Consider the following 57671-nt stretch of genomic DNA (forward strand, 5'->3'; position numbering starts at 1 on the left):
CGTCCAGGTGACAGGGTCCGGACTGAACTTCCGGATCGCGCCGCTGTTCTACGTGGTCAACCCGTCGCGCTACTACGACCCGAGCAAGCCGAACAACAACGGCCGGATAGTGGACCTGTGCTACACGGACCTCAGGGGTGGTAGCTACTGCGACCAGGTCAAGCAGATCACCCAGCAGACCGGGCAGCAGGTCGCCTGGGACGACCCGCGCTCGCCGTTCAAGGGCACGCTGCGAGAGTTCCGGCCGGGCACCTTCTCGGTGCAGAACAGCGGCCCGACCACGGTCTACACCGACGTGTACGGCCGCAACGCCTCCAGCACGCCGTTCGCCGGCTCGATCCGGCAGTACTTCTCCGGCAACAACAGCACCGCACTGTACGTCCGCGGCTCCACCAAGGACTACGGCAGCAACTCGGCGGACGCGATCCACGCACCAAACTGATCAACTGAAGAGCATGGGGTCCGCGGCGGTTGACCTGCCGCGGGCCCCCGTCAGCTGAACCAACGCATGCAGGCCAAAGAGCTGGGCCGCCCATCGGTTGTCGATTGTTGTCACTGGATTCGCGTGTACAGCTGGCTGGCCGAGCCTTGCGAGTTGAGCAGCGCCGTTGGACGCCCCCTTCGGCCGCGACCGAGCTGCTCACCATCGAGGCCGGCCTGGTGTCGTGGCCGGCGTCCGTACCTGGCGAGGACATCGCCACCCACCCCGGCACACAGATGATCCTTCGTGCCTGCCGAGGCAACGAGGTGTACCGAACGGCGCCGAGACTCGGGGCGGCCTCTCGTCCGCTCAGCCACTTCCGTCCCCAGTACGTCATGGATCGCGTCTGTCACCGCCCCTCTAGTCAATACCTGAGCGCGCCGCCGATGAGAGCCTGGAGCTGGACGGCGATGCGGTCCAAGGGCTCGGTGCTGCGCTTGGCCCGGCACATGGCCACGGTGCCCTCCACCGCCGCGACGATGAGCGTCGCGATCTGCGCGGCCTGCTCGGGGTCCGCGCCGTGCTCGCGCAGAGATGCGGCCAGCAGGTCCTCCCAGGCGTCGAAGACCTCGGCGGCGGCGGCCAGGGCGGGGGGAATCTCGCCGGGCGGGGGCTCCTCGATGGCGACGGCGAGGACGGGGCAGCCGGCCTGGAAGTCGGTGTCGACAACAATCTTGCGCCACAGGGCGAGGAAGGCGCGTAGTCCGGCCGCGGGTCCTGCTCGCAGCTCCTTGCGCAGGCTCCGCGCGACCAGGTCGCCGGTGTAGCGGACGGCTTCGGTGGCCAGCTGCTGCTTGCCGTCAGGAAAGTAGTGATAGGTGGAGCCCAGCGGGGCCCGGGCGTGCTTGGCCATCTCGCGGATGCTCGTGGCGCTCAGGCCGCGGCGGCTGATCATGTCGGCTGCACCGGCGACGATCCGGTCGCGCGCTTGCGGGCTGCTGGTGGTCATGCCTGAAGTCTCCTGCCACCCCTGGCTATAACGGTCGTCATAGCCTAGCGTGAGGCCATCTATAACGACTGTCATAGTGCGTCGTCAGGAAAGTGAGGTAGCTGCGATGCCGATGATCCGGCTCACGGTTCCAGCCGGTTGCCTGACCGAGGACGGCCGCGCGAGTGTGCAGCGCGAGCTGGCCGCGGTCGTGCTGCGCTGGGAGGGAGCGCCCGACGCCGCGTTCTTCCGCGCCCAGGCGTGGAGCTACCTGGTCGAGCTGCCGCAGGGAGCCCAGACCACCGCCGAGGACGACGCGCCGCGCCTGCTCGTGGACGTCACCATGCCGCAGGGCGCCCTGTCAGAGCGCCGCAAGGCGGGTCTGGTCGAGGAGGTGACGCACACCGTACTCAAGGCCGCCGGGCTGGCACCTGACGACGCCTCTCACGTCTGGGTGCTGGTACACGAGCAGCCCGAGGGCACCTGGGGTGCCGGTGGCTCGATCGTCCGCTACGCCGACCTCATGGCCATGGCGAAGGCGCGGCGCGCCGATGCGTGAGCTGACCTCCGTCGCGCGGCGCACCGTCGAATGGCGCGACGTCCCCCGACCCGAGGGTGCGGTCCGACCGGTGACCCATGCGTGAACTGCACTTCGTCCGCAGCGGCCGGCTCGCGTGGCGAGCACAGACCCCGCCCGGACCTGTCGATCCGGACGGCGCTATCGTCCGGCCGTTCCTCGCCGCACGCTGCGACGGCGACACCCTGCCGATCCACCGTCCGGTCTCCCGAGCGCTGCAGGCCGGGATCGCCGTCGGCCTCGTCGACCCCGTCGTCGCCGCGATCTGCGGCCGGGTCCCCTTCCGAGGCCCGTTCTGCATCGGCCATGAATGCGTCGCCGAGGTCACCGCCGTGGGCGCCAACGTCCAGACCGTCCGCGCCGGGCAGACGGTGATCGTGCCCTGGGCGGTCTCCTGCGGTACCTGCCGATCCTGCCGCCGCGGCCTCACCTCCAAATGCGACACGGCGACCCGCGGGCGGACGCTCGCCGCGTACGGATTCGGTCCCTCCAGCGGTGACTACGGCGGCATGATCACCGACGCGCTGACCGTGCCCTACGCGGACCACATGCTTGTCCCGGTGCCGGCGGGTGTCCCTCCGCTGCGGGTGGCCGCCGCCAGCGACAATCTCGCCGACGGCTGGCGAGCGGTGGTGCCCCCGCTGACCGACCGCGGCGGTGGCCGGGTGGTGATCCTCGGGGGCGGCGCCAAGAGCATCGGCCTCTACGCGGCGGGTCTGGCCATCGCCCACGGTGCCGCAGCCGTCGACTACCTCGACGACGACGCCGCACGCCGGCGGATCGCCGAGGGGTTCGGCGCGCGGACCGGCCCGCTGTCGCGGACCGGCCGCCTGCGCGGATACGACGTCGCCGTCGAGGCGACCTCGCGTCCCGCCGGCCTTCGCGCCGCCCTGCGGGCGCTCGCTCCGGGTGGCATCTGTACGGCGGTGGGTTACTACCTCGCATCAGGTACGCGGCTGCCGCTCATGCAGATGTACGCCACCGACGTGACCCTGCACCTGGGTGTGTCACACCCACGCGCAGACCTGCCCGAGCTGCTGGCGTTCGTCGACCGCACCGGCTTCCCCGCCGAGGACGTGACCACGATCGTCGCCGACTGGGACGACGCTCCTCGCGCCTACCCGGCGCGGACCACGAAACTCGTCCTACAACGCGAGCGGCTGCCGGACCGGGTCGGTCCAACTCGGGCATGATCGGCCGGGTTCTGACTAGTCAGAACCCGGTTGACTGCCTTCCCGTCCGCTATGACAGTCGTTATAGGCGAGGTGACCTATAACGCCTGTCATAGACGTGGGGACGCCATGACTGTGATCACAGTGACGACCCCGACCGGGCGGCTGAACCTGGAGCAGCGGCGTACGTCGGCCCGTACCTTGACCGATGCGGTGCTCGTCCCCGAGATCGGCCGGTCCGAGCCGGCGGCTCGGGTGGGTTCCAGGTGCACTTCGCGGCGGCACCCGCTGGCCGAGGCTCGGGTCCAGGCAGATACCGGTGGCAAGCCCGCGGCTTGGTCAAAGCGGTCAGGATCGGGCCGGCGGCGCTGTGCTGTCGCGGACGACGAGCGTGGTGGCCAGCTCGGTCCGTGGCTGACTCAAGGCCTCGCCGGCCGCGAGGGCGACGACCATCCGGGCGGCTGTCACGCCCATCTCGGTGAACGGCTGCCGCACCGTGGTCATCGGTGGCCAGCACCAGTTGGTGGTGTCGATGTCGTCGAAGCCGACAACACTCAGCTGCTGTGGGATGCGTATGCCGAGCTCGGCAGCGGCCGCGTACACGCCGAGGGCCTGCAGGTCGTTGCCGCACAGCACGGCGGTCGGCAGGTCGGGCAGGCGCAACAACTCGCGGCCGAACTCGCGGCCGGCCCCGAAGCTGAAGGATCCGGTGCGCACCAGCCGAGGATCCAGCGGGATGCCGGCGGCGTCCAGCGCCGCTCGGCAGCCCTCCAGCCGGGCTCGCGCGCCGAGATATTCGGCCGGTCCACTGATCACGGCGACCCGGCGGTGGCCGAGGTCGAGCACGTGCCGGGCGGCGGCGATCGCGCCGCTCCAGTTGGTCGCGCCGACCGAGGGGGTCGGGTGCACCGGCTCTCCGGTCGGGTCAAGGGTTACCAGTGGGATCGCGCTGGCGGCCAGTTGCGCATGCTGCGCTGGGGTGGTGTTCGGGTACACGGCGATCACCCCGATCGGACGTCGCGCCAGGACCCATTCGGTCCAGGGCCGGCCCTGTGAGGCGCCTTCGTCGTTCACCTCGGTGAAGCCGAGGGCAAGCTCGTGCTGGCGGACCACCCGCTCGACGCCACGCATGATCTTGATCGCCTGGTTGCTCTCCAGCCCGTGGAACACCACTTCGACGGTGGCCGCGGGAGGCACCGCATCGGGCCGCCGGTAGCCGTGCTCGCGCAGGAGCGCCTGGACCCGCTGCCGGGTCTCCACCGCGACGCCAGTCCTGCCGTTGAGCACCTTGGACACGGTCGGCTTCGACACGCCGGCCAGGCGCGCGATCGTCGCGATGGTCAACTCTCCGCGCCGACGGCCCCGCCGCTGGCCTTCCACAATCCGTTCCGCCACAGCGGCAGTGTATGAGGCCGCCCCGATCAGATCGATGACGATCACGGCACATCCGACAGCTCCGCGATGCCTCGCGGGTGTCGGGGTTGCCAACCGAACCGTTTCCATTGATACTGCTAACTGTTTCGAGCCGGACGCGGTCGGACGGAGTGGCAGTCCACGACCGCATCGCTGGGCATCGCCGCGATGCCCCGGCGCACCGGTACCGCATGCTCACGCAGCGGGCCGACCTCGATCGACCAGTAACGGCGTCCTTCGGCGCTCGATGTCGACGCTCACTTTCTCGACCTCATCCCCCGACCGAAAGGGTTCGAGATGCGCAATACCATGCGACTTCGCACTCGTCTGGCGACCGTCACGGTCGCGGGCCTGGCCGTAGCCGGGACGGCTGTCGCCATCTCCGGTCAGGCCTCCGCGGCCACCGGTTGTCAGGTCAACTACTCGGTCAGCTCCCAGTGGCAGAGCGGGTTCGGCGCCAACGTCACCATCACCAACCTCGGCGACCCCATCAACGGGTGGACGCTGACCTGGTCGTACTCGGCGGGACAGCAGATCACGCAGGCGTGGAACGCGACGGTGACCCAGTCCGGCGGCCAGGTCGTCGCCCGCAACATGAGCTACAACGCGGCCATCGCCACCAACGCCGGCGTCGCGTTCGGGTTCAACGGCTCCTGGAGCGGCAGCAACCCCGCCCCGACCAGCTTCACGTTGAACGGCACCGTGTGCACCGGCGGCGTGAACTCGACCACCGGACCGCCGACCAGCAGCCCGCCCACCAGCAGCCCGCCGACCAGCGCCCCGCCCACCAGCGCGCCGCCCACGTCGCCGCCGCCGTCGGGCAGCCTGCCGAACAGCTTCCGGTGGCGGTCGACCGGTCCGCTGATCGCGCCGAAGTCGGACGCCAGCCACAACATCCTCGCGGTGAAGGACCCGTCGGTGGTGTACCACAACGGCCGGTACCACGTCTTCGCCAGCACCGCGAACAGCAACGGCAACTACAGCATGGTGTACATGAACTTCACCGACTGGTCGCAGGCCGGCTCGGCGCAACACCACTACCTGGACCAGACCCCGGTCGGCGGCGGGTACAAGGCCGCGCCGCACGTGTTCTTCTTCGCCCCGCAGAACCGCTGGTACCTGGTCTTCCAGACCGGTGACAACGCGGCGTACTCGACCACCAGCGACATCAGCAACCCGCAGTCGTGGACCGCGCCGCAGCGCTTCTACCCGGGCGGCATGCCGCAGATCATCCGGGACAACATCGGCAACGGCTACTGGGTCGACATGTGGGTCATCTGCGACACCGCGAAGTGCTACCTGTTCTCCGACGACGACAACGGTCACCTGTACCGGTCCGAAACGACGGTCGGCCAGTTCCCGAACGGCATGACCAACACCGTCATCGCGATGCAGGACACCCGGAACCGGCTCTTCGAGGCGCCGAACATCTACAAGATCGTCGGGTCCGACACGTACCTGATGATCCACGAGGCGATCGGCTCGGACGGCAAGCGCTGGTTCCGGTCCTGGACCGCGCCGGCCATCACCGGCCCCTGGACGGGCCTGGCCGACACCGAGGCGAACCCGTTCGCGCGGGCCAACAACGTCACCTTCGACGGCACGGCGTGGACCCGGGACATCAGCCACGGCGAAGCGATCCGCGCCGGCAACGACCAGACCCAACCGCTCAGCCCCTGCAACATCCGCTACCTGTACCAGGGCCTGGACCCGAACGCCGGCGGCGACTACAACCGGCTGCCCTGGCGGCTCGGCCTGCTCACCCAGACCAACTCCACCTGCTGACCGGGAGGCAATCGTGACCAGCATTTCTCGCCTGCGGCGGGGGTTTGTCCTCGGCGTGGCCGGCCTACTCGTGGCGGCCGGTGCCGTCGCCGCCGGGTCCGACACCGCAGGTGCCGCTGCGTGCTCCGCACTACCGGGCTCGCTGCCCGCCGCCGGCTCGTTGCCGGCGGTCAGCGAGCTGCCGGACCCGTTCAAGTTCTGGGACGGCACCCGGATGACCAGCTCGTCGGAGTGGGCCTGTCGGCGCGACCAGTTGCGGGAGCTGTTGCAGTACTACGAGTACGGGCACCTGCCGCCGGCGCCGACCAGCGTCACCGGCACCCGCAACGGCAATACGCTGACCGTCACCGTCCAGGCGAACGGGCGGACCGCGTCGTTCAACGCGAGTATCAGCCTGCCCGCCGGCGGCGGCCCACATCCGGCCATCATCATGCTGAATCCGCTCGCGGCGAGCGCGACGAGCCGCGGGTACGGCGAGGTCACCATCAACCCGAACAGCATCGCCGCGGACAGCACCAGCAAGACTGGCGCGTTCTGGACGCTGTACCCCGACTCCGACGCCGGCGTGTTGATGGCCTGGGCGTGGGGCGTGCACCGCACGCTCGACGCGCTGCGCGCGATACCCCAGATCGACGCCAGCAGGGTGGGCGTCTCCGGCTACTCCCGGTACGGCAAGGCCGCCACCGTCGCGGGCGCGTTCGACGACCGGATCGCTTTGACCGTGCCGGGTTCCGCGGGTACGGCCGGGATGGGCAACTACCGCTTCTTCTCCTCCACGGGCAGCAACAACGAGACCCTCGACGACATCCTCGGCGCCGCGTACTGGTTCACCCCCCGCTTCGCCACCTTCCGGGGTCAGGCCACCCGGCTACCGGTCGACCAGCATGAGCTGGGCGCTCTCATCGCGCCCCGGCTATTGTTGATCACCAACGGCACCGAGGGCTCCGACATCCGCACCAACCCGATCGGCACCAGCTACAGCTACCGGGCGGCGCGGATGGTGTACGAGTACCTCGGCGTCCCGGACCGGATCGGCATCGCCTACCGTCCGGGCGGCCACCAGATCGACATCGCCGACTACAACGCGATCATGGACTTCGCCGACAAGTACCTGCGCGGCCTGAACGTGACGCGGACGTTCAACAACGTGCCGTACCCGCCGAGCACCGCCGCCATCCCGTGGACCATCCCCACCGGCGGCGGCCCCACCACTCCGCCGGCGACCACGCCGCCCACGACCCCACCGACAACCCCGCCCACAACTCCCCCGACCACGCCACCCACCTCGCAGCCGGTCGGGGCCTGCTCCGCCAGCTACCGCACGGTGAACTCGTGGCAGGGCGGCTACCAGGGCGAGGTGACCGTACGGGCCGGCGCCAGCGCGATCAACGGCTGGACCGTGCGGTGGTCCACCGCCCCGTCGATCACCCAGGTCTGGGGCGGAACGCTCAGCGGCAGCAGCGTACGGAACGCGTCCTGGAACGGCTCGCTCGCCCCGAACGCCACCGCCACGTTCGGGTTCCTCGCCAGCGGCAACCCGGCGACGCCCGCACTCACCTGCACGAGCCCCTAACCGAGTCGGGTCGGGAACTGGAGGAGTAATGATTCCTGACGGTGGGGCCGAGCGCTACCGGGTCACCTGGCTGCCAGCCGGACCTGACTTCCACCGGCAAGCGGACCTGACTTCCACCGGCAAGCGACGACGAGCTTACGAAACAAGCCGTCCACCACTCACATGATCAACCACCCATCCCTACTGGACGCACAGGAGGACCCACCATGCGAAGGATGAGCGGCCTGCTCGCCGCAGCGTCGGCCGCCGCGATCGCCGTCGCCGGAACACTGCTGGCCATCGGCCCCGCCAGCGCCGAGTCGAACGGCGGCGTGCGCGTCATGCCACTTGGCGACTCGATCACCGACGGCCTCAACGTGCCCGGCGGCTACCGGATCGAACTGTGGCAGAAGTTCGTCGCCGGCGGATACAGAATTGACTTCGTCGGCTCCCAGTTCAACGGACCACCCAGCCTCGGCGACCACGACCACCAGGGCCACTCCGGCTGGACCATCGCGCAGATCGACGCCAACGTGGTGAACTGGCTACGCGCCACCACCCCGCGCACCGTGCTGCTGCACATCGGCACCAACGACATGTTCAGCCAGTCCGCCGGCGCGCCACAACGACTCTCCACCTTGATCGACAAGATCACCAACACCGCGCCGGAGGCCGAGGTCTTCGTCGCCTCGATCATCCGGTTGAACGGCGCCGATTCCCAGGTACGCACCTACAACGCGGCGATACCCGGAATCGTGCAGAGCAAGGTCAACGCCGGCAAGCGGGTGCACTTCGTGGACATGTACCCCGCGCTCGGCGCTGGCGACCTGGCCGACGGCGTGCACCCCAACGCGGGCGGCTACGCCAAGATGGCCACCGTCTGGTTCAACGCGCTGCGCGCGGTGCCGCGCAGCATCACCGACGGCACCCCCACATCGCCGCCACCGACCACACCGCCCACGAGCGCGCCACCCACGAGCGCGCCACCCACGAGCGCGCCACCGACCACGCCGCCGACCGGTGCCTGTGCCGCCACGTACCGGACGGTCAACTCGTGGGGCGGCGGCTTCCAGGGCGAGGTGACGGTGCGCGCCGGCACCGGGGCCATCAACGGCTGGACCGTCCGGATGACCCTCGCGAGTGGACAGAGCATCACCAACTTGTGGAACGGCGTCAACACCGGCACGAGCGGTGCGGTCAGCGTGCGGAACGCGCCGTACAACGGGAGCCTCGCCGCCAGCGGCACGACCACCTTCGGCTACGTCGCCAACGGCAACGGCGCCACCGCTCCCACGGGCGTCGCCTGCACCAGCCCCTGATTGGAGACCAGTGAAGACCAAACTGTTGTGCGCATTGGCGGCGGCCGCGCTGGCCGCCACCGCGGCGGTGATCTTGGCGGCGCCGGCCTCGGCCGCGACGCTGACCGAGGTGACCAGCTTCGGCACCAACCCCAGCAACATCCGGATGCACCTGTACGTGCCGGACCGGGTCGCGACCCGCCCAGCCGTCGTGGTCGCCGTCCACTACTGCGGCGGCTCCGGGCCCGGCTTCCACTCCCAGACCGGGTACGCGTCGCTGGCCGACCGGTACGGCTTCATCGTGATCTACCCGTCGGTGACCCGCAGCAGCGGCTGCTGGGACGTCTCGTCGCCGTCGGCGCTACGCCGCGGTGGCGGCAGCGACCCGGTCGGGATCGCCTCCATGGTCAGCTACACCCAGCAGCGGTACAACGCCGACCCCGACCGCATCTTCGTCACCGGCAGCTCGTCCGGGGCGATGATGACCAACGTGCTGCTGGCCGACTACCCGGACGTGTTCAAGGCCGGCGCCTCGTTCGCCGGTGTGCCCTTCGCCTGTTTCGCCACCACCAACGGCTCCGAGTGGAACAGCACCTGCTCCAGCGGCCAGCTTGTCAAGACCCCACAGGAGTGGGGCGACCTGGTCCGCAACGCCTACCCCGGCTACACCGGGCCGAGGCCCAGGATGCAGATCTGGCACGGCACCAACGACGACACCCTGCGCTACCCCAACTTCGGCGAGCAGATCAAGCAGTGGACCAACGTGCACGGGCTGACCCAGACGCCGTCGTTCACGGACACGCCGCAGTCCGGGTACACCCGCACCCGGTACGGTGGCACGGGTGGCATGGCGCCGGTGGAGGCGATCAGCATGCAGGGCGTGACGCACAACCTGCCGATCGACGCCGCCCAGGTGATCCGCTTCTTCGGCCTCGACAGCACCACTCCCACGACCGCGCCGACCAGCCCACTACCCACCACGACGCCGCCGCCGACCACGGCGCCGCCCGGTGGGTGCCGGGTGACGTACGCCGTCAACGCCTGGAACACCGGCCTGACCACGGCCATCACCCTCACCAACACCGGCGGTGCGGCTATCAACGGCTGGAGCCTGGCCTTCACGCTCCCCGGCGGACAGACCATCACCAACGGCTGGAACGCCGCCTACTCCCCGAACAGCGGCGTGGTGACCGCCCGCAACGTCTCCTACAACGGGACCATCGCCCCGAACGCGTCGGTCGGGATCGGCTTCCAGGCCACACACACCGGCAACACCGCCCGGCCACCGTCCTTCACCTTGAACGGATCCGCCTGTACCACGAGCTGACCGACCACCGCGAGACGTGAGGCCATCGCCGCGCCCTGGGCGGCGGTGGCCTCGCCCGCGAGGAAGCTGGTCCAGCCGATTCCCGCCGCGTCCGCGCGGGTCCGCGGTCCGCAAACGCGCTGCGTCCAGAGTGGTCGATGGGCTGCCAGCATCGTGGGAGGCCCGGAATCCGGCCGTGTACCGCAGCGTTCGGGTCAGTTCCCCGACGTCCGGGCAGGCACGGAGCAGCCAACGGAACCCCACCCTGGTGCCTAGAACCGGCCGAGCCCTGGGGTGCCGCGGCGGCCGGGCACGGCCACGTTGTCGGGGCCGATGGATAGCATCTCCTTCGTCGCCGCGCCGGCTGTGCGCCGCCGGTCGACGCTTCACCCTGCCCGACGCTCGCCGTAACCCCCCATTCCCTTCGGAGGCCCGCCATGTCCCAGGAGACGACGTACCTCGAACTGTCCGAATCGGCCGGCGGAGCGCACAAGTTCTACGAGGTGACCGTGGACGGACCGCAGCTGACCATGCGCTACGGCCGGATCGGGGACCACGGCCAAGTCAAAATGACGTCGTACGCCGACAACGCGCAGGCCCGGCGGGAAGCGGCCAAGAAGATCGGCGAAAAGGTACGCAAGGGCTACGCACCGGCTGTCCCGGGAGGACGCCAGAAGCGCGCCGTATCCCGGCGGATCATCAGCAGCTACTCCCCCGTCCCGCACCCCGCCTCCGGGACGCATCACTCCTCAACTACCCGCGCGGCCCGGGCCCGGTCCGTCCCCCCGGTCACGCAGACCGCCCCGGTGCTGTGGCGCTACGACAGCGGCTCTCCCGCCTACGGAATCTTTGTCGACGGCGACCGGGCCATGGTGGGCAACGAGAACGGCGTCATCACCACGCTCACCCACGACGCCCAGGTGATCCAGCAGTTCCGGCTACCGGACGGGGTGAAGTGCATCGTTGCGGACGACGACTGGCTCTACGCGGGCTGCGACGACGGCAACGTCTACGACCTCTCCGGCAAGGTTCCCCGGGTGGCCTACCAGATCGCTCCGGACATCGACATCTACTGGCTGGACATCCATGACGGCGTGCTCGGCGTTTCCGACTCGGGTGGAGGCATCGCCGCGATCGACCACGAGGACGAATTCCTGTGGCGCCGGCACGGGCGGGGCTCGTCCGGCTGGATGGTGCGCTGCGACCAGCACGCCGTACACCACGGCCACTCCCGCGGGGTGACCAGCTACGACTGGGGTACCGGACAGGAACTCTGGCACCGGTCCACCGGTGCGGTGCTGTTCGGGTGGCAGGAGCCCGACGCGCTCTACGCGGGCACCGCCACCCTCCAGGTGGTACGGGTCGCCAAGGATGGCCAGTCAGAGCAGGTCTACCGCTGCGACGCCCCGGTCTACTCCTGCGCCACCGCCGAGGGGGGCGAGTACGTCTTCGCCGGCGACAACCGCTCCTCCATCTACTGCTTCGACGCGGCCGGCAACCGGCTCTGGAAGCTCGGTACCGGCTGCGGCTCCGCCTACTCGATGCAGTACCGCGACGAGCGCCTCTACGTGGTTACCACGGCCGGCACACTCGCCTGCATCGACGCCAGCGAGGCGGCGATCCGCGCGGCCCAGCAGGGCAACGTGCCGGAGGTGGTGGACGTGAAGGCGCCGCCCCGGATGCCGGCGGTCGCCCCCACCGCCACGCTGGAGGTAACCAACGACGTTGGCTCGGGAATCGTGGTCGAATGCGTCGAGGAGAACGGGCGGCTGCGGGTGCGGGTCGCCTCGCCCGGCTACCGGCCGGACTGGCTGGTGCAGTTCCCGAAGGGCATCCGCGAGCCACACGCCCGCTATCTGGTCACCGAGCTGCGCGAGGCGAGCCGGGGCGGCTTCTACCGGGCCTATGGCGACGTCCGCCGCCTACGCTGACGGGTCTCCCGCTCACGCAGAACCGCGGGCCGGAGGTATGAGCCCGCGGGCCCACCAGAATCACCCCTGGGCCGGACGGCCGCGGTAGCCGATGGGGCCCTCCCCGACCCGCTGGTAGGTTCCCAGGAACCCGCCGTCGCCGAAGGCGACTGTGCCGTTGTTGCCGCGGCCGTCGCGCCAGGTCAGCCTGGTGACCGGGCGGCCGGGCACACCCACCGCGAGGAGCAGGTCAGCACAGCGGTGCCATCCACCGCCCCAGCCCTCCTCGGCGGAGAAGCGCCGAGCCTCCTTGGCGACGGAGCCGCGCTCGATCAGCCGGCCGCGGAACTCCCTCGGCCGCTTACCCGGCTGCCGGCTCCAGCCGTAGAAGGCGGCCTGCTGCTTCTCGAACGTGATCGCATACTCGGCGCCGGACGCGTCCGCCCAGGCCACTTGGTCGAGGACGGCCTGCTCGCCGCGGTCGATGAAGATGGTGACCTCGCCGGCGTCGGTCGCGTACCGTAGCACCGGCTCGGCGATCGCCTGCCGGTCGAGCGCCAGCCCCGCCTGATCGTGCGCGTGCATCGGGTCGATCGTCACCCGGTACAACCACAGCATGCTCCGGGCGTCGTCACCGCTTTCGATCCGCAACATGTTCCGGCCGGCCACCAACTCCTCGGCCGGGACCGCGAAGACCAGCCGTTGCGGGAGTCCACCGCCGTTCGGGATCCGCAGCCGGTCGGCCAGCGGTCTGCCGTTGAGGCGAACGGTGAGCGGGGCGTATCCGGGCGCCTGGTAGAGCATCGACGCGAGCGCCACGAGGGCGACGGAGGCCTCGCGGACGACGGCCGGGTCGGGCACGTCGAACTCCAGCTCGACCGACCCGCCGGCGCCGATGGCCAAGTGGTCGCCCGCAGCCGAGGACCGGTCGACGCCGGTGATCGTGACGTTCCCGATGCGTGGCGGCTCGGTGCCGAAGTCGGCGTAGGTGGGTTCGATCTGGATCCCGGCACGCTGCGGGGCCACCGGCGGAGGAGACGACGACGGGTGCAGCAGTACCTCGTACGAAAGAACGGCGTGCTCGTCGTTGCCGTATCCGATGTTGGCGGCGCCGAAGGCCGGCCGCACCTTGCCGATGTGCAGGGTGCCAGGCGCGACCGCCGCGCGGGCGACGTAGAGCGGTTCGCCGTCGCCCTCCCGGCCCGCCGGCAGCGCGTCCGCGGGCACCGCGCCGCCGGACGCTATGCCCCAGACGCCGCGATCCATCAGCACCTCGTACTCGTCGACGCCGACCTCTTCACCGTCCCAGGTGGCCTGGGCCGCGCCGAAGGCCGGGCGGACCTTGCCCGGGTGCACGCCGCCGTACATCCGGACGCGGCACACCCACAGTGGCTCGCCGTCCGCCTCGTACCCGTGCGGTACCGCGCCGGGTGGGATCCGACCGCCGCAGGCGGCCTCCCAGCGATATCCAGCGGCAGAAACATTCATTCCGTGGAGGCTAGATCAACAGGTTCAGGACTCGCGGACCCACCGGCCGCTAACGAGCGGCCGTGCCGGCGACACCTGAACCTGCCAAAGAACGGGCTCCTCGACCAGGTCGTTGCCGGCCGGGTCCGGTTCCTAGCCTGGCCGCGCCTGCCGAGCTTTGCGGCGGCTCCGGGCGGCCGGCCATGAGGGAAACAACACACGCGTGGCCCGGTCCATCCGGGATTCATGTCGCTCGACGGCGTGCTGGCGTCCCAGGTCAGCCCTTCACCGCCCCCGCGGTGAGCCCCTCGGTAAGGAAGCGCTGTCCAAAGGCGTACATGATCACCACGGGGATGCTGACGAGCAGCGACGCCGCGGCGAGCTGCCCCTGCGGCACGACGTCCCCGGCGATCATCGACTGCATCCCCACGGGGAGCGTCTTGTACTCGTCCTTCGTGATGAACACGAAGGCGAAGAGGAACTCGTTCCAGGCATTGGTCAGGGTGAACAGCGCGACCGCCAGTAGTCCCGGCTTGGCGAGGGGCAGCACCACCCGGCCGAACGCCTGGAGGCGGGTGCAGCCGTCGACCAGCGCGGCCTCCTCCAGCTCGACAGGGATCGACGAGAAGTACCCCGCCAGCAGCCAGGTGGCGAACGGAAGCGTGAAGGTCGGGTACGTCACCACCAGAGACCACAACGAGTCGGTGAGCCGCACCCCGATGAGCAGCTGGTACAGCGGGATGAACAGCAGCGCGCCCGGCATCACGTAGGTGATCAGCACCGTGACGGTGAAACCCTGAGCCCCGCGGAACCGCAGCCGGGCGAGCGCGTAGCCCGCGAGGGCGGCGCAGACCAGTGCGACCGCGGTGGACGCCGCGGAGACCAGCAGGGTGTTGAGGTACCAGCGGCCGAAGGGCTTGGTGGCGAAGAGGTCGGTGAACTGCTGCAGGGTCCACGGCGTCGGCCACAGGTCGTGTTCGCGCATGACGATCTGACCCTCGGACTTGAAGGCCGTGACGGCGATCCAGTACAGCGGGGCCAGGACGAAGAAGAGCAACACGGCCAGCGCGACTCCGGACGCCAGCTTCGACACCAGGGACGACGTCCGGCGATGTCCCCAGTTCTGGAACGCCGAGACCACCCGACCGACCGCCGCCGCGACCAGCAGGATCACCCCGAGGACCACCGCCGACTTCCAGAGGATGTGTAGCGACACCCAGGCCAGCAGACCGACGATCGCCGCGGTGACGACCCACGGCATCGCCTTCCGCGCCTTCCGCGCCTTCTCCGCCGTGCCCACATTCCGCGTCTTCCGCGCCGTCCGGGCACGTCGGGGAAGCTCGGTGCCGGCGTCCCGGCGCAGCAACCGGACCAGGACGAACACCAGCCCGCCGATGACCGGCAGCATCACGAGCGTGACCGCCGCCCCCGCGCCGTACTGCAGTTGCAGGATCGCCTTCGAGTAGGCGACCAGCACATATGGCGCGGTCGCGTTGCCCGGGCCGCCCTGCGTCAGCAACCAGATGAGGTCGAAGTTGTTGAACGTCCAGATCGACGACAGGGTCACCGTCACGGTGATCACGTGGCGCAGTCCGGGCAGTGTCACGTGGCGGAACCGCTGCCACGACGAGGCACCGTCGACGGTCGCCGCCTCGTACAGGTCCGCCGGGATGGCCTTCAACCCCGCGAGGAACGCGACGGTGAAGAACGGCACCCCCTTCCACACGTTGACGAGGATCACCGACGGCATGGCCAGCGACGCCTCGGACAGCCAGCCCGCGGGCCAGCTGTCGACCAGGTGCGCCTTGGCCAGCAACGGCCCGATCCCCGACTCGGTGAGCAGCATGTTGACGCTGCCGAAGATCGGATCGAGCAGCGAGCGCCAACTGAACGCCGTGACCACCGTCGGCACCACCCACGGCAGCAGGAGCAGCCCGGCCAACAAGGCCCGCCCACGGCGCAGATGGTGCAGCAGCAGGGCCGCCGTCAGCCCGAGCACCACCTTGAACACCTCGGCGTACGCGGTGAAGACGAACGAGTTCACCACGCCCGTGCGGAACTGCTCGTCCCCGGCCAGGGCGATGTAGTTGGCCAGGCCGACGAAGACGCTCTGCTGCCCGTGCCGTTCCATCGTGCTGGTGACGACCGACCAGGCGATCGGCACGAGCACGAGCCCGCCGACCAGTACGGCGGTGGGCGCCAGGAACAGTGCCGCCAGCCGCCAGTCACGACCCAGCCGCCGCTGGGTCGTGGTGAAGCCACCGTGCCCCGGCGGCGAGGATGCCCCCTTCGCCGGGGCCGGCGCTGGACGGACCGATCTCACTGCGGCAGCCCCTGCTGGGTGAAGATTTGCACCATCTTCGCGTGGGCGGCCTGCACGGCCCGCGCGGGCGTCGTTCCCTGGAGAACCTGCTGCATCATGTCGGTGAGGACGTAGGCCCCGACGGCGGCCTGCTGGCCCGCGCTGGCCTTCTGCGGGAAGTTCAAGCCGTTCTTCGTGGTCAGCGGCAGCGGCAGCTCGGTGATCTTGCGCATGATGGGGAACGCCGGGTCGCCGCCGGTGAAGAACGGGTCGGCGTCCCAGACCTTCTGCCAGGCGGGCAGCGCCAGGCCGGGCGCCTCCTTCGCCACCCCGAGTAGCGCGGGCGCACTGACCAGGTACTGCGCCAGGAGCTTGGCGAGCGCGGCGTTCTTGGCGCCCTTGAAGATGACGAAGGCCTGGGACTGGCCGAGCAGCAGGGGATTGTCGGTGGCCGGCCCGATGCAGTCGGCGAAGACGTGGGTGTTGTCGTAGACGGGGTACTTCTTGGTCTTGGAGTCCGCGTAGACGCTGAGCTGGTTGCGGGTGTAGCCGAGGATCCCGGCGAGCCAGTTCTCGTTGTTGCTGGAGTCGGTCCAGGCGGCCACCCCCGGCGGCAGCATCGGCTTGTACTTGGAGTTGGTGTAGATGTCCCCGAGGAAGGTCACCGCCTGTACCGTCTCGGGCGAGTCGAACGTGACCTTCCTGCCGTCGTTGGAGGCGATCGCCCCGCCGTAGGAGTTGATCAGTGCCTCGATCATGCCGTTGGCGTCACCGGACCGGTTCACGGTCATGCCCCAGCCGAACCGGCGCTTGGACGGATCGGAGATGGCCAGGCACAGGTCTCGCAGCTCCTCCCAGGTGTAGATGTCCTTGGGAGTGATGCCCTTGTCCTGCATCCAGTCCTTGCGCAGGAACGACCCGATCCCGATGAAGTGGTAGGGAATGGCGAACCACTTGCCGTCGAAGACGCAGAAGTTCTTGGACTCCGCCGTGGGCTCGCCGTACTTCGCCGTCAGCGCCTGGACGACGTCCGTCACGTCCTCCAGGTCGCCGAGCGCCTGGAACTGCGCGACGAACCGCGAGTCGGTCATGAACGCAAGGTCACGCGCGACGCCACCCTTGACCTCGGCGTCGATCTTGGCCACCACGTCACCGGCGTCGGCCTGGACCAGACTGTTCCCGATCTTCGTACCGGTGGTGTCGGCGAACTTCTTGATCGAGCTGTCGAGCGCTGCGTTCGCCGCCTCCGAGTACAGCTTCTGCGACAGCATCCCCATCGACGAGCCCTTCAACGACGCCGCGGCGTCGATCAGCTCCTTCGGGACCTCGGCCTGCACCCGGGGGGTCGACGGCGAACTGCCTCCGCACCCGGCCAGACCGGCCGCGCCAAGCAACCCCACCCCCATTCCCAGAAAGCCGCGCCGGGACCGCAACGGGTTGTCCTCCATGGCCATTCGCCTCCTCCGTCTCGCCCACCGCTACACGCCGAAGGGGGCCGGGAGGCCTGCCGCCTCCCCTGTAGACACCTGCGAACCGCACACGAGGACGATCGCCCGATCGGGTGGTCGCAGCCCGCCTCTGCCGCGCAGTCTTCGGAAAGTTGCCCCGGAACGCGGCGGGCCTTCCCCCGACTTGCCCCGAGACACGCGCGCCGCCGGCCCGGAACGTCGGCCTGTCCGGCGGTGCGCTCACCTTACACATTTCGGAAAGTCGCGCCTAGGGGTGGAGCGAAATATGGGGAACGGCGCCATTTGTCGTCATCAATGGCCGCAATCGAGGTCGCAGCACGGTCTCCGGCTCGCGGCATTGAGGACGGTCGCGCTCTTCGTTGTGGTGGCGAAGTCTTCCGAGGTGGATGTATGCGTCCGTCGCCCTGCTGACAGCGTGGTCCTCGTGCTCCATACCGTGCCGGCGACGGCCGGCCAGCGACGCAGATCCGGCCGGCCGTGCCGATGTGGTTTGCGCTGCTGCTCGGCGGGTCGGCCGTCATCGGCGTCTTCGGGTTCGGCCCCGGACTATTGCTGGGACAGTTGGGCGCGCACCTGCCCGGCCAACTCGACACGTTCCAGTTGCTGGGAGAACCGGTCTACGACTGAGCGCACTGGGGTGCCGACGGTCTAGGCTGGCGCCCCATTCCGCCTTCCACTGTGGTCGATCTCGTTGGCGGTCGCACTCACCGCTACTACCACCGTTACGCTCCGTCCGACGAAGAGGTGCCTAGCGGCAATAGTCGATCATGAGGCCGGCATCTGGATACGGCTCGGACACGTTAACCCCAGACAGGTCCGTCACGTTTCAGTGCGGGCGGATGGCGAGGGTTCGTCCTTGATCGTGGCCGTGGGATAGGCATGGGTTTCGCTGCGCCAGGGTTCCCGGATTTCCAGGTCGCGCCGGTCGGCTCCGCAGACGGGTGGCACATCTACCGAGGACGGCAGCCCTTGGCTGGGCCTGGGCCAGAGCTGCCGTCTCCGGCACCCGTCTCGGCGTGGTAGCCCGCACCAGACCCGGAGCTCATTCGCCGGCCTGGTCCAGGCGTTGACCCAGGTGCCGGACGGTGTGATCGGGTGGTCTGGTCCACGCTCTCGCCAGCGCCACCCGGCCGGCCCTCCGGCTCCCCGCAATCGGGTGGACCTCCCTACCTTGGCTTCCGCCCGGCGGACCGAGTGCCGCCGGTGCTACGGTAGATCGCGAATGATCTGAACCTGGATGATCAGACAAACATGGGAGACGAGACATGGTGGGTGACGACGACATCTCCGGGTGAGACCGGACATGTGATCGGCCACCGGCCCGCGCCTATGAGCGCCGTTGCCGTGGTCGTGCCGTCGTTGCTTCGAGACCATGTCCCCTGTCGGGCGGCTGGGGTCCGCCTGCCCTCACATCCGAGGTTGTTTCCCGATGTCCGATTCTTTCATCGTCTGCTCGAACCTGACCTTCTCCTGGCCGGATGACACCCCGGTCTTCCAGAACCTTTCCTTCACGATCGGTGGGGGCCGTACCGGGCTGGTCGCGCCGAACGGTTCCGGTAAGAGCACTCTGCTCAAGCTGATCGCCGGCGAGTACCGGCCCACCGCCGGGTCCGTCTCCGTCCAGGGGGTGCTCGGCTACCTCCCGCAGAGCCTGCCACTGGTCGGCGACCTGACCGTGGCCGAGGTTCTGGAGATCGCTCCGCTGCTCGGGGCACTACATGCCATCGAGTCCGGAGACGCCAGCGAGGAGCACTTCACCACGATCGGCAACGACTGGGACATCGAGGAGCGGACCCGCGCCCAGTTGGACCGGCTGGGCCTCGGCGACCTCGCCTTCGACCGGCGCCTGGACACCCTCAGCGGCGGCCAGGTCGTCTCCCTCGGCCTGGCGGCGCAGCTGTTGAAGCGGCCTGACGTGCTACTGCTGGACGAGCCGACCAACAATCTCGACCTCGAGGCCCGGCACAAGCTCTACGACGTGCTGGAGCAGTGGAACGGCTGCCTGCTACTGGTCAGCCACGACCGGGCACTGCTTGACCGGATGGACCGCATCGCCGAACTCGACCGCGGCGAGCTGCGGTTCTACGGCGGGAACTTCACCGAGTACGAGGTGGCCGTGCGCGCCGCGCAGGAGGTGGCGGAGAAGAACGTCCGCAACGCCGAGCAGGAGCTCAAGCGGGAGAAGCGGGAACTGCAGGAGGCCCGCGAGCGGGCGGCACGCCGGGCCAGCAACGCCTCCCGCAACCTCAAGAACGCCGGCCTGCCGAAGATCTTCGCCGGTACCATGAAGCGGGACGCTCAGGAGTCCGCGGGCAAGGCGAACGAGATGCACTCCTCGCGGGTCAACGAGGCCAAAGCCCGGCTCGACGAGGCAGGGCGCGCGCTGCGCAACGAGCAGAAGATTTCGCTGGTGCTGCCCGGCACCAACGTACCGGCCGGACGCACACTCCTCACCGGTGAACGGATGCAGGTCCGGTACGGCGAGCGGTCCCTGTTCGCCGCCGACGGCGTCGACCTGGCGATCCGGGGGCCGGAGCGGATCGCCCTGCTCGGCCCCAACGGCGCCGGCAAGTCCACCCTGCTGCGCCTGATCAACGGCGACCTGGAGCCCGAGGGTGGCCAGATCAAGCGGGCCGACGGCCGCATCGCGTACCTGTCCCAGCGGCTGGACCTGTTGGACCCGGACCGTACGGTGGCGGAGAACCTGGCCGCGTTCGCGCCGCAGACCCCGGAGGCGCAGCGGATGAACCTGCTCGCCCGCTTCCTGTTCCGCGGCCCCCGCGCCCACCTGCCGGTCGGGGTGCTCTCCGGCGGCGAACGGCTGCGCGCCACCCTGGCCTGCGTCCTGGGCGCCGAGCCGGCGCCGCAACTACTTCTGCTCGACGAGCCGACCAACAACCTCGACCTGGTCAGCGTCGGTCAGTTGGAGAGCGCGCTCGACGCCTACGAGGGAGCGCTGCTGGTGGTCAGCCACGACGAGCGGTTCCTCGCGGAGATCAACGTCAACCGTTGGCTGCGGCTCGCCGAGGGACGCCTGCTGGAGACCGGCCCCCCGGACGTCGACTGACTCACCCCGGGCCGCCCCGGTTCGCGGACCGTCCCGCCCGCAGCCGCACCGGCGCCGGTGATCCCCTGACCCTCCCTCACGCCCGAACGGCGGCACTGGCCGGCGGGGCGAAGACGATTCCGATGATGGTGTGTGTCGCATGTCCAACTTTGCCCTGCTCGCCCACGATCTGGTCCGCACGCTCGGTACCCGCCGGGTGCTCGACGGCGTCTCCCTCACCGCCGCGCCCGGCCAGCGGATCGGGCTGATCGGCGAGAACGGCACCGGCAAGTCCACTCTGCTGCGGCTGCTCGCCGGGGCGGACGAGCCCGACGCCGGTACCGTCGTCCGCCCACCGGAACTGGGTTTCCTGCGCCAGGAGATGCCCTTCGACCCGGCCTCCACGATCGCCGCCGTGCTCGACGACGCGCTGCGCGAGGCCCGTGAGGATCTCGCCGAGCTGGACCGGCTCAGCGGCGCGCTGGCCGACACCCCGCAGGACGCGCCGGAGTACGCCGACCTGCTCGCCGCGTACGGCGATCGGCTCGACCGCGCGCAGACCAGCGACGCCTGGGACGCCGACCGGCGCACCGAGATGATGCTGGCCGGTCTCGGCCTCGGGGCGCTGCCACGCGAGCGGACGCTCGCGTCCCTGTCCGGCGGGCAACGCGGGCGGGTCGCGTTGGCCGCGCTCCTGGTACGGCGGCCCACGGCGCTACTGCTCGACGAGCCCACCAACCACCTCGACGACGACGCCGCGGCCTTCGTCGAGGAGCAACTGCGTGGCCTGCCCGGGGTCGTGGTGGTGGCGAGCCACGACCGGGCGTTCCTCGACGCGGTCTGCACGGATCTGATCGACCTCGATCCGGCCCTGGACGGCCCGACCCGCTACGGCGGCAACTACACCGACTACCAGGCCGCCAAGCGGGCGGAGCGAGAGCGCTGGCAGCGCCGCTTCACCGAGGAACAGGCGGAACTCGCCGAACTGCGCCGCTCCGTCGAGGTCACCGCGCACGAGGTCGCACCGGGGCGCGCCCGGCGCGACAACGAGAAGATGGGCTACGGACACACGGCCGGGCGGGTACAGAACCAGATCTCGCGGCGGGTGCGCACCGCCGCCCGCCGCCTCGACGAGCTGAAACGTGAGCAGGTCGACCAGCCGCCGGACCCGCTCCGGTTCCGGGTCACCACGCTGGCCAGCACCGCCACAGATGGGATCCTGGTGTCCTTGCGGGACATTCGCGTACCCGGCCGGCTCGCGCTCGACCGGCTGGACGTCTCGGCCACCGACCGGCTACTGATCACCGGGCCCAACGGGGCGGGGAAGTCGACACTGCTCGCGGTGCTGGCCGGCCGGCTGGAGGCCACCGGTGAGCTACGCCGGCGGCATGAGCCGCGGGTCGGCCTGCTCGCCCAGGACACCGTCTTCGACCGGCCGGGCCGCACCGCGCGGGAGACCTACGAGCTGGCGCTCGGTGCCGAGCGCGCCGAGTCCGTACCCCTGCTCTCGCTCGGGCTGCTCGGCTCCGCGGACCTGGACCGGCCGGTCGGCCAGCTCTCGGTCGGCCAGCGGCGCCGGCTCGCCCTGGCGCTGCTGGTGGCCGACCCGCCCCAGCTGCTGCTGCTCGACGAGCCGACCAACCACCTCTCGCCGCGGCTCTGCGACGAGCTGGAGGAGGCTCTGGCCACCGGACCCGGTGCGATAGTGGTCGCCAGCCACGACCGCTGGCTGCGTTCCCGCTGGCCGGGGCGCGAGCTGCGGCTGTCACCTCAGCGCGGCTGACCGGTGGGCGACAGGTGACCGCCAAGCCCCTCGGCGTGTCCCGCGACGGCAGGTTGGCGCAGGTGGCTGGGCGGTGTAGGAGGGCGTCCTGTGGGAGGCCCTGCCCGATGCGCGCACAGGGGAGCTAGGTACAGGCCCGAGCCCGGCATCAGCCGGGCGCCGTCTTCGTGGCCCTGCGCACCCCGAGTAGGGCAACCAGAGCGAGGAGGATGACCGCGACGGAGTACTCGTCGGCGGTCCGGGGCAGGCCGCCGGCGTAGACCACGAGGAAGCCGGCGATGACGGTGGGTAGGCCGAAGCCGACGTAGCAGACGACGTACAGCAGGGAGAGCACGCCGGCGCGTTCGTGCACCTCGACCAGCGGCGTGACGGTCTTGAGACTGCCCTGGAAACCGCCGCCGAAGCCGATGCCCCCGAGCGCGAGGCCGGCGAAGAAGCCGGGGATGGAGGAGGCCATGACGGACACCAGCGTGACGATCATGCCCAGGATGAGAGCGGCGATCCCGATGAGGATCACGGTCCGCGCGGCGGTGTTCCGCATCAGCAGGACGGCGACCGACCCGAAGAGGGCGAAGACGAAGAGGACCAGGCCGGCGACCACGATCGAGGTGTCCATGAGGGCGCGTACCAGCGCCGGGCCGAGCGCCCCGTAGAAGCCGGCCAGCGCCCAGACGGCGAAGAGCACCGGAACGACGACCAGTACCGGCCCGCGCACGGCACGGGGCAGCTTGATCTCCGGACGCAGGCTCCGTCGCGCTCCCGCCGTCGGCGTGACCGTCTCCGGCATCAGGGCGAGCGCGGCGGCCTGGACCAGCAGGATGACGAGCAGGACGATGTACACCAGTCGCGTCGGTGCGGGCAGGAACCGGATGAGCAGTGCCGAGAGTAGGGCACCGCTGCCGGTTCCGATACCGGGGGCGATGGAGTTCGCGAGCGTGCCGCGGGCACGGTTGATGTCGAGCATGGCGGCGCCTACGGCGCCGGTGGCGGCGCCGGCCGCGAGCCCCTGCACGAGGCGGGCGGCCAGGAGCGTGGGTACGCCGTTGGCGAAGACGAAGATGAGCAGAGCGACCATCTGTACCGCGATCGCGACGGCCAGGACCGGACGCCGGCCGACATGGTCGGACAACCTGCCGAACGTGAGCAGCGACGCCAGTACCGCGACCGCGTAGACGGCGAACACTACAGTGGTGGTGATCGGCGAGAAGTGCCAGCGCTCCTGGTAGGTCCCGTACAGCGGGGTCGGGGCCGCCGACGCGGCCAGGAACGACACGAGAATCGACGCGAGCAGCACCAGGGAGACGGTCGGTGAGAGTCGCGTCCGCCCGGCGATACTCATGTCGGCTCCTCGGCTGCGCTGGAAGAGGACGCCCTACTCGCTGTAGAGCTGTAGCGGAGTACCCGGTCTCCTCCGTCGCACCCAACGTGGTCGGCACGGGCGACCGGCCGCATCATCCGCCCGGCGATCGGCGCTGCCCGGCCCCGGTCCCTGCTGCTTCTACCGCCGTCCGTTTGCCACCCTGATGAGCTGTTCGGCTTAACCCGCAGCATCACGATGAAAAGGGCTCAACGCACCCCCGCGCTGCGTACTCTGCGAGATAGCAGCGGAAGGAAGATTGCCAGACGTGGTCAGGGGGTCTTCGCCGGCCAGAGACTGGCTTGTGCGCTGTGGTGACGATGCCACAGGTATGGGATATCGAGATCGCCGCCCATAGGCCGCTGTACAGTTCGCGAGCCTGGAGGAGTTCCGTGGGAACGCTCGACGGGAAGGTGGTGCTCGTCACGGGCACCGGTGGGGGCATGGGCCGCACCGCGGCGCTGGTCTTTGCACGGGAGGGCGCAAGGGTCGTCGGTTGCGACATCCAGGCTGCTGGCAACGACGAGACGGTCGAACTCGTACGTCGCGGCGGTGGTGAGATGACGGGCATCGCGCCGGTCGATCTCACCGAACCGGAGCAGACGCGGCAGTTCGTCGAGAACGCCGCGGCAGCCTACGGCGGACTCGACGTGGTCTACAACAACGCGGCGTCGTTACGCTTCGGTCCGATGCCCGACTTCTCGGTCGAAGACTGGCGGGCGACGATAACCGGCGAACTCGACATTCCCTTCTTCGTGTCGAAGTTCGCGTGGCCGCACCTGGTCCGGCGGGGTGGTGGCGTCATCATCAACGTCGCGTCAATGGCTGGAATGATCGCTGGCGAGGTCCCGCCGATGGTCGGGCACTGTGCGGCGAACGCCGGCATCATCGGCATGACCCGGCAGCTCGCGCTCGAAGGCGCACCCCATGGCATCCGTGTGCTGGCCATCAGTCCTGGACCCGTCCTGACTCCGGCCAGTGACCGCGACCTCGGCAGCAACCAGGCAGCGCGGGACGCGATAACCAGCAAGACGCTCCTCAAGCGTTTTGCCCAACCCGAGGAGGTCGTCGAACTGGCGGCCTTCCTTGCAACCGATCGGGCGTCGTACCTGACCGGTTCCAACTTTCCGGTCGAGGGCGGCGCGACCGCCTGGTAGCTTGCGGCGGCTTTCCCCGACACCGGCGAGGCCAGGCCGCCCCTCTCTGCGGTCCGTCGCCGAACGCCGGGCTCGCGGGCCCGCCCTTCGCGTCGGCCGGCACCCGCGCCGCCGTCGGACCGGCTGAGCTGTGGACTACCTGGTGTCGCGGGAACCCCTATGCCTCCCCGAGGCTCCCAGCTCGGGCGTGGGCGACGGCTTTGCCGCGCTCCGATTGCCAGAAACGGTCGAGCATGGCTCGGACCTTTTCGGCGTCCACGTCGGCGCCGAAGAGTTCGGTGCCCGGTCCGAACCGCATCCCTTCGGCCAGCGGGCCCGCGACGACCGGATCGAAGCCGAGCGCGTCAACGAGGGTGGCGACGGCGGCAACATCATCGGGATCGTCGCCGGCGATCGCGATGGCCTTGCGGCCGGCCGCCCCGCCGGGGCGAGCCTCGTCCTCGAGGTCGTGGTAGCCGAGGTGGTTGAACGCCTTGACGACGCGGGAACCGGGAAGGAACGCCTGGATGATCTCGCTCGACGAGGTGCGTGGGTCGGTGAGGTCGTCGCGGATTCCGTCAACTTCCCACCAGTAGTTCATCGCGTCGATGACGAGCTTGCCGCGCAGCGCCTCGGCGGGGATGGTGCGGTACTTGCCGAGCGGGAGGGCGAGGATGACGAGATCGGCGTTGGTGGCGGCGTCAACGGCGGTGGTGGCGACCGCCCCCGGGGTGAGCACTTCGACGGTGAGGGCGATCCTCGCCGGGTCGCCGGAGCCGGCGATGAGTACCCGGTAGCCGGCGGCCAGGGCGAGCCGAGCGAGCACGGTGCCCACCTTGCCGGCGCCGAGGATGCCGAGGGTTCGCGGTTCGGTCCGGGCGCTGTCGTCCATGTCTTCCTTCCGGGTGTCGGTGTGGCGGCGGCCCCGCCGGTCAGCCAGCGAGGATGTCACGGACCAGGGGGATAACCTTGGCGCCGTAGAGTTCCACCGCGCGCATCCGGGCGCTGGCCGGTTGTGATCCCGCCGTGTAGATGAGGTCGAACCGGCCGACGCCGAGGCTGCTGATCGCGCGGGCCATGCGGCGGGCGACGGTCTCCGGCGAGCCGATGTAGAGGGAGCCGCGTTCGACCTCGGCGTCGAACTCCTCCCGGCGGATCGGCGGCCAGCCGCGTAGCGCACCGATCCGGTCCCGGATGACCCGGTAGCGGGGCCAGAACACCTCGATCGCTTCCTCGTCCGTGTCGGCGATGAAGCCCGGCGAGTGCATCCCGACCGGGTGCGCGGGCGTGCCGAACTGCGCTGCCGCCCGCCGGTACAGGTCGATGTAGGGGGCGAAGCGTTCGGGCGTACCGCCGATGACGGCGAGCATGAGCGGCAGGCCGTAGCGCGCGGTGCGTACGACCGACTGTGGCGAGCCACCGACGCCCACCCACGTGGTCAGGCGCCCCGATTCGGTCTTCGGGAATACGTCGGCGCGCTCGAGCGGGGCGCGGGTGGTGCCGCTCCAGGTCACCGGCTTCTCGTCGAGCAGCTTCACGAACAGCTCGATCTTCTCCTCGAACAGCACGTCGTAGTCGGCCAGGTCGTAACCGAACAGCGGGAAGGACTCGGTGAACGAGCCGCGTCCGAGGATGACCTCGGCGCGGCCGTGGGAGAGCGCGTCCACCGTGGCGAAGCGTTGGAACACCCGGACCGGGTCGTCCGAGCTGAGCACGGTCACGCCGGAGGCGAGCCGGATCCGTGAGGTACGGGTGGCGATGCCGGCGAGCACGGTCTCCGGTGTCGAGACCGCGTACTCCGGTCGGTGGTGTTCGCCGAGGGCGATGACGTCGACGCCGAGTTCGTCCGCCAGCACCGCCTCGTCGACGACCTGTCGGATGGCGGCGGCGTAGGAGACGGGCTTACCGGAGTCGTCCTCCGGCACGTCCCCGAAGGTGTCGAGGCCGAACACGAGATCAGACATGGGCGGGCTCCTTGGCGAGCAGTTCCTTGACCCGGGGGGCGACTTCGCGGCCGAGCAGCTCGATCGTCCGGGCGCGGGCCTCGCGGGGCAGGTGCATGATGTCGTACTTCAGGTCGAAGCGGCTCAGTCGCAGGTCGCGGGCCACGGTGGCGATCTTCTGCGCGACCGTCTCGGGCGACCCGACGAACAGCGCCCCGCGGTCGAGTTCAGCCGCATAGCGTGCACGGTCCGGTTTGTAGAACCCGCGTTCCCGGGCGAGTTGGGTCACGACCGGGTGCCAGTATCGCCACCAGGTCTCCACCGCCTCCTCGTCGGTGTCGGCGACGAGGCCGAGCGAGTGCTGTCCGACCGGCTGCACCGGATGCCCGAACTGTTCGAGCGCCTGGAGATAGAGGTTGACGTGGCCGGCGAAGCGCTGCGGGCGCCCCCCGATGATCGCGAGCATGAGCGGGAGTCCGTGGCGGGCGGCGCGGACCACCGAGTTCGGGCTGCCGCCCACGCCGATCCAGGTCGGGATGCCGCCCGCCCGCATCCGCGGGTGCAGCCGCTGCGCCACAAGAGGGCTGCGTACGGTGCCCGACCAGGTGACCTGTTCTTCCCGCTGAAGGCGTACGAAGAGATCGAGCTTCTCCTCGAACAGCCGCTCGTAGTCCGCCAGGTCGTAGCCGAACAGCGGGAACGACTCGGTCGCCGAGGCGCGTCCGAGGACGACCTGTGCACGGCCGTTGGACACCGCGTCCAGCGTCGAGAACTCGTGATAGAGCCGGACGGGATCGTTCGTGCTGAGTACCGTGACCGAGGTGCCGAGCCGGATCCGCTCGGTCGCCGTCGCGATCGCCGCGAGCAGCACGGGCGTCGCCGAGTCGTTGTGGCCCTCCCGGTAGTGCTCACCGACGCTGAACACGTCGAGCTCGACCGACTCGGCGAGCCGGGCCTCCGCCACGAGCAACCGTACGGTCTCGGCGTCACTCAGGATGCGATCGCCGTCGGTAGCCACCTCCCCGAACGAATCGAGTCCCAGCTCGAAAGCTTGGGCTGTCATGGCTGCCTCCTGCTCCGGTCCCGGCGTGCTCCCTGCGCCGCCAGAGACGCCCAGTTAATTGACACGTCAATCATGGTAACGTGTAATTGACATGTCAACCAGGAGGTGTGATGACGGAAACCACACCCCGGCGGCGCGGACGCCAGTTGCCCACCGCCGAGGAGCTGCGGATCTGGCGCGACTTCATCGAAACAGCGGAAAGGTTGAGATCCGAACTAGCGTCACGCCTGCAGAGCGAGTCCTCGCTGTCGCCGGGCGACTACGCCGTACTGCTCGCCCTCAGCGAGGCGCCAGAGTCGCGGATGCGCTCCTCGGAACTCGCCGCACACATCGGCTGGGAGCGCAGCCGCCTCTCCCATCACCTCGGCCGGATGGAGCGGCGCGGACTCATCCGCCGCGAGGAGTGCGCCACGGACAACCGGGGGGCGGAGATCCTGCTCGCCCCCACCGGCGCTGAGGCGTTCGCGCGGTCCACCGTTCCGCACCTGCGCGCCGTCCGCGAACTCTTCGTGGACGCGCTCACGCCGGAGCGACTCGTCACAGCGGGCGAGATCGCCGCGGCACTTCGTGCGCGCCTCGACGGTTACGGCAAGGAGTGAGGGCCGGGGATTCACATCCGTTCACCAGCCTCCGGGGCGGAGAGCCCTTCGCGGTCCGGGATCTGTTCGGTCAGGTGGGAGCGGGTGCGACGCCGGTGCGGCGTACGGTGCCGGTGCATGTTGATCGCAACCAGCCGCGACGGCGGCCGTGAACCGCGCGGTGGCGGCACGGAACGGATCGAGGGCGATCCGGCCTGCTGAGCATTGACCTGATCTCGCAGAAGTACCTCGGCGAACCCTACTCGCCCCGCGGCGTACGAAATTTCTCCAAGAAATCTCGGCGGTGCGTGTCGGATCGAGGCTGTGGCGTTCGTAGCTGGGGTGAGAGGCGGCCCGAGGGGCGGCGGCCCCCGAGAAGGGAACCACGATCGTGAAGCTCACTACCACCACGATGATCACCGTCGACGGCGTGATGCAGGGACTCGGCGGGCCGGACGAGGACCGCCGGGGCGGGTTCGAGCGGGGCGGATGGCAGGCGCCGGTATGGGACAACGAGGCCGGGACGTTCCTGAACCAGGTCTACCAGCGCGCCGACGCGTTCCTGTTCGGCCGGCGGACCTACGAAATCTTCGCCGGCTCCTGGGGCACCTGGGCAGACCCGGGCGACAACCCCATCTGGACGGCGTTGAACACCCGGCCGAAGTACGTCGCATCGACCACACTCACCGATCCGCGGTGGGCGGACACGACCGTCCTCTCCGGTGACCTCGCGGTCGCCGTCGGCGAGCTGAGAGCCCGGCCGGGAGGTGAGCTTCAGGTGCACGGCAGCGGCGCCCTGATCCGCTGGCTGCTCGACAACCAGCTTGTCGACGAGATCACCCTGCTCGTCAGCCCCGTGATCGTCGGCCAGGGCACACGGCTGTTCCCCGACGCCGGCCCGGACGCAGCGCTCGACCTGGTGCAATCGCGGTCCACCCCGAAGGGGACAACGATCCAGGTCTACCGGCCCACCGGCCGCCCGCGGTATGCGACGGCCACTGCCTGACCTGGACAGGTGACCCAGGTACCGCACCCTCCCCGTCCTACTGAGCACCGCACCGGGGGCAGTGCCCAAACATGTTGATGTGGTCAGCAACCCGACGTGTGGCCAGGCTGTCTCAGCACACCCGATCAACCGTTACTCAAGGAGAGCACCGTGACCGCCACGTACACCTTCGACGTCTTCTCCAGCCTCGACGGCTACGGCGCCGCCAGCGGCGACTGGCGCGGCCCACCCTGCATGTCTGACCCGACAAAGCCGGGCGGAATCCGCGAAAACTACTCCTTTGGTACGGGAGTGCTACCGCCCCGCGACGAACTTCTGGCCCGGCTGGAACGCTGGCTGCACGCCACCACCAACGCCATCCCGGACCCGGCGCAGCGGCACCTCGGGCAGCAATACCCGGTACGGCATTTGCTCAGACGACTCCGCCGGCGCGTCGCCGAATACCCAGGCCAACCCGAATCAGTGCGGCGCGATGCGGGACCGGACCCGCGCCGCCGACGGCGAGACGGTCCTCGCCGCGGGCGAGGAGTCCGGAGATGGTGACTAGCATCTGGCGAACAAGCAACCCGGCCAGGAGGAGCCCTTCGTGATGCACTCGGCGACGTTCCTGCTGGAGTGCCTGCTCCGGGCCGGGATGCGCGATGTCGTCACAGTGCAGCCGGCGACGGGTGGGGTCGCGGCGCTCGCGGGCGTAGCCACCCGCCGGGACGCGCCTTCGGTCTTCGTCAAGGCCTTCGCCGACACGCCTGCCGACGACGTCTTCGTCGCGGAGGCCGAAGGGCTGGCCGCGCTACGCGAGCTCGGCGGCGTGGCGACCCCCGAGGTGATCCTGGCGGACCGAGAACTGCTTGTGTTGTCGGTGCTGCGGCCGAGGCCGCGCAGTGAGACCTTCTGGGAGCAGTTCGCGCACGCGCTCGCTCGCCTGCACCTGAGCACGACCCATCCTCGCTTCGGATGGCACCGCGACAACTGGCTGGGCCGCCGCCGGCAGATCAACACTTGGGATGACGACGGTTTTGCGTTCTTCGCACAGCATCGGCTGCTTCGGTGGCTCGGGCAGCCCCGCGTCGAGGCGGCACTCGACCCCGCAGACCGGGCGGCGCTGGAGCGGCTGTGTCACCGGCTGCCCGACCTGCTGCCGGACCGGCCGGCATGCCTGACGCACGGCGACCTGTGGGCACAGAACGTCCTGGCCACCCCGGACGGGCAGCCCGCGCTGATCGACCCGGCGGTGTCCTACCTGTGGGCCGAGGTCGACCTCGCCCATGTGTGGTCCACCTCGCCCCCGCCCGAGGCGCAACGGTTCTTCGAGGTCTATGCGGAGCTGACCTCCCTCGACCGGGACTGGCGGTCCCGCATGCCAATTGTCCAGCTGCGACAACACCTCGCCGTGCTGGCCCAGTTCGACGACGACTGGGGCGCGGCCGACCAGATCCGTGCCACCCTTGCCCCGTTCCGGACGCGCACCTGACCAGAGGCCCGACCGTCGATCGCGGAAGGCCATGACGCCTTCGGGGCCGCGGACGTAGCAGAGCCTTTCCACCACTGCGCGGGCCCTAGGTTGACCGGACAGTACCACCGGGCGGCCCGACACGAGCCGCAAACCCAGGTCAGGACCGTCGAACGAGGGTCGGCACGACACGAAGAACACATATAGACGTACTTCTATGGATGAAGTCGCGTCAGTTGCCGGATGTCCGCTGCCGGCCGGCCGGGAACGCTACGGATATGGCGATGGACGTCAACCGCAACGCCCCGGTGATCGTCGAACTGGAGCCCTTCACCCACGCCGCGCTCAGCACGGTGCGGGACCCGCACACCACCGTCGACCGTCGGTCGGACCGGAACCCGTACATCGAGCGGGCGAACCTGCGCGGAGCGACCTTCGACTGGCTCGCCGCGGGTTTGGAGATCACGTCCACGATCGGTGAGCTCGTGCCACAGCGGCGCATCGCCCGGGACCGCCGGACGCACGGTATCGACGGCCTGCACCTGCACCTGGGTACGTTCACGCCGCGGCCGGCGGGCGTCCTTGACCGGACCGAGGAGTCCTGGGCTGGCGAGCCCGTACGGGCCGACCCGTCCAACCTGCGCACCGCGCCCGAGTCCCCGCTGCGGGACTGGCTGAGCGCGCTGAGGAAGACCGCCGAGACCACCAGCCTGCCCCAAGGAGGATCCGCATGACCTCCTCGGGTCGGCAGGGATCCGCGTCCTCGCTCCTGCTGTTCTCGGGCTTCGGGGCGTCCGGTCCCGGCCTGGTCCGTCAGCTACAGAACCTCTATCGGCGCCCCGGTGACCGGCAGCTCCTTGAGGTCGCCGCGGAGGCCGTCGACCGGGCGGTCCACCGCTTCGGCGCGGACGGCGCCCGGCACCTGACGCCGGACGGGATCCCGCTACGCGGTTGGTTTCGTGGTCAGGCGCCGATCACCCCGGCGGCGCTGCGGTCCTCGGTGGTCGAAGGGCTGCTCACCCACCTCATGCACCTGTGCCTGCTCCGGCCGGATGCCCGGGCAGCCTGGTCCGGCCCGGTGATCGGCCTCGGCCATAGCCTCGGCCTGATCTCCGCGGTGATCGCAACGCTGCGGCCCGACGGCGGCCAGCAGCAGTTCCTCCGGGACGCTCACGAGTCGATGGCGATGACGACGCTGACCCTGCTGCGCTGCCAGCAGGCGGCCGGTGACCCGCACGGCGAACCGGGACTCGTGCGCCGGTACGCCCAGCTCAGCGGCGCCAAGGGGCGTCCCGGGCCGATGGTCGCCGTGTCCGGGCTGGCGGTGGACCGGCTCCGCGACCTGCTGGCCGAGCACCTGGCGGAAGGCGGGCGCCCAGTCGAACTGGGCCTGGTGAACGGCCCCTGCGACGCCGTCCTCTGCGGCAGCACCAGCGGACTGCTCGAGCTGTGGTTGCGGCACCGGGCGGCATTCGCCGGGGCGGGCGCCGGCTACGCCTTCCTGCGCAGCACGGTCCCGTTCCACAACAGCCGGTTGGCGCCGGTGCTCGACCACCTGAACGCGGACCGGGCCTGGGCCGGCACGTCGATCACCAGCGCCCGGCTCGCCGCGCCGGTGTACGCCACCGATTTTCCGCGGAACCTGCAGCGGGCCGGGGACCTCTACGCCGACTGCCTGTCGCAGGTTATCTGCCGGCCACTGGACTGGTCGGCCACGGTGCGATCGGTGATGGCCGAGCACCGCCCGTCGCGGGCGTTCGACTTCGGCCCGGGAATCGCGGTGCGGATGTTCACCCGCAAATGCCTGGAACCGCAGGGCGACGTCCTGGAGTACATCCCGGTGCGGCCGGCCACCGCGGCTTGAACCGGGCCGCTGGTGACCGACCTGGAAGAGAACATCGAGAAGGGCACACGTATGTACGGACTGGTATTCCCCGGACAGGGCACTCAACGTCCGCGTATGGGCGCCGAGCTGTTCCGGCGCTATCCCGAGATCGTCGCCGCCGCCGAGGACGTCCTGGGCTGGTCGCCGCGCGAGATGTCCGAGCGGGGCGACGTCGCCCAGTTGACCGACACCCGGTACGCCCAGCCGACCATCTTCCTGGTGAACGCGCTTCGGGCGCTCGCCCACGCCGAGGACGACGGCCCCCGCGAGTACGCCGTCTTCGCCGGTCACAGCCTCGGCGAGTTCAACGCGCTGGTGGCCGCCGGAATCCTGGACCTGATGAGCGGGCTGCGCCTGGTACGGGAACGCGCGCTCGCGATGGCGGAGGTCCGCGACGGCGGCATGGTGGCGGTACTCGGGCTGCCGGCCGACGAGGTCGAGCGGGTGATCCGCCGCAGCAACCTGAACCAGGTGTTCCTCGCCAACCGGAACAGCGACCGTCACGTGACCCTCGGCGGGCAGACCGCCCAGCTCGGGCTGGTGTCGCGGCTGCTGCGGTCCGCCGGGGCGAACAACGTGCTACCGCTGCGGGTCAGCGGGCCCTTCCACACCCCGCTGATGGCTCCGGCCCGGGTCCGCTTCGCCCGGGCCCTGCGGGAGGCGTCGTTCGGCCCCGGGCACACCCTGGTCGTCTCGAGCGTCACCGGTGCGGACTTCGACCCCGCGTCCGCGGCCGAGCTGCTGACCCGCCAGCTGGTCAGCCCGGTGGAGTGGGTGGCGGTGGTGCACCGGCTGCGCCGGCTCGGGGTGACCCAGGTGGACGAGTTGGAGGGCAGCACCCTCACCGCGATGATCGGAGCGGTCCGTTGAGGGCGGCCGCAGGCGCGGCGGTGTCCGCCGCGACCGAGGTGGTGGCGACCCCGGTCGGCCCGGTCCGCCAGTTGAGTGCCACCGATCGCCTGGTCAACGCCGACCCCACCATGTACCTGGAGTGCCGGCAACGGCAGGCCCTGTCCTACCTGCGGGCAGTGACGCAAATGGCTGACCTGCTCACCTACGGTGCGCTCGGCAGGACCACCGACTACTACCGGCACTGCGCGATCCAGCAGCAGCCACGCTGGACGATGCGGCAGGACCTGTGCGACATCGAGGACCTCGCGGCCCTGGGCTACGAGGTGCAGTGGATGGGACATGCCGACCTCGACCTGCTGCCGCGGCTACCCGGCCTCGTGGCGGCTGGCCAGCCGGTGACCTTCTACGCGCCAGCCGCGGACGTCGGCTACTGGGCCGACCTGATGCGCCGCCGTGGGCGCCCCGACGGCGGCGGGCGCGGCGCGCACGGCGTGATGGTGTGCGGGGTGTCCGAGGACGGCGAGTGGCTGGTGACCCCGGACACCACCGACGAGGGACCCGAGTTCCGCCCCGAGTACCTCGCCGTTGCCGAGGTGACGGCCGCCGCCACCGCCGACCCGGAGCACTGGTTCGTGGACTGTCTGAGCCTGCGCAGGACCGGGGCACCGCAACCGGAGATGTTCGCCGAGCGTTACCGGCAGAGCATCACCGGGCTGCAGGACGGATTCGAGGCGTACGAGGCCCTGCCCCAGCTGCTGCTCACCGACCGGGCCTGCCGCCCCGACCTGGACCAGCAGGTGGCCAGCGCCGACCTGCTGCGGATGCTCGCCGGTTCCCGGAACCTGTTCTACCGGTTCCTCCGGTACACCTCGCACAGCCCGGAGGTGGTGACCACGTACCGCCGGCTGGCGGCGCTGCTGTCCCAGTTGCTCGGCCGGGCCATGGGGTACCTGGGCGGCCAGGGCCCGGGCGACCTCGGCCCGTGGCGCCGTGAGCTGCAGACCCTCCGGACGGCCGAGGTGACCTGCCTGCGCCAGCTCAAGGCCGAGCTGGCCGCCGGAGCCGTGACGATCACCCTTCCCGGTTGAGCGGCACCGGCCGCCCCACCACCACTGAAGTCGAAGGTGCCGAGCATGGACATCGCAATCATCGGCCAGGCCGTCGAGATCCCGGGAGCCTCCGATCCGCAAGGCTTGTGGGAGCTGGTGGCGGCCGGTCGCAGCCTCACCCGACCGTTTCCGGCCCGGCGCCGGCGCGACGTCGAGGAGTTCGTCCGTCACCGGGACCGGACCGCCCTCGGCCAGCGGCCGGATCTGGCCGGTCCCGAGTACCACCGGGCCAGCTACCTGGACCGGATCGACCTGTTCGACCACGAGTTCTTCGGGATGACCCAGGCCCAGGCGGCGCTCACCGACCCGCACCAGCGGCTCATGCTACGGACGACCTACCGCGCCCTCGAGGACGCCGGCTATGTGGGCGAGCGGGTTCGGGGAAGCCGGACCGGTGTGTACGTCGGCTTCGCCGCCAATCCCGGCGGTGACTACGCCGAGTACTGGTCGACGATCGACTCCTCGGTGAACCAGCTCGGCATCACCGGCAACATCCCGACGATGCTCGCCAACCGGCTGTCGTACCTGCTCGATCTGTGGGGTCCCAGCATGGTGGTGGACAGCGCCTGCTCGGCGTCGCTGGTCGCGGTACACCTGGCCCGGACGGCTCTGCTCGCCGACGACTGCGACATGGCCGTGGTGGCTGGCTCCCGGGTGATGCTGCTGCCGGTCAAGCGCGCTTCCCACCGGATCGGGATCGAGTCGTCCGACGGCACGACCCGGACGTTCGACGACTCCGCCGACGGCACCGGGATGGGCGAGGGGGCCGGTGCCCTGGTGCTCAAGCGCCTGGACCGGGCACTCGCCGACCGCGACCAGGTCCTCGCGGTGATCAAGGGCAGCGCGGTGAACCACGACGGCAATTCCGAGTCGATGACCGGGCCGGACGCGCAGTCGCAGGCCCGGCTGCTGGCCTCGGCCTGGCAGCGGGCCGGGATCGACCCGCGCACCCTGGGCTATCTGGAGGTGCACGGGACGGCGACCCGGATCGGCGACCCGGTGGAGATCGACGGCTTGACCCGGGCGTTCCGCAGGGTGACCGACGAGTGCGGCTTCTGCGCGGTCGGCACGGTCAAGACCACCGTCGGGCACCTCTTCGAGGGGTCCGGAGTCCTCGGGATGATCAAGGCGGTGCAGGGTTTGCGGAACCGGCAGATCGCCCCGCTGTCCTACCTGCGGCAGCCCAACCCCGACATCGACTTCGCCGCCTCCCCGGTGCGGTTGCCGACCGAACTCGAACCGTGGCCGGAGCGCGACGGGGTCCGCCGGTGCGGGGTGAGCGCTTTCGGTCTCGGCGGCACGAACGCGCACGTGGTCCTCGAGGAGTACGTCGATCCGACGGCCGACGCGCCGGTGTCCGAGCCCGACGCCCGGCTCGGATACCTCTGCACGCTCAGCGCCCGGACCGACCGCTCGCTGCGGCTGATCCTGCACGCGCTGCGGGACCGGCTGGCCCGCGGCGACCTCGACCGGCGGCTCGCAGACGTCTGCTACACCGCGAACGTCTCGCGCAGCCACCACGAGCGCCGGGTCGGTCTGGCGGTCCGGGACATCGGCGAACTGCGGGACGGGCTGACCGCGATCCTTGCCGGTGACCCGCCCTCGGCGCGTACCGACGCCGGTGACCCGCGCCCGGAGCCAGCCAGCCGGGACGAGCGCGACCGCCTGCTGGAGAGGCTGCGGGTGGGCTGGCAGCAGGGCGACGACGTCGACCTACTGCAACAGTTCACCGACGGGCATCCGGGCCCGGCTCCGCGGACGGTCAGCCTCGTGCCGTACCTGTTCGACGAGACCCGCGCCTGGGTACCGTTCCCGGACGACTGGGAGTCACGCCTGCTCGGGGACAGCCGGCCGGTCGGGCAATCCGGCGCCTACCAGGTAACCTTCGTCCCGGTCGACGGCGCGGCGAAAGCCACCACCCCGGTGTCGGCGGTCGCACTCGTCGACCGGGACGCGCCGGACACCGGGCCCCGGCTGACCGCAGCGCTGCCCGGCGTACGGCTGGTCAGCCCGCCGCCGCCGGACCCGGACGCGCCGGACCGATTCTCCGCGACCACCGACCGGCTCCTCGCCGACGAGCCGACCCACCTGGTGTTCGCCCTGGGCTTCGAACCGCGACCGGCCGCCGATCTGGCGGAGTTCGACCGGCGGGTCGAGAAGAACCTGGTCGGGCTCTTCCTGTTGGCCAAGGAGCTGATGCAGCGGGCGGCCCAGCTGACGTTGGTGGTGCTGACCCGCAACGCCCTGGCGGTCGAACCGGGCGTCGGGGCGGTCGCCGAGAACGCCGCCCTGGCCGGACTGGCCAAGACGCTGATCCAGGAGTACCCGACACTGAACGTCCGCCTGGTGGACACCGACGACGCCACCGCCGATGAGGTGCTGGGCCGGGAACTGCTCGCCGACTCCCCCGGCGTCTACGCGCTGCGCGACGGTGTGCCACACGCCGAACTGTTCAGCGAGATCCCCGAGCTGACACCCCGGGCCGATCTCGACACCGAGCCGCTCCGGCCCGGGGGCGCCTACCTGATCAGCGGCGGTACCGGCGGCCTCGGCCTGGCCATCGGGCACCGCTTCGCGCAGCAGGCGCCCGGCGTCCGCCTGTACCTGACCGGCCGGACTGCGCTGCCGCCCCGCGCGGAGTGGGAGCGGCTGGCACACACCCCGGACGGCGGCCCGCTGGCCGACCGGGCGCGCGCCCTGCTGGACCTCGTCGAACTCGGGGCCGACGTCCGGGTGGAGGCCGGCGACGCCGGGGACGAGGAGCACCTCACCGACCTGGTGTCTCGGATCCGGCGCGAGCACGGGCGCCTCGACGGCGTGGTGCACGCGGCGGGCATCCCGGGCGAGAACCTGATCATGTTCCGGACGGTCGAGGACTTCCGGCGAGTACTCCGGCCGAAGATGCGCGGCGGCTACCTGCTGGATGCCCTGACCCGGCACGATCCACCGGACTTCGTCGTGCACATGGCCTCGGCCGCGGCGGTGTTCCCGTCGCTGGGCCAGGCCGACTACGCGGCGGCGAACTACTACCTGGACACGGTGGCCGTGGCGGCGTCCACGGTCGGCGACGCCTGCGGAGCCGACCCCAGCCAGAGGTCCACGGTCGGCGACGCCCGCGGAGCCGACCCCAGCCAGAGGTCCACAGTCGGCGACGCCTGCGGAGCCGACCCCAGCCAGAGGTCCACCACCGCCCGCCGGGTGCTGGCGATCGACTGGGTGGCCTGGCGGGACACCGGCATGGCGGTGACCACGGGCGCGAACGAGGACGGCGTGTTCCGGGCCCTGCGTACCGAGGAAGGGCTGGACCTGCTGATGGCCGGGCTGCGCTCGGATCACCGGCGCTTCCTGGCCGGCCGGATCGACTACACCAGCGAGCTGGTCGCGATGCTGCCGGCGCAGCGGATGGCGCTGTCGGACGAGATCGCCGAGCGGGTTGACGCGGCGGCGGTCGCCGCGGCGGACCGGCTGGAGCAGCTGGCCGAACGGAACCGGGCCGCGATCCAGGCGGTCGCCGTCGATCTGGTGGGCCGGCCCGACGGGGAGTACTCCGCCGTGGAGCTGACCGTGGCCAGGTGTCTCGCGCACGCGACCGGCGCCCGTACCGTGCCGATCGACGCGGACCTGCGGACGCTGGGTGTCGACTCCCTCGGCGTGCTGGCCGTGACGAGCAACCTGAGCAGCGCCCTGGGGCTGAGCATCGACCCGGTCGACCTGCTCGGAGCCGCCTCGGTGCAGGCCATCGCCGAGACGATCGAGTCCGGCTACGGAACCGAGTGGGCGGACAGCTACGAATGAACGTTTCTCCACCTGGACCGCGCGGTGCCGGTGCACCGACTTCCATCGGCGGTCACGAGGGACCGCAAGGGGAGATGGAAAAAGGTTCACTGGTGCCCGGAGCGGTACGGCTGCGGCCCGGCCCCGGCACGTCCGCCGTGCCCATGGCCGGCCTGGCAGTGCGGCGCCCGGAACTGGTGGTCGCCGCCGGGTTGTTCGGGCTGCTGATGGCGACCGCCGGACGGTACGGCTGGTTCATCGACGAGCTGTACTTCATCCGGGCCGGCGCGGAACCGGCCTGGGGGTATCCGGACCAGCCGGTCTTCAACCCGGTCGCGGTGCACGCCCTCTTCGCGCTCGGCGACGGGCGGCTGGAGGTGGTCCGGGCGGTGGCGGCGCTGGCCAGTTGCGCGGCCGTCGTCGTCGCCGGATCCCTGGCCGGCCTGCTCGGCGGCGGCCCGGTCGCTCGGCTGCTCGCGGCGGGGCTGTGGGCCGCCTCGGGCACCGCGCTGACGACCGGGCACCTCTTCGTCACCGGGACGTTCGACGTGCTGGCCACCGCCGTGCTGTGCTGGTGCCTGGTCCGGGCCGGCACCTCCGCCGACCCGCGCTGGATGGTCCCGGCGGGGCTGGCCCTGGGGCTGGGGCTGACCAACAAGGTGCTCGTCGGCGTCGCCGCCGGCTGCCTCGCCGTCGCCGTGCTGCTGGTCGGTCCCCGCTGGCTGCTGCGCTCGTGGTGGACCGCGCTCGGGGCGGTGCCGGCCGTGCTGGCCGCCGCGCCGTACGTCTACTGGCAGGCGACGCATGGCTGGCCGCAGGCCGAGGTGGCCGACTCGATCGCGGCGCTGGCGGAGAGCCGACCACTGGGCCAGTTGTGGGGCCAGGCAACCATGCTGGCGGCCCCGGCCCTGCCGCTGTTTCTCGGTGGACTGTGGTACGTCTTCCGCGCCGAGCGGCTGCGCCCGGCGCGCGCACTCGGCCTGGGTTACCTGCTGATGCTGGTCCTGGTGATGGCCATGCGCGGCCGGGGCTACTACACCTGCGGCATGGGCCCGGCGCTGGCCGCGCTGGGTGGTCTGGCCGGGGAACGGTGGCTGGCTCGCGGCCGCCGGGCCACCGCCGCGATCCGGCCCGGCTCCGGCACCACGGCGGCCGGCGGGGGCGGCCGGCGACCGCTCCCGTGGCGGCCGGCGGCGCTGGCCACCATGCTGGCGGTGGCGTTCGTCGTCGACGTGCTGTGCTGCCTGCCGGTGATCCCGGTCCGGCACCTGCAGGCGAGCGGGGTGGGTCGGCTGAACCCGATGATCGTCGAGGAGGTCGGCTGGCCCGAGCTGGCGCGTACCGTCTCGCGGGTCTGGCGGCAGATCCCGCCGTCCGACCGGGACCAGGCGGTGGTCTTCACGACCAACTACTCCAACGCCGGGGCCCTGGACGTGTACGGAGCCGCGCTGGGGCTGCCGCGCGCCTTCAGCGGGCACACCGGCTACGCCCAGTGGGGACCGCCCGCCGGCACCGGGCCGGTCGTACTGGTGGGGTTCGAGAGTCCGGCCGTGGTCTCCGCGGCCTTCCGGGACTGCCGCCAGGCAGCGGTGGTCGACAACGGCGTCGGGCTGTCGAACAACGCGCAGGGCCAGCCGGTGCTGCTCTGCGCCGGCACCACCCGGCCCTGGCCGGAGTTGTGGCCGGCGCTGATCCACTACGACCTCGGGTACGGGCGGACGCTACCGGGCGTCCGGGGCCGGTGACCGCCGAGCGGGCCGGGCCGGCGCCGCACCGGCCCGGGACGGCCACCGACGAACGGGACCCGGCCGACCGCACCGACCTGACCCGCGGCCCGGTACTGCGCCGGACGGTGTCCTACGCGCTGCCGGTCGCCGGGTCGAGCCTGCTGCAGCAGTCGTACCTGCTGGTGGACGGCGCGGTCGTGGGGCACTTCCTGGGCAGCCCGGGCCTGGCTGCGGTGGGCGCCGCCCAGGGGCTGGTGTACCTGTTGTCGACCGGGTCGTACGGGCTCGCCGGGGCCTTCTCGATCCGGATCGGACAGCTCACGGGCGCCGGGCAGGATCCCCGTGCCGCCCAGCGCGCCTTGGCCACCGGCACGGTGCTCTGGTCGCTGGTCGGCGTCGGCCTCACGCTGGCGCTCGCCGGACCGGCCTTCGCCGCCATGGGCGTCGGCGCACAGGTGGCGCAGGACGCCCGGCTGTTCCTCACGACGTACTCTGCCGGGCTGCTCCCCGTCTTCGGGCTCACCGCGATCGCCGCGGTCTACGGCGGCCGCGGTGACTCCCGCGCCTCGATGCTGCTGCTCGGCCTGGGCAACCTGCTCAACGCCGGGCTGGTGTGGTGGTTCGTCGGGCCGCTGGAGCTGGGACTGGCCGGGGCGGCCTGCGCGACGGTCGGCGCGAGCGCGCTCGCCGCCGGTGTGGGCCTGTCCGGGCTGGCCCGGCAGCACGGCGGCAGGTCCGGGAGAGCGCCGACGGCGTCGGCCGTGCGCCGCGAGTTGCGTACCGGGATCCGGATCGGCCTGCCGATCACGGCGCAGCACCTGGTGATCGGGCTCGGCGCCACCGTGCTGCTCGGGATCGTCGCGGGCCTGGGGACGGCGGTCCTCGCCGGGATCACCGTCATCGTCCGGTTGGAACTGTTCGCCTCGTTGGTCTTCCTTGCCCTGGCGTCCGCGCTGTCGGTGACGGTCGCCCAGAACACCGGGGCCGGTCACCCCGACCGGATCCGGACGGCGGTCGGCGGGTGCGTATGGCTGACCGTCGCGTTGAGTGTGCCGGTGTCGGTCGGCCTGGTCACCTCCCGTGACCTGGTCGCCGGACTGTTCGTGTCCGATCCCGTGGTGACCGGGGTGATCGGACGCTACATCGCCATCACGTACCCGTTCTTCGTCTGTTACGCGCTGATGGTCGTCATCCACGGCTACGTCACCGGCCTCGGCCGTACGACGATCCCGCTGGTCTGCACCCTGCTCTCCTTCGCGGCCGTCCGTCTGCCGCTGTCGGCACTGCTCGGCGACCGGTTCGGCGTGGACGGGCTGATCTGGGCGGTCGTCGTCGGCTGGGTTGTCGGCCTGGGCTACACGGTGCTCGCGGTGACCGGCGGGCGCCGGGTCGGCGTCACCCCGGCGAGGTGGCCATGACCAGTACCCGGCGCACCGCTCACCTCCGGGCCGCACTGCCGCTGGCGGCCTGCCTGTCCGTCGTGGCCGTCCTCTACGGGACCAACCTCGGTGGCTACCCGGAGTTCGGCAACGACGACGAGGGCACCTACTACGCCCAGGCCTGGGCCGTGGTCACCGAGGGGCGGCTCGCGCACTACACCTACTGGTACGACCATCCGCCGCTGGGCTGGATCCAGTTGGCCGCGTTGCTGCGCCCGGCGCAGTGGCTGTCCGGCGGTCAGCCGGCCCTGGTCGGCGGGCGAGCCGTGCTGGCGATGGTCATGGTGGTCTCCGCCGCCCTGCTCTACCGCGTCGCCCGCAACCTCGGCATGCCCCGGAGCGGGGCGTCGGCGATCATCGGGATCTGGTGCCTGTCGCCGCTGGTGCTCTGCTACGGCCGGCAGATCCTGCTCGACAACATCGCGCTGATGTGGCTGCTGGCCTCGCTCGCGACGGCGACCGGCTCGCCGCGCTGGCGCCGCCCGGTGCTGTCCGGGGTGTGTTTCGGCGTCGCGATCCTCAGCAAGGAGACCGCCGCCCTGGCTGGGCTGGGCATCCTGGTCGCGCTGCTCACGTCGGGCGAGGGCCGGCCCCGCTCGTCCGGCGCCGGCCGCTGGCTCGCTGCGGCCGGTCTGGTCGTGGGCGGCTGGGTGGTGTGCGTCGCGATCGCCAACGACATCTTGCCGTTGCTCGGGGCGATCGAGTGGCAACTGCACGGTCGCGGCGGCTCCGGGTCCCTCCTCGATCCCGGCTCCACGGCCCGTCGGATCGTCGCGTCGTGGTGGTCGCTCGACCCGTACCTGCTCTCGCTCGGGGTGGCCGCCGCCCCGCTGGGCCTCGCCCGGCGGGCCACCCGCGGTGTCGCGTTGATCCCGGTCGTGCTCGCCCTGGCCGGGTCGCGGCCCGGCGGCTACCTGCCGGCCATGCACGTGATCACGATGCTGCCGTTCCTGGCGCTGCTGATCGGGTACGCGGTGTGGCAGGGCTGGTGCGCGGCGACCCGCCTGCCCGGCCGCCGGTCGGCCGGGGCCCGCGTCGCGGTGGCGGTGCTGGCCGCTGCGGCCGTCCTGGCCGCGGCCCCGTCGTGGGTGGCGGGCACCCGGACGGCCCTGACCGTGGACGCGAACGCCCCGTACCGGCAGGCGCTGTCGTTCGTCGCCGCCAGCCTGCCCCGGGACACGGTGGTGCTCACCGACGACGACACCTGGAACGATCTGGTCCGCCTCGGGTGGAGTGGGAATGGGTGGGACGGCGCCGTCTGGCACTACAAACTGGACCGCGATCCCGAGGCTGTCACCGAACTGCCGAACGGGTGGCGCGACGTCGACTACCTCCTGGCCGGCCGGGCGATGGAGTCGCTGCTCGGCACGCCGGCGATCAGTTGGGAGCAGGCGCCCGAGGTGGTGAGCGCCTGGCGGAACAGTTCGGTGGTCGCTTCCTGGGGACCGCCGGACTCGCCGGTCGTACTGCGCCGGGTCGACCCGGCCGGCAGTCTGGGCTGCCGGCTGCGGGACTGCCCGGCGCGGGAGCCCGGCTGGACGACCGGCGAAACCGGGCGGCGGTGACGCCGTCGTCCACATTCCGTTCCTCGCCGAGTGCGTCAGACTCCGGACACGCGTGAGCCCGCACCGTTTCGGCGCGGGCTCGTGCAGTGAACCTTTCAACCTCCTCCTGCGGTCCGGCGGACCGGGAGGTCGGAGGCGGCGCGTGAGCGCCGCGCGGTTCAGGTTGAAAGGTGCGATGTCAGCCGTCCTGGTCCCACGGCCAATCGTCGGTCGGGTCGTCGGGGTCGTCGGGGTCCTGGGTGACGACCGTGATGGCCGCCATCTGGACGAGACCGGAATCGGGCGCCTCGCCACTTCCCGCGGCGTGCGCGGAGGCGGCGACGGTGAGCGGCAGGAGGGCGCCTGTCACAAGTACCGGAACAAGCAGTCGGAGCCTGAGTCGCATGGGGTGATCCTCTCTTGAAGAGTCGCATTTCGGGCGTCGAAGGTTGCCTTCTGGCGCCCATCCCGGGTCTGCCAGCCGGCTCGGCGTTCGTAGCGGCATTCAGACGTCATTGACCGGCGTTCACCGGCCACCATGTCGCGTCAGGCCGGAGCAGCCGCTGCGGTGGCAGCGGTGGCGGCCACGCTGGCGAACAATTCGGCGGCGAGGACCAGGCGCAGCGCCTTGGTGAGCTGTGGCATGAGAGGTGACCCTTTCGGGAGATGTACCCGACGTGACTTGGACTTGACTTGAGTTAACTAGGTGATGACTACGGTATGCAAGACCGTCACGTCGAGGCAAGGCCCTGTCACGAACTTTCGCAAACGCCGGGACGCCGATCGGCCGCCGCAGATCGCTCCTCATCCGTACGGTTGACTGGAGTCAGGGAGCCGTTACAGTAGTAACCTAACTCCAGTTGATGAGGTGGGTGCGAGGGTGGATCGACGGGCGGAGTTCGGGCGGCGGCTGCGGACGCTGCGGGAGTCGAAGGGTCTCACGCAGCGCGAGCTGGCCGGCGACTTCGTCACGCCGAGCTACGTCTCACGGCTCGAGGCGGGACGGCGCCGAGCCACTCCGGACGTGCTCCGCAACCTGGCCGCCGCGCTCGACGTGAGCGTGAGCGATCTGCTCGGCGAACCGTCGGCCGACGCCGGAGCTCCATCCCCGGACACGTCCCTTCTCGACGAGGTGCTGAGCCCACACCCGGAGGACGCCGAGGACTACGCGGCCGCCTCGGCGGCCCTCGCGGTCACCTGGCGAGCGGCCCGGGCGGCCGGCGACTTCCACCTCGCCGCCGCGTCCGGGATGCGCCGACAGCGCATCCTCGCCGCGCTGGACGACGGGACGGCCCGGATCGAGTTGCTGGACGAGCTGGCCGCCCTGCCGCAGATCGGCCGGCACCCGTGGCTGCACACCATGGTCGAGGCGGACCGGGCGGCCGAACTGCTCGCCCGCGGCGATCTCGGTCGCGCGCGCGAGCTGGCCACCGCCGCCGCGGAGCGGGTCGGCGACACGCCGCTGGCGCACACCGCCACTCACGTCGAGGTGCTCGCCGTCCTCATCGCCATCCTCGTCGAACAGCTGGAGACCGAACCGGCGCGAACCGCGATCGACACGTTGCTGCGGGTCGCCCGAGCCACCGGCCGCTCCGCGGTGATCGGCCGGGCCCACGAGGCCGCCGCGCTGGCGCTCGCCCGGATGGGTTTCCCGGAGCAGGCCCGCGACCACCTGGACCGCGCCCACCGCACGCCGGTACTGCCCACGCTCCCGCTGCACGAGTGGATACGGCTGTGCCGGACCTCCACCTCGGTCCTGCTCGACACCGGCGGGGATCTCGCCGACGTCGGCAACTGGCTGCAGAACGCCGAGACCGCCGCACGCCTGCTCGCACTGCCCGCCGAGCGGCGCCGGGTGCTCCTGCTGCGGGCCCGGTACGAACTGGCGGCCGGGCTCAGCGCGCGCTGCCTGCGCACCACCGAGCTCATCCTGACCGACCCTGGCGGACTGCCGCATCTGGACACGGTGCGCACCCGCGTCACCCGGGCCCGGGCGCTCGCCTTGGCCGGGCAGCGCGCCGAGGCCGTCCGGGACCTGCGCGAACTCGCGCTCCTCGCCGAGGACCTGCACTCCTACCGGATGGCGGTGCAGATCTGGCGGGACATCGATCGCTTGCGCGCGCCGGACGAGCCGGCCCGCCGACCGGAGGGAGAACCCTGATGACCGTACGCACGATCAGCCATGTGGAGCTGATGACCGAGGACGCGGACGCCGCGCTCGGCTACTTCGTCTCGGCCTTCGGGTTCACCCCGGTGGCCCGGGCCGAGCGGCCGGACCGGACCTCGACCCTGCTGCGCGGCGGGGTGAACATCGTGGTCACGGCGCCGCGCGGCGCCGGTCCGGTCCGCGACTACCTGGACGGGCACGGTGACGGCATCGCCGATCTCGCGTTCACCTGTGACGACCCCGCCGAGATGATGCGGCGTGCGATCGCCGCCGGAGCGCGGGCGTTCCCGGCCGGGACGCTGGGCGCGCCGGCCGTCGAGGGCTTCGGCGCGGTCCGCCACACCCTGCTGCCCACCTCGGTCACCGATCCCGGCTGGCTGCCGGGCGCCGGATGGTACCGGCTCGGCCCGGTCCCGCCGGCCGGCGCCGACCTGGATCTGGACCACGTCGCCGTGTGCCTGACCGCCGGCACCCTGCGCGACACCGTCGAGCACTACGAGCGCGCGTTCGGGTTCGAGTGGTTCTCCGGCGAGTACATCGAGGTCGGCGCGCAGGCGATGGACTCGATCGTGGTCCGTACCGGTGACGGCGCGACGTTCACCATGATCGAGCCTGACCCCACCCACGAGCCCGGGCAGATCGACGACTTCCTGCGCGGCAACAACGGGCCGGGCGTGCAGCACCTCGCCTTCACGGTGTCGGACATCGTGGCGGCGGTGCGCGAGCTGTCGTCCCGCGGGGTGGGCTTCGCGCGGACGCCGGGCTCCTACTACGACACCCTGCAGGCCCGGGTCGGGCACCTCGACGAGCAGCTCGGCGACCTGCGCGAGACCAGCGTGCTGGCCGACCGCGACGAGTGGGGATACCTGCTGCAGATCTTCACCCGCCCGCCGCACTCGCGGCCGACGCTGTTCTACGAGCTGATCCAACGGCACGACGCCCGCGGCTTCGGCTCGAACAACATCCGAGCGCTGTACGAGGCAGTCGAGCGGCTGCGCGCCGAGTCGCTCACCGGATCGGGCCGGGCCTGACATGACGTACCTGGGAATGGCCGCCTTGGCCGCCCGGGCGCAGCCGCTGTTCGACCCGGCGGCCTGGGACTTCGTCGCCGGCGGATCGGGTGACGAGCGCACCCTGGCGGCGAACCGGACGGCGTTCGAGGCGATCCGGCTGCGTCCCCGGATGCTGCGCGGGATCGCCGCCGCCGACCCCGCGGTCCTGGTGTTCGGCCGGCGCTGGTCCGCGCCGGTCGGGGTCGCACCGATGGCCTACCACGGTCTGGCTCATCCGGGCGGCGAGCCGGCGACGGTGGCCGGGGCCGGCGCGGCCGGGCTGCCGGTGATCGCCCCGATGCTCTCCGGTCACCCGCTCGAGGACCTGGCCGCAGCGGCCCGGAGTCCACTGTGGCTGCAGCTCTATCCGCTGCGGGACCGGTCCGTCACCGCCGACCTGCTGGCGCGCGCGGAAGCGGCCGGCGTCGAGGCGATCGTGCTCACCGTGGACGCGCCGCGGCTGGGCGACCGCCGCCGGGACAGGCGGTCCGGCTTCCGGCTGCCGCCCGGCCTGGCCCCGGCCAACCTGGCGCCGTACGGGGTGGCGGCCGACCCGTCCGATCCGGCGGCGCACACCGCGGCAGCCTTCGAGCCGGCGATCGGCCCGGAGTACGTGGCCTGGCTGGTGTCGCGTACCCGGCTGCCGGTGGTGGTGAAGGGCGTGCTGCGCGGCGACGACGCGGCTCGGGCGGTGGAGTCCGGCGCGGCCGGTGTCCTGGTGTCCAACCACGGTGGGCGGCAGCTGGACGGGGCGATCGCGGCGGTGGACGCTGTCGCCGACGTCGCGGCGGCGGTGGACGTACCCGTCTTCGTCGACGGCGGCGTCCGCGGCGGCGCCGACGTCCTGGCCGCGCTGGCCCGGGGCGCGACCGCGACCTTCGTCGGTCGGCCGGTCCTGCACGCGCTCGCCGTCGGCGGCGCGTCCGGGGTGCAGCAGGCACTGGCCGGGCTCACCGAGGAGTACGCCGACGCCCTGCTGCTCGCCGGGTGCCGGGACCGCGACGATGTCGACCAGTCCCTGCTCGCCGACGGCTCCGGCGTCGCCCGCCACCGCAGCGGCCCGGGCGACCTGGACGCCGGCGACCTGGACGCCGGCCTTCTGCACGGCAGCGTCACCGACCCGCTGCTCGACACGATGACCTTCCTCAACGAGGTGACCGAACGGTACCCGGACGCGATCTCGTTCGCGCCCGGACGGCCGTACGACGCCGACTTCTCCCTCGACGACGTACTGGCCGACATCCGCTCGTACGTCGCGCACCGGTCCGCCGGCGACGACCCGGGTGCGGTGCAGCGGAGCCTGCTGCAGTACGGCCCGACCAGCGGCCTCGTCGGCGATCTGATCGCCCGGCTGCTTGCGTCGTCCGAGGACGTCCACGTGCCGCCGGAGTCCATCGTGGTCAGCGTCGGCGCGCAGGAGGCGCTGCTGCTCGCGCTCCGGACGCTGTTCGCCGCGCGGGACGACGTGCTGGTGGTGCCAGCGTCCTGCTACGTCGGCGTCTCCGGGGCGGCGCGGCTGCTCGACCTGACCGTCCGGCCGGTTCGCGAGACCACGGACGGGATCGACCTCGGCGAACTCGACCGCGTGGTCCGGGCCGAGCGGACGGCCGGACGCCGGGTACGGGCCTGCTACGTCGTCCCGGACACGGCCAACCCGTCCGGCGCCACGCTGAGCCGGGCGGACCGGGTCGCCCTACTGTCCGCGGCCCGGCGGCACGACTTCCTGATCCTCGAGGACAGCCCCTACCGGGTGTTCGCCGGGCCGGACCCGATGCCGTCGCTGAAGTCGCTCGACACCGGCCGGCGCGTGGTGCAGATCGGCTCGTTCGCCAAGACCGCCTATCCCGGACTGCGGGTCGGTTACCTGGTCGCCGACCAGACCGTGCGCCACCCGGACGGGCGCCGCACGATGCTCGCCGACGAGATCGCCAAGGTCCGCAGCATGGTCACCTGCAACGCCCCCGGCCTGACCCAGGCGGCGCTCGGCGGGTTCCTGCTGCGGCACGACTTCCGCCTCGACAAGGCCACCGCGACCGCCGCCGCGCACTACCGGCAGACCCTGGACGAGGTGCTCCGGACGCTGGACGAGTGCTTCCCGGCCGGCGAGCGCGAGCGGCTCGGTGTCGGGTGGAACGTCCCCGACGGGGGCTTCTTCCTGCGGCTGCGGGTCCCGTTCCGGGCGGACGAGGCGGCGCTGCGGCGCAGTGCCACGGAGTACGGGGTGATCTGGACCCCGATGGCGTTCTTCACCCTGGACGGCGGCGGTCGCGACGAGATCCGACTGTCGTGCTCCGCGCTGGACCCGGCCCGAGCCCGCGACGGGATCCGGCGGCTCGCCCGGATGATCCGGGACCATCACCAGAGCTGACGCGTCCGCCGCCGCCCCGGGTCCCTTTCCGGGCCGGCGGCGGACCACGGCGTCAGGATTTGACCATACCCGCCGCGCGCTCCGGGTCGGTCTCGCCGACGCCGTACGACGGGCACAGCGCGGCGAGCGGGCAGGCGCCGCAGGCGGGCTTGCGGGAATGGCAGATCCGCCGGCCGTGCGCGGTTGCCCGGTCGGCCAGCGGCGCCCAGTCCCGGCGCGGGAACAGCGCGGTGACCTCCGCCTCCACGTCGGCCGGATCCCAGGCGTCGGTCCATCCCCAGCGCGCGGACAGCCGGCCCACGTGGGTGTCCACGGTGAGCGCGGGTCGCCCGTACGCGTTGGCCAGCACCATGTTCGCCGTCTTGCGGCCGACCCACGGGATGGCGACCAGGGCGTCCAGGGTCCGGGGCACCCGGCCCAGGTGCTCCGACACCAGCCGCCGGGCGACCTTCTGCACGGCTTCGGTCTTGAGCCGGTAGTAGCCGACCGGGCGCAGCATCTCCTCCAGGTCGGCCGGGTCGGCTCCGGCCAGTGCGGCCGCGTCCGGGTACGCCGCGAACAGTTCCGGCGTCACCGAGTTGACCCGTTCGTCGGTGGTCTGCGCGGCCAGCACCCCGGCCACCAGTAGCTGGAACGGGTCGTCCCAGCGCAGTTGCAGGCGGGCGCCGGCGTGCCGCTCGGCGAGGATCCGGTGGATCTGCCGGGCCCGCCGGACCAGACCCAGGCGGGTCTCCCCCGGCCGGGCGGTGAAGTGCTTCGACGGCCCGCCCTCACGTTCCGGCCGGACCAGGACGGCGCTGGTCATGCCCCCTCCTCGCTCCGCTCGTCGGCGTCATGACCTTCGAGCCTGGGCCGGCTGATGCCCTCGCTCCGCTCGGTCACGCCCCCTCCTCGCTCCGCTCGTCGGCGTCATGACCTTTAAGCCTGGGCCGGCTGATGCCCTCGCTCCGCTCGGTCATGCCCCCTCCTCGCTCCGCTCGTCGACGTCATGACCTTTAAGCCTGGGCCGGCTGATGCCCTCGCTCCGCTCGGTCATGCCGGCACCTCCACGGCACTGCGCCGCGCGGCCACCTCGGCCTGCCAGGCGGACAGGGAACGGCGCAGCGCCGCCGGGTCCGGGCCGTGCCGCAGTACCCCGGTGGTGACCGTCAGCATGGCCCGTCCCGGCCCGAGCAACCGGCACGGCCCGACGACCTCGTCCGGGTCGCGGTCGGCCCGCCCCAGCCCGGGCACCTCAACCACCGCGTCGCGCAGCCGTCCCAGCAGGTCGGCGGACTCGGGGGCGCGGGCGCCGACCACCGCCGCGGCCGGGCCGGCGTCGCCGTACCCGTCGTTGGCCGCGGCCACCGCGTCGGCAAGGTGCTGGGCGACGGTCCGCCCGTCCGGCAGCACCGCGGTCTGCGCCTCGGTCGCGCCGTGGTTGGAGGTCCGTACCAGGACGAACACCGCCGTACCGGTGCGGTGCGCGTGGCGCAGCAGCGGCGCCAGGGTGCCGAACCCCATGAACGCGGCAGCGCTCACCGCGTCCGCCCGCAGCACGCTGTCCGGTCCCAGGAAGGTCGCGGCCAGGTCCACCATGGTGTCGTCGGCGTCGCCGCGCTTGGCGTCGGCCAGGACGAGCATGCCGCGGTCGTGGGCGGCGTCGGTGAACTCGCGCAGCAGCTCCAGACCGGCGGGACCGTGTCGCTCGAAGAACGGGGTCTGTACCTTCACGGCGCCGATCCGGTCGCCCGCCGCGTCGAGCACGATCCGGCAGTAGGCGCGGGCGCCGGTCAGGTGCGGGGACAGATCCCAGGCCCGCAGCCACTTGTGTGACGGGGCCACACCGAGGCAGAGCGGGCCGCGGTCGGCGGCGAGGCGGGCCCAGCGATGGGCGAACGGCGTTGTCACGGGCAGGCTCCTTCGGGGGCGGGTACGAACAGCGGGACGAGTTCGGCCAGGCCGGTCACCACCGGCGGGCCCGGTTCGGTGCCGGTGGCCGCGCGGTCCAGCCAGTAGCCGGTCAACCCGGCGGCGGTGGCCGCGCGGGCGTCGTGGTCGAGGTGGTCGCCGACGTACGCGGCCTCGGCGGGCGCCACGCCCAGCGCCGCGCAGCCGGCCCGGAAGATTCCCGGATCGGGCTTGCCGATCCCGCCCGCGTCGTCCACGCACACCATCGCCTGCAGCCGGTCGCGCAGGCCGACGAGACGCAGCCGGCGGTCCTGGTTGGCGTGGCCACTGTTGCTGACCGCGCCGACCCGGATGCCGGCGGCGCGCAGGGCGTCGAGCGCCGGCCCGGCATCCGGGAACGCGCGCAACGCCCGCTCGCAGTGCCGCAGGTACCCGGCGAACCAGGCGTCGGCCGCGTCCGGTCCGGCGGCGAGCGGGAGACCCAGATCGGCGCAGACCGCGCGGGCGCGGCGGCGACGCTGCTCCAGGAAGGTCAGGTCACCTCCGGTGAACCGGGCGAAGAAGTGTGCGCCCCAGAACCGCCAGCGTTCCCGCGCCACCGCGGTCTCCGCCGGGTCGAGACCGGGCCGCAGGTCGGCGAGATGGCGGCCGAAGCCCTCCGCGTCCGCGCCGCGGAAGTCGAGGAGCGTGTCGTCCACGTCGAACAGGACCGCGCGCATCTACCGCTCCCGACCCGCCGCCACGGCCCGGATCAGCCGGGCGGTGAGCACGGCGCCCGGGCCGGACACGACGTCGTAGTGGTCGGCGCCCGCGCGGGACACGTGCAGGGATTCGGAGAGCGCGCGCCACCGGTCCAGGTCGGGCCGGTGGTCACCGGCCACCACCAGGTGCACCGGGCCGGGGTGGGGACGCGGCCGGAAGGCGCGCAGGGCGCGCTCATTGCCGGCGAAGGTTGCCCACCGCTCGGCGAGCACGTCCGTGGTCAGCCCGGTGTCCGGCAGGTCGCGCAGCACCCCCGCCAGCACCTCGTCGACCGGCCGGTCGTCGGCGTCCGGGGGCAGGGCCGGCGGTTCGGCGCCGAGCAGGCGGGCGAGGTCGTACACGAAGGACTGCAGGGTCGAGTACGGGCCGTCCGGTGCGCCCAGCTCGTCCGGCAGGCCGGAGTCGATCGCGACCACCGGCAGGGTGGTCCCGGTACGCTCGCGCATCCGGCGGGCCAGCTCCAGCGCGACCACGCCCCCCATCGACCAGCCGGCGAGTACGCCGGGCGCCTCCGGGCCGAAGGCGATCAGCTCGGCGAGGTACCGGTCCGCCATCCCGCCGACGTCCGGCACCGGGCCGGGCGCGCTGGCCAGGGCGTGCACCGGATGCCCGGCGAGGTGCGCGGTGAGTTCGCGATAGCCGAAGACCGAGCCACCGACCGGGTGCACCAGCACGATCGGCGCACCCGTACCCTCCCGCCGCAACGTCACCAGGCTGGTGCGGCTCGCGGACCGGTCCGAGCCGGATCGGAGCCGGGCGGCCAGCGCGGCGACGGTGGGGGTCTCGAACAGCGCGGCGGGCGGCAGGTCGTAGCCGATCTCGCGGGCCCCGGTGGTCACCCGGATCGCCAACAGCGAGTTGCCGCCGAGGTCGAAGAAGTCGTCGTGCACGCCCACGGTCTCCCGGCCGAGCGCGGCCGCCCAGATCCGGGCCAGTGTCTCCTCGGTGGCGTCGCGCGGTGGCCGGCCCGCCACGACCGCCGGCTCGGGTGCGGCGGCGGCCCGGCGGCGCAGGGCCGCCCGGTCGACCTTGCCGTTCCGGGTGACCGGGAACGCCGGCACCGGGATCAGCCGGTCCGGGATCATCGGACCGGGCAGGCGGCCCCGGCAGTACGCGCGGACGTCGTCCGGGTCGGCGTCGCCGAGCAGGAAGCCGGCCAGGTAGTGGGTGCCACCGCGGGGCACGGCGACGACCGCCGCACCGGTAACGCCGGGGCAGCCGGCCAGCACCGCCTCCACCTCCCCGGGTTCGACCCGGTACCCGCGGATCTTGATCTGGTCGTCGACGCGGCCGATGAACTCCACCGCGCCGTCCTCGTGCTGCCGGCCCAGGTCGCCGGTGCGGTACAGCCGTGCGCCGGCCGGGCCGTACGGGTCCGGGACGAACCGGCCCGCGGTCAAGCCGGGCCGGCCGTGGTAGCCGCGGGCCAACTGCACGCCGCCGAGATACAGCTCGCCCACCGCGCCGGGCGGGACCGGACGCATCCGGGCATCCAGCAGGTACATCGTCGTGTTGGCGATCGGCCGTCCGATGCAGACGGTCGTGGCGTCCGCCGGGATCCGGTGGAACGTCACCGCGACCGCCGCCTCGGACGGCCCGTACGAGTTGAGCAACGGCACGCCGAGCCGGGTGTGACAGCGCCGGACGAGTTGCCGTGGGAGCGCTTCGGCGCCGACCACCACGGTCCGCACCGCCGCCCAGCCGCCGAGGTCGGCCTGGTCGAGCAGTCCGCGCAGCACCGACGGCACGATGTTCAGCACGGTCACCCGGTGCGTGGCCATGGTGTCCAGGAGCCCGCCCGGATCGGCGCCGTCCGGGGCCGGGACGACCGTGGCGCCGCTGGTCAGCGCGAGGAATACCTCCTCCAGCGCGACGTCGAACCCGCCGGCCGCCTGGTGCAGGATCCGGTCGCCGGGACCCAACCGGAGCAGGCCAGCCGCGGTGCGGAGCTGGCTGCTGAACCCGGCGTGGGTGTTGACGACGGCCTTGGGGACGCCGGTCGAGCCGGAGGTCGAGATGAGGTACGCCGCCGACTGCGGGTGCAGCGCGACGTCGAGCGGGGTGTCCGGGACGTCCGGGTCGGTCTCGGTCTCCGCGGCCGTGCTGAGCGTGCACAGGGCGCCGGCGTCGGCGATCTGCCGGACCCGGCGCTCCGCCGGGGCGAGCGGGTCGACGGCGAGCACCGCGGCGCCGGATTTCAGCACGGCGAGCAGCGCCACGACGCGTTCCGGCCCGCGCGGCAGGGCGACCCCTACGCAGGTGCCGGGTCCGGCGCCGCGGGAGGCGAGGGCCCGGGCCAGGCGGTTGGCCCGGCGGTCCAGGCCGCCGTAGGTCAGGGCGCCGCCGGTCCAGCGCACGGCGACCCCGTCCGGGTCGGCGGCGGCCCGCGCCTCGACCAGGGCGTGCACCCGGAACTCCGGCTCGCGGCCGGCCGCCGTGTCGTTCCAGGCGTACAGGGCCCGCTCGCGCTCGGCCGGGTCGAGCAGGTCGGCGTCCGCCACCGGACCGTCCGGGTCGGCCAGGGCGGCGAGGGCGCGCCGGTACGCCGCCGCGAACCGGGCCACCGCGTCCCGGCCGAACCGGGTGCCGTCCCAGCTCCAGATCGCGGTGCAGGTGCCGCCCTGGTCGGCGACGTTGAGAGCCAGGTCGAACGGCTCGTGCACGACGTCGACGTCCACGGTGGACGCGGGGTGGCCGGCGAACGTCTCCCGGGCCGGCTCGGTGCGGAACGTGCTGAACGAGGCGTGGAACGGGAGCCGGCCGGCCGGGCGCCCGTCGCGCAGCGCGTCGGTCAGGTGGTCGAACGGAAGGTCCTGGTGGCCAAGCGCGGTCAGCGACTCGCGCCGGGCGGCGAGCACGAGGTCGCGCATGGTGGCGCCGGGGTCGACGCGCAGCCGGACGATCACGTTGTTGCTGAAGAAGCCGATCAGCCCGGCCACGGCGGGATCGGTGCGGCCCGCCGTCGGCATCCCGACCAGCAGGTCGTCACTGCCGCTGAAACGGTGCAGGACCAGGGCGTACGCGGCGAGCATCGGGGCGAGCAACGTGCTGCGCGTCTCGGCGGCGAGCGCCCGGGCCGGCTCGACGAGCGCGGCGGGCAGGGGGCCGTCGACGAGGATGTCGCCCGAGCCGCGACCGTTCTCGCGTGGCCGCCCGGTGGGCAGGTCCAGGTGGGCGGGGGCGTCGCGCAACGCGTCGGCCCGGGCGCCGGCCACGGCACGCAGCCGCTCCGGCGGCCACGCCCGGCGCTCGGCCACTGCGATGTCGCGGTACTGCCGGGCGGGCGGCGGCGGGTCGTAGCGACGTCCGGCCGCGAGCGCGGCATAGCAGTCGCCGAGCTCGGTCCGGGCGATCTCGAACGACCAGGCGTCGGCGGCGATGTGGTGGGTGGCGAAGGACAGCACGGTACGGTCGCCGGGCAGCCGGATCAGCCGGCCCCGGGTCATCGGGCCGGTGCTCAGGTCGTACCCGCGGCTGTAGTCGTCGCGCAGCACCTCCTGGACGCGCGCCTCGACCTCGGCCTCCGGGACGTCGCGCAGGTCGTCGATGCGCAGCGGCGGGTCCTCGTCGGTGACGATCTGCCGGACGCTTCCGTCGCGCTCCACGAACCGGGTACGCAGCACCTCGTGCCGGGCGCGCAGCCGGCGCATCGCCTCGGCTACCAGGTCCGGGTCGAGCGGCGCCTCGACCCGGAGCGCGATCCCGGTGGCGTACAGGACCGAGTCGGGATGCAGCCGGTCGTGCACCCACAGGCGTTCCTGGGCGAACGACAGCGGGGCATCAGCCGGGGTGGGTGTGGGCGCGGCCGGGCCGGGACGCGGGGCGACGGCGGGGGAACCGCCGCCCCGCAGCCGCCGGGTGAGCAATGCCTGCTGGGCCGGGGTGAGCCGGGCCGGGCTGCCGGCGACCGTCATGACAGCCTCCGCAGCAGCTCGTCGGCCTCGTCGTCGCCGAGCGCCAGGATCTGGGCCACCAGCAGCTCCTCGACCAGGGCGGCCTGCTCGGTGACGGTCTGCCGCTCGAACAGGCCGTTGAAGGCCACCTCGACGCCGAATTCGGACCCCAGCGCGAACGCGAGCCGGGCCAGGGTCAGCGAGTGGCCGCCCAGGTCGAAGAAGTTCGCTGTCGCCGACACCGTGTCCAGGCCGAGCAGCTCGCCCCAGATCCGGGCGACGACCTCCTCGGTGGGGCCCTGCGGCCGGTCCGCCGGGTCGCCGGTCACCGGGCCGGGTTCGGGCAGGGCGGCCCGGTCGACCTTGCCGGTCGGGGTGAGCGGGAATGCGTCGAGCGTCACGAACAGCGACGGGACCATGTAGTCGGGCAGTCGTTCACGCAGCATCGCGCGCAGCGCGGCGGGAGTGGGCACGTCGCCGGTCAGGTGCCCGATCAGCCGGGCGTCGCCGCTGGCGTCCCGGCCCGCGGTGACCACCGCACCGGTGACGCCAGGGCACCCGGTCAGGGCCGCCTCCACCTCGGCGGCCTCGATCCGGAAGCCGCGGACCTTGATCTGGTGGTCGTCGCGGCCGAGAAAGCGCAGCAGCCCGTCCGGTCCGACCCGGACGATGTCACCGGTCCGGTACATCCGGCTGCCCGGCGGGCCGTACGGGTCGGGCACGAACTGGGCCGCGGTCCGGGCCGGCAGTCGCGGGTAGCCGTGCGCGAGCGCGGGGCCGCCGATCACCAGCTCCCCCGGCGCGCCAGGCGGCACCGGCCGCAGCCGGGCGTCCAGCACGTACATGGTGTGGCTGGGCAGCGGCCAGCCGATCGGGGTGTTCGCGGCGTCCCCGCCGAGCCGGTGCAACGAGGCGAAGATGGTCGCCTCGGTCGGGCCGTACGAGTTGTACGCCTCGGCGACGTGCTGGCTCAGCCAGGCCGCGACGGTGGCCGGCATCGCCTCGCCGCCGCAGAGCACCTGGATGCCCGGGTCGGGCCGCCAGTCGAGCTGCGCCAGCAGGCGCCACAGCGACGGCGTGGCGTGCACGGTGGTGGGCCGCCACCCGTCGATCAGGGCGGCCAGCGCGCCGGGCTCGGTCGCCTGCACGGCGTCGGCGACGTAGACGTGACCGCCCGCGGTGAGCGGCAGCAGCAGTTCGAGCTGAGCGACGTCGAACGCGACGGTGCTGACCGCGACGAACCGGGTGTGCCGCCCGAACCGCAGCACCGCGCGGAGCGCGCGGAACACCCGGGACAGGGCGGCGTGCGGGACCGCGACGCCCTTGGGCCGGCCGGTCGACCCGGACGTGTAGATCAGGTACGCGGGCCGCTCGGGTGAGCGCGGCACCGGATCCGGGACGGCGTCCGGGCGTTCCGCGTCCACCTCGACCACCGGGATCCCGTCCGCCAGCCCGGCCGGCGCGCCGTCGGTGACCAGCGCCCGGGCGCCGCAGTCGTCCAGCACGTAGCGCAGCCGGTCGGCCGGATGCGCGGGGTCGAGCGGCACCCAGGCGGCGCCGGTGCGGGCCACCGCGAGCAGCACCGCGGGCAGCTCGGCCCGCCGGCCGACCAGCACGCCGACCCGGTCGCCGGGCCGTACGCCGAGGCTCTGTAGGTGGGCGGCGAGGCGGTCGGCGTACCCGGTGAGCCACGCGTGGTCGCGCTCACCGAACGCATCGGACACCGCCGGGCCAGGTCCGGCCGACCACACCGCCGCGCACAGGTCGGTGCCGGCGTCTTCACCGCAGAGACCGGCCCGGCCGCGGCGCAGCAGGTCGTCGTGCTCGACAGGGGTCAGTACGGGCAGGTCGGCGACCAGGCCGGCCGGAGCGGCCACCGCGGCGGCGACCAGGCCGGAGAAGCGCCCGGCCAGTGCGGCCACCGTGCCGGCGTCGAAGAGTTCGTCGTCGAAGGCCCACACGGCAGCGATCCCTCCGTCGGCGGTACCGGTCAGGTCCAGGGCGAGGTCGTACAGCGCGACGCCGCCGGGCAGGTCGTACGGGGTGACGGCGGCCGGGCCCAGCGCGCCCAGGGCGGGCTCGGCGGGCCGGTACGAGAAGGTGGTCTGGAACAGCGGCGTCACGCCGGTCCCGCGCGCCGGCGCGACCGCTTCGACGAGGCGCTCGAACGGCACCTCGGCCTCGAAG

Annotated in this window: 41 protein-coding genes (1 of these 41 running past the window's edge); 26 read left to right on the top strand and 15 right to left on the bottom strand. The window is 71.8% G+C overall.

Features of this window, described 5'->3' with window-relative positions; genetic code table 11:
- Window positions 1–442: hypothetical protein (locus AAH979_RS05165; RefSeq protein ID WP_346256858.1), on the top strand; the 442-nt coding region annotated here is incomplete at its 5' end.
- 403 nt (window positions 443–845) lie between these two features.
- On the opposite strand, the gene AAH979_RS05170 is transcribed toward AAH979_RS05165, so the two are convergent.
- Window positions 846–1430 (bottom strand): TetR/AcrR family transcriptional regulator, encoded by a 585-nt coding sequence (locus tag AAH979_RS05170; RefSeq protein ID WP_346256859.1) that lies wholly within the window; start codon window positions 1428–1430, stop codon window positions 846–848.
- 106 nt (window positions 1431–1536) lie between these two features.
- Between AAH979_RS05170 and AAH979_RS05175 the strand changes: the two genes are divergently transcribed.
- The gene (locus tag AAH979_RS05175; protein ID WP_346256860.1) at window positions 1537–1968 is read left to right on the top strand and encodes a tautomerase family protein; all 432 of its coding nucleotides are present in this window, start codon (window positions 1537–1539) and stop codon (window positions 1966–1968) included.
- A gap of 77 nt (window positions 1969–2045) precedes the next feature.
- Complete coding sequence (locus tag AAH979_RS05180) at window positions 2046–3179, top strand: alcohol dehydrogenase catalytic domain-containing protein (protein ID WP_346256861.1); 1134 nt, start codon at window positions 2046–2048, stop codon at window positions 3177–3179.
- A gap of 327 nt (window positions 3180–3506) precedes the next feature.
- On the opposite strand, the gene AAH979_RS05185 is transcribed toward AAH979_RS05180, so the two are convergent.
- The gene (locus AAH979_RS05185; protein WP_346256862.1) at window positions 3507–4598 is read right to left on the bottom strand and encodes a substrate-binding domain-containing protein; all 1092 of its coding nucleotides are present in this window, start codon (window positions 4596–4598) and stop codon (window positions 3507–3509) included.
- Window positions 4599–4880: 282 nt separating this feature from the next.
- Between AAH979_RS05185 and AAH979_RS05190 the strand changes: the two genes are divergently transcribed.
- From AAH979_RS05190 to AAH979_RS05210, 5 genes are all read left to right on the top strand, one after another.
- Window positions 4881–6356: a non-reducing end alpha-L-arabinofuranosidase family hydrolase gene (locus AAH979_RS05190; RefSeq protein WP_346256863.1), complete on the top strand. Its 1476-nt coding sequence runs from the start codon at window positions 4881–4883 to the stop codon at window positions 6354–6356.
- Window positions 6357–6369: 13 nt separating this feature from the next.
- The gene (locus AAH979_RS05195; RefSeq protein WP_346256864.1) at window positions 6370–7929 is read left to right on the top strand and encodes a cellulose binding domain-containing protein; all 1560 of its coding nucleotides are present in this window, start codon (window positions 6370–6372) and stop codon (window positions 7927–7929) included.
- Window positions 7930–8135: 206 nt separating this feature from the next.
- The gene (locus AAH979_RS05200; protein ID WP_346256865.1) at window positions 8136–9227 is read left to right on the top strand and encodes a cellulose binding domain-containing protein; all 1092 of its coding nucleotides are present in this window, start codon (window positions 8136–8138) and stop codon (window positions 9225–9227) included.
- A gap of 10 nt (window positions 9228–9237) precedes the next feature.
- Window positions 9238–10533 (top strand): PHB depolymerase family esterase, encoded by a 1296-nt coding sequence (locus AAH979_RS05205; RefSeq protein ID WP_346256866.1) that lies wholly within the window; start codon window positions 9238–9240, stop codon window positions 10531–10533.
- Window positions 10534–10949: 416 nt separating this feature from the next.
- Window positions 10950–12443 (top strand): WGR domain-containing protein, encoded by a 1494-nt coding sequence (locus AAH979_RS05210; protein WP_346256867.1) that lies wholly within the window; start codon window positions 10950–10952, stop codon window positions 12441–12443.
- Between the two features lie 60 nt (window positions 12444–12503).
- On the opposite strand, the gene AAH979_RS05215 is transcribed toward AAH979_RS05210, so the two are convergent.
- The 3 genes from AAH979_RS05215 to AAH979_RS05225 all read right to left on the bottom strand — a co-directional run bounded on the left by AAH979_RS05215 (window position 12504) and on the right by AAH979_RS05225 (window position 17645).
- The gene (locus tag AAH979_RS05215; protein WP_346256868.1) at window positions 12504–13910 is read right to left on the bottom strand and encodes a DM9 repeat-containing protein; all 1407 of its coding nucleotides are present in this window, start codon (window positions 13908–13910) and stop codon (window positions 12504–12506) included.
- 256 nt (window positions 13911–14166) lie between these two features.
- Window positions 14167–16212: an ABC transporter permease subunit gene (locus AAH979_RS05220; protein WP_346256869.1), complete on the bottom strand. Its 2046-nt coding sequence runs from the start codon at window positions 16210–16212 to the stop codon at window positions 14167–14169.
- Window positions 16209–17645, bottom strand: coding sequence for an extracellular solute-binding protein (locus AAH979_RS05225; protein WP_346256870.1), 1437 nt, complete (start codon window positions 17643–17645; stop codon window positions 16209–16211). Before AAH979_RS05225 ends, AAH979_RS05220 begins: the two co-directional genes overlap by 4 nt.
- A gap of 492 nt (window positions 17646–18137) precedes the next feature.
- Between AAH979_RS05225 and AAH979_RS05230 the strand changes: the two genes are divergently transcribed.
- The 3 genes from AAH979_RS05230 to AAH979_RS05240 all read left to right on the top strand — a co-directional run bounded on the left by AAH979_RS05230 (window position 18138) and on the right by AAH979_RS05240 (window position 22489).
- Window positions 18138–18287, top strand: a complete 150-nt coding sequence (locus AAH979_RS05230) for a hypothetical protein (RefSeq protein WP_346256871.1) — start codon at window positions 18138–18140, stop codon at window positions 18285–18287.
- An 802-nt stretch (window positions 18288–19089) separates the two neighbouring features.
- Window positions 19090–20727 carry a ribosomal protection-like ABC-F family protein gene (abc-f, locus tag AAH979_RS05235; protein ID WP_346256872.1) on the top strand — a complete coding sequence of 546 codons (1638 nt, stop codon included), beginning with the start codon at window positions 19090–19092 and terminating at the stop codon, window positions 20725–20727.
- Window positions 20728–20866: 139 nt separating this feature from the next.
- A complete protein-coding gene (locus AAH979_RS05240) occupies window positions 20867–22489 on the top strand; it encodes an ABC-F family ATP-binding cassette domain-containing protein (protein WP_346256873.1) in 1623 nt (540 codons plus the stop codon).
- A gap of 148 nt (window positions 22490–22637) precedes the next feature.
- On the opposite strand, the gene AAH979_RS05245 is transcribed toward AAH979_RS05240, so the two are convergent.
- Complete coding sequence (locus AAH979_RS05245) at window positions 22638–23828, bottom strand: MFS transporter (RefSeq protein ID WP_346256874.1); 1191 nt, start codon at window positions 23826–23828, stop codon at window positions 22638–22640.
- A 410-nt stretch (window positions 23829–24238) separates the two neighbouring features.
- Between AAH979_RS05245 and AAH979_RS05250 the strand changes: the two genes are divergently transcribed.
- Window positions 24239–25003, top strand: a complete 765-nt coding sequence (locus AAH979_RS05250) for an SDR family NAD(P)-dependent oxidoreductase (protein ID WP_346256875.1) — start codon at window positions 24239–24241, stop codon at window positions 25001–25003.
- A gap of 157 nt (window positions 25004–25160) precedes the next feature.
- On the opposite strand, the gene AAH979_RS05255 is transcribed toward AAH979_RS05250, so the two are convergent.
- Genes AAH979_RS05255 through AAH979_RS05265 form a run of 3 tightly spaced genes read right to left on the bottom strand, consistent with a single transcriptional unit; the run spans window position 25161 to window position 27988 of the window.
- Entirely contained in the window at window positions 25161–25874 is a 714-nt protein-coding gene (locus AAH979_RS05255; protein WP_346256876.1) for an NAD(P)-binding domain-containing protein, read from the bottom strand.
- 40 nt (window positions 25875–25914) lie between these two features.
- Window positions 25915–26946 (bottom strand): LLM class flavin-dependent oxidoreductase, encoded by a 1032-nt coding sequence (locus AAH979_RS05260; protein ID WP_346256877.1) that lies wholly within the window; start codon window positions 26944–26946, stop codon window positions 25915–25917.
- A complete protein-coding gene (locus AAH979_RS05265) occupies window positions 26939–27988 on the bottom strand; it encodes an LLM class flavin-dependent oxidoreductase (protein WP_346256878.1) in 1050 nt (349 codons plus the stop codon). The genes AAH979_RS05260 and AAH979_RS05265 overlap by 8 nt, the downstream gene beginning before the upstream one ends.
- Window positions 27989–28098: 110 nt before the next feature.
- On the opposite strand from AAH979_RS05265, the gene AAH979_RS05270 reads away from it, so the two are divergent.
- From AAH979_RS05270 to AAH979_RS05320, 11 genes are all read left to right on the top strand, one after another.
- The gene (locus AAH979_RS05270; RefSeq protein ID WP_346256879.1) at window positions 28099–28587 is read left to right on the top strand and encodes a MarR family transcriptional regulator; all 489 of its coding nucleotides are present in this window, start codon (window positions 28099–28101) and stop codon (window positions 28585–28587) included.
- Between the two features lie 370 nt (window positions 28588–28957).
- A complete protein-coding gene (locus tag AAH979_RS05275; protein WP_346256880.1) occupies window positions 28958–29572 on the top strand; it encodes a dihydrofolate reductase family protein in 615 nt (204 codons plus the stop codon).
- Between the two features lie 589 nt (window positions 29573–30161).
- Window positions 30162–31043 (top strand): fructosamine kinase family protein, encoded by an 882-nt coding sequence (locus AAH979_RS05280; protein ID WP_346257093.1) that lies wholly within the window; start codon window positions 30162–30164, stop codon window positions 31041–31043.
- Between the two features lie 263 nt (window positions 31044–31306).
- The gene (locus AAH979_RS05285; RefSeq protein ID WP_346256881.1) at window positions 31307–31756 is read left to right on the top strand and encodes a hypothetical protein; all 450 of its coding nucleotides are present in this window, start codon (window positions 31307–31309) and stop codon (window positions 31754–31756) included.
- Complete coding sequence (locus AAH979_RS05290; RefSeq protein WP_346256882.1) at window positions 31753–32886, top strand: hypothetical protein; 1134 nt, start codon at window positions 31753–31755, stop codon at window positions 32884–32886. The genes AAH979_RS05285 and AAH979_RS05290 overlap by 4 nt, the downstream gene beginning before the upstream one ends.
- Window positions 32887–32937: 51 nt before the next feature.
- Window positions 32938–33777, top strand: a complete 840-nt coding sequence (locus tag AAH979_RS05295; RefSeq protein ID WP_346257094.1) for an ACP S-malonyltransferase — start codon at window positions 32938–32940, stop codon at window positions 33775–33777.
- A gap of 20 nt (window positions 33778–33797) precedes the next feature.
- Window positions 33798–34847 (top strand): hypothetical protein, encoded by a 1050-nt coding sequence (locus AAH979_RS05300; RefSeq protein WP_346256883.1) that lies wholly within the window; start codon window positions 33798–33800, stop codon window positions 34845–34847.
- Between the two features lie 45 nt (window positions 34848–34892).
- The gene (locus AAH979_RS05305; protein ID WP_346256884.1) at window positions 34893–38663 is read left to right on the top strand and encodes a beta-ketoacyl synthase N-terminal-like domain-containing protein; all 3771 of its coding nucleotides are present in this window, start codon (window positions 34893–34895) and stop codon (window positions 38661–38663) included.
- A gap of 74 nt (window positions 38664–38737) precedes the next feature.
- Window positions 38738–40387, top strand: coding sequence for a glycosyltransferase family 39 protein (locus tag AAH979_RS05310; protein ID WP_346256885.1), 1650 nt, complete (start codon window positions 38738–38740; stop codon window positions 40385–40387).
- Window positions 40384–41787, top strand: a complete 1404-nt coding sequence (locus tag AAH979_RS05315) for an MATE family efflux transporter (RefSeq protein ID WP_346256886.1) — start codon at window positions 40384–40386, stop codon at window positions 41785–41787. The genes AAH979_RS05310 and AAH979_RS05315 overlap by 4 nt, the downstream gene beginning before the upstream one ends.
- Window positions 41784–43373, top strand: a complete 1590-nt coding sequence (locus tag AAH979_RS05320) for a glycosyltransferase family 39 protein (RefSeq protein ID WP_346256887.1) — start codon at window positions 41784–41786, stop codon at window positions 43371–43373. The genes AAH979_RS05315 and AAH979_RS05320 overlap by 4 nt, the downstream gene beginning before the upstream one ends.
- A 178-nt stretch (window positions 43374–43551) precedes the next feature.
- Here AAH979_RS05320 and AAH979_RS05325 read toward each other — a convergent pair whose 3' ends face one another.
- The gene (locus AAH979_RS05325) at window positions 43552–43758 is read right to left on the bottom strand and encodes a hypothetical protein (RefSeq protein WP_346256888.1); all 207 of its coding nucleotides are present in this window, start codon (window positions 43756–43758) and stop codon (window positions 43552–43554) included.
- A gap of 474 nt (window positions 43759–44232) precedes the next feature.
- Between AAH979_RS05325 and AAH979_RS05330 the strand changes: the two genes are divergently transcribed.
- The 3 genes from AAH979_RS05330 to AAH979_RS05340 are packed head-to-tail and all read left to right on the top strand — an operon-like array spanning window position 44233 to window position 48939.
- A complete protein-coding gene (locus AAH979_RS05330; RefSeq protein ID WP_346256889.1) occupies window positions 44233–45513 on the top strand; it encodes a helix-turn-helix transcriptional regulator in 1281 nt (426 codons plus the stop codon).
- Window positions 45513–46550, top strand: coding sequence for a 4-hydroxyphenylpyruvate dioxygenase (hppD, locus tag AAH979_RS05335; RefSeq protein ID WP_346256890.1), 1038 nt, complete (start codon window positions 45513–45515; stop codon window positions 46548–46550). The genes AAH979_RS05330 and hppD overlap by 1 nt, the downstream gene beginning before the upstream one ends.
- A 1-nt stretch (window position 46551) precedes the next feature.
- The gene (locus AAH979_RS05340) at window positions 46552–48939 is read left to right on the top strand and encodes an aminotransferase class I/II-fold pyridoxal phosphate-dependent enzyme (RefSeq protein ID WP_346256891.1); all 2388 of its coding nucleotides are present in this window, start codon (window positions 46552–46554) and stop codon (window positions 48937–48939) included.
- A gap of 52 nt (window positions 48940–48991) precedes the next feature.
- Here AAH979_RS05340 and nth read toward each other — a convergent pair whose 3' ends face one another.
- From nth to AAH979_RS05365, 5 genes are all read right to left on the bottom strand, one after another.
- Complete coding sequence (gene nth, locus AAH979_RS05345; RefSeq protein ID WP_346256892.1) at window positions 48992–49744, bottom strand: endonuclease III; 753 nt, start codon at window positions 49742–49744, stop codon at window positions 48992–48994.
- Between the two features lie 227 nt (window positions 49745–49971).
- Window positions 49972–50829, bottom strand: a complete 858-nt coding sequence (gene pyrF / locus AAH979_RS05350; protein WP_346256893.1) for an orotidine-5'-phosphate decarboxylase — start codon at window positions 50827–50829, stop codon at window positions 49972–49974.
- Window positions 50826–51548, bottom strand: coding sequence for an HAD family hydrolase (locus tag AAH979_RS05355; RefSeq protein WP_346256894.1), 723 nt, complete (start codon window positions 51546–51548; stop codon window positions 50826–50828). Before AAH979_RS05355 ends, pyrF begins: the two co-directional genes overlap by 4 nt.
- Window positions 51549–55505 carry an amino acid adenylation domain-containing protein gene (locus AAH979_RS05360; RefSeq protein WP_346256895.1) on the bottom strand — a complete coding sequence of 1319 codons (3957 nt, stop codon included), beginning with the start codon at window positions 55503–55505 and terminating at the stop codon, window positions 51549–51551. It lies immediately after the preceding gene.
- On the bottom strand, window positions 55502–57671 hold the 3' portion of the coding sequence (locus AAH979_RS05365; RefSeq protein ID WP_346256896.1) for an amino acid adenylation domain-containing protein. Its footprint extends 1028 nt past the window's final position; the window shows 2170 of its 3198 coding nt (coding positions 1029–3198); its start codon lies beyond the right edge, outside the window; the stop codon is at window positions 55502–55504. Before AAH979_RS05365 ends, AAH979_RS05360 begins: the two co-directional genes overlap by 4 nt.

The organism is Plantactinospora sp. ZYX-F-223, from assembly GCF_039649625.1.
Classification (GTDB): Bacteria; Actinomycetota; Actinomycetes; order Mycobacteriales; family Micromonosporaceae; genus Plantactinospora.

Coding starts and splice junctions, on each gene's coding strand:
- abc-f (WP_346256872.1), top strand. CDS start 19,090: ATGTCCGATTCTTTCATCGTCTGCTCGAACCTGACCTTCTCCTGGCCG.
- AAH979_RS05255 (WP_346256876.1), bottom strand. CDS start 25,874: ATGGACGACAGCGCCCGGACCGAACCGCGAACCCTCGGCATCCTCGGC.
- AAH979_RS05320 (WP_346256887.1), top strand. CDS start 41,784: ATGACCAGTACCCGGCGCACCGCTCACCTCCGGGCCGCACTGCCGCTG.
- AAH979_RS05310 (WP_346256885.1), top strand. CDS start 38,738: ATGGAAAAAGGTTCACTGGTGCCCGGAGCGGTACGGCTGCGGCCCGGC.
- AAH979_RS05210 (WP_346256867.1), top strand. CDS start 10,950: ATGTCCCAGGAGACGACGTACCTCGAACTGTCCGAATCGGCCGGCGGA.
- AAH979_RS05170 (WP_346256859.1), bottom strand. CDS start 1,430: ATGACCACCAGCAGCCCGCAAGCGCGCGACCGGATCGTCGCCGGTGCA.
- AAH979_RS05270 (WP_346256879.1), top strand. CDS start 28,099: ATGACGGAAACCACACCCCGGCGGCGCGGACGCCAGTTGCCCACCGCC.
- AAH979_RS05215 (WP_346256868.1), bottom strand. CDS start 13,910: ATGAATGTTTCTGCCGCTGGATATCGCTGGGAGGCCGCCTGCGGCGGT.
- AAH979_RS05225 (WP_346256870.1), bottom strand. CDS start 17,645: ATGGCCATGGAGGACAACCCGTTGCGGTCCCGGCGCGGCTTTCTGGGA.
- nth (WP_346256892.1), bottom strand. CDS start 49,744: ATGACCAGCGCCGTCCTGGTCCGGCCGGAACGTGAGGGCGGGCCGTCG.
- AAH979_RS05355 (WP_346256894.1), bottom strand. CDS start 51,548: ATGCGCGCGGTCCTGTTCGACGTGGACGACACGCTCCTCGACTTCCGC.
- AAH979_RS05240 (WP_346256873.1), top strand. CDS start 20,867: ATGTCCAACTTTGCCCTGCTCGCCCACGATCTGGTCCGCACGCTCGGT.
- AAH979_RS05325 (WP_346256888.1), bottom strand. CDS start 43,758: ATGCGACTCAGGCTCCGACTGCTTGTTCCGGTACTTGTGACAGGCGCC.
- AAH979_RS05340 (WP_346256891.1), top strand. CDS start 46,552: ATGACGTACCTGGGAATGGCCGCCTTGGCCGCCCGGGCGCAGCCGCTG.
- AAH979_RS05295 (WP_346257094.1), top strand. CDS start 32,938: ATGTACGGACTGGTATTCCCCGGACAGGGCACTCAACGTCCGCGTATG.
- hppD (WP_346256890.1), top strand. CDS start 45,513: ATGACCGTACGCACGATCAGCCATGTGGAGCTGATGACCGAGGACGCG.
- AAH979_RS05360 (WP_346256895.1), bottom strand. CDS start 55,505: ATGACGGTCGCCGGCAGCCCGGCCCGGCTCACCCCGGCCCAGCAGGCA.
- AAH979_RS05265 (WP_346256878.1), bottom strand. CDS start 27,988: ATGACAGCCCAAGCTTTCGAGCTGGGACTCGATTCGTTCGGGGAGGTG.
- AAH979_RS05305 (WP_346256884.1), top strand. CDS start 34,893: ATGGACATCGCAATCATCGGCCAGGCCGTCGAGATCCCGGGAGCCTCC.
- AAH979_RS05180 (WP_346256861.1), top strand. CDS start 2,046: ATGCGTGAACTGCACTTCGTCCGCAGCGGCCGGCTCGCGTGGCGAGCA.
- AAH979_RS05175 (WP_346256860.1), top strand. CDS start 1,537: ATGCCGATGATCCGGCTCACGGTTCCAGCCGGTTGCCTGACCGAGGAC.
- AAH979_RS05260 (WP_346256877.1), bottom strand. CDS start 26,946: ATGTCTGATCTCGTGTTCGGCCTCGACACCTTCGGGGACGTGCCGGAG.
- AAH979_RS05190 (WP_346256863.1), top strand. CDS start 4,881: ATGCGACTTCGCACTCGTCTGGCGACCGTCACGGTCGCGGGCCTGGCC.
- AAH979_RS05290 (WP_346256882.1), top strand. CDS start 31,753: ATGACCTCCTCGGGTCGGCAGGGATCCGCGTCCTCGCTCCTGCTGTTC.
- AAH979_RS05285 (WP_346256881.1), top strand. CDS start 31,307: ATGGACGTCAACCGCAACGCCCCGGTGATCGTCGAACTGGAGCCCTTC.
- AAH979_RS05280 (WP_346257093.1), top strand. CDS start 30,162: ATGCACTCGGCGACGTTCCTGCTGGAGTGCCTGCTCCGGGCCGGGATG.
- AAH979_RS05200 (WP_346256865.1), top strand. CDS start 8,136: ATGCGAAGGATGAGCGGCCTGCTCGCCGCAGCGTCGGCCGCCGCGATC.
- AAH979_RS05245 (WP_346256874.1), bottom strand. CDS start 23,828: ATGAGTATCGCCGGGCGGACGCGACTCTCACCGACCGTCTCCCTGGTG.